Origin of the sequence: Marinifilum caeruleilacunae (genome assembly GCF_013141825.1) — a bacterium.
GTDB classification, from domain to species: domain Bacteria; phylum Bacteroidota; class Bacteroidia; order Bacteroidales; family Marinifilaceae; genus Marinifilum; species Marinifilum caeruleilacunae.
In genome coordinates this window covers 1-57,671 of record NZ_RZNH01000016.1, presented here as the reverse complement: position 1 = coordinate 57,671, position 57,671 = coordinate 1, and the positions used below count along the sequence as shown (strand labels likewise).

Here is a 57,671-nt window from a genome sequence, read left to right as displayed (position 1 = left end):
GGGAGCCGAAAATATGGAGGCACTTATTTTTATTCTCTGCATGATTATTATTGGCACAACCGTAATTTTACATGCCTTTCGCAGGGCAAAGGACAAGAATGATACGGTTACCGTTCTGGGAATTCTGGCCGTTTTTATGATGCTATTTATGCGTCTCGGATTGGCCGAGCGTTCTCACCTGATCGAATATTCGGTGCTAACCGTTTTTATTCATCGGGCCATGCTGGAAAGGTATAAGGGGAAATACAAAGTTTTTCAGATTGCAGGTTTAACCCTTCTACTATCTTTTTTAATTGGAGTTTTAGACGAATGTGTTCAGGTTTTTATACCACGTCGTGTATTCGATATGGCCGACTTCTTTTTCAATGGAATTGCAGCTGCCATGGCTGTTGGTGCCAGTGTATTATGGCAATGGATTCGGAAAAATCCACTATAGAAACTACAAACAAAATTGAAGTCACTATTGCTGAATCTAATGTGTTAACAATAAGATTGTAAGCTTATGAAGTTAATTATTAAATTATTCGGATTGTTTTTAATTCTTGCAGGGATATCTCTACTCTTTGCTCCTGAATTAATTTTTGACTTTATAGATCACAATAAAGAACAAAAATGGGTGTATATTACTGCTATCGTGGTGCGTCTTTTTTTGGGAATCATTCTTCTTTTATCGGCCAAAGCCTCCAAACACCCTCTTGCAATTAAAGTGATTGGAATGCTGTTTATTATGGCAGCTCTTATCTTCTTTGCCATTGGGCAGGAAAACCTGGTGAAATTTATCTCCTCAATACTGCCTGTGTTTAATCCATTTAGTTATTTTATTGGTTTAATAAGTATTGCATTTGGTAGCTTCTTTATTTATGCTTTTCCCTCGAAAAAAGGTAGAAAAAGATAATACTTGACCCAGCATTTAATTTCTGATATCAAATTTATTTAACTTCTCAATAATGTTTTTATAGCTTTTTTTAAGCGAACATTTAATGCCGATTAGATGTTATTCTTTTAAGATAAAAAATTAGAATCGATGAAGAAAATACTACACAAAGCCAATACAAGAGGACATGCAAATCATGGCTGGTTGAATTCATATCATACCTTTAGTTTTGCAAATTATTACCATCCAGAGAGAATGCAATTTGGAGTTTTAAGGGTAATTAATGACGATACAGTTGCCGGAGGACAAGGTTTCGGAACGCATCCGCATGAGAATATGGAAATTATTTCGATTCCATTGGAAGGAGAACTGGAGCACAAAGATAGTTTGGGGAATATTGCCAGGATTAAGACCGGCGAAATTCAGGTAATGAGTGCAGGAACAGGTGTGTATCACAGCGAGTACAATAAAAACAAGGATAAAGAAGTAAAGTTTCTACAAATTTGGGTCATTCCAAACCAACAGCAGGTAGAGCCAAGGTACGATCAAATTTCTATTGCTGATATTTCCAAAGAAAATCAATTCAATCAAATTCTTTCTCCGAATGCCGATGATCAGGGTGTTTGGATTCACCAGGATGCATGGTTCCATATTGGCCAATTTACGAATGGCAATAATCAGGAATACCAGTTGCACTCAAAAACCAATGGGGTGTATGTGTTTGTGATTGAGGGAAATGCTATGATTGAAAATCAGGAATTAATAGCACGCGATGGAATGGGGATTTGGGATGCCGAACAAATCAGTATACAAGCGGGAAAAGGCTCAACCATTCTGTTAATGGAAGTACCCATGAATCAATAGGCTTTTAGGATTTCAAGGAAGAATAGCTCATAGAAATCACTACTTTTACACAAAAAATGTAAGCTATGAGATATTTCCTAATGATTTTGATATTGCTGGTTGGCTGCCTAATGCCGATTCAGGCAAGTGTGAATGCCAAGTTAGGATCATTCCTGAAAGCGCCACTAATGGCTGCCTTGGTCAATTTTATGGTGGGCGGATGCATCTTACTCTTCGTGGTTCTAGGTATGAGAACACCCAATAACATTTTACAAGCAGTAAAAGAAGCACCATTACATGCATGGATTGGCGGAGCCATTGGAGCCGTTTATGTATCATCGGTAATCTTTCTGGTTCCTCGCCTGGGAGCAGCTCTAAGTTTTGCACTTATCGTTTTGGGACAGTTGGCTTTTTCATTGATTATCGATCACTTTGGCTTGTTTGGCATACAGGTGCAGCCTGTAAATTGGGGAAGAATTCTTGGCGTTTTATTGATACTTGCAGGAGTTTTGGTGATTCAGAAATTTTAAAACTTTTTATTGGGCTACTGAAATAATAAAGCCGCTCTTCCTGCAAATGGAAAAACGGCTTTTACACACTACTTTTATCTACACCTAAAACATTTTTACACCAGAATATTCCATGGTTTCACCTTTCCCGAATCCAAAACTTATTCCTACTACCCATAGTCTGCCGCTGCGGCGGTGTTCGCTATAGGTGTAAAAATCGCTGCTCTTCGATTCAAATTTGCGTTTGCGGGAGTCAAATACATCTTTTACACTTAGGTTAATCACAGCCTTTCCTTTCATGAATTTCTTACGAATCCCAAAATCAGAATAGCTAATGGCTTTATAGAAACCTTGCAAACTTTCGGCTTTCGATCGGTATCTGAATTTGTATTCGGCATCTATTTGATATGGCAATTTAAATTTGGCAGTCATTCGTGCCGACCACGATTCGTTACTAAAATCAAAGTCCTGTTCTTCGTACGATCCAGTTCGTTTGTAAGCCGTAAAATTTGCCTCGGCAAGCAAGGACAACCATTGCAATGGTTCAAGTTTACTATTGATTTCAACACCCGTATTTTTACTCTTTCCAACATTTACTGGCATGGTGGTTCTCACATTATCATTTACAAAATAGATATCATCAACAACATCTTTTGTGTGAGTATAAAAAACCGATGCATTAATCGATCCTGATTTAAACTGCCTAATGGCTGTTATCTCGAAAGCATCGCTTAAACTTGGTTTCAGATCGGGATTTCCCTTGCTGATATTTAAAGGATCACGAAAACTTTCGAATGGATTCAAATCCCACATGTGTGGTCTCCTAATTCGTTTCGAATAGCCCGCTTGCAATGAAAATCCTTCGTTCATTTTATAGGAAGTATGAAAAATTGGAAAAAGCCTTGTATCATTTGAGCTATTGTTTTCCTGTGTGTTTTCAAGTTTACTTTTTTTATACTCATGTTCGGCCCTTAAACCTAGCTTAAAGCTGATTTTCTCACCTTCGTAGGCATAAGTTGAATATAGGGCGCTTATATTTTGATCGAATTCGAATTTGTTACTCAAATTATCATTCACCAACCAATCTTCACCCGATTGATCATACTGAATTTGTTCATCTTTGTTCAGATTAATATCCATTTTTACCCCGCTTTCCAAAATGGTATGTTCAGAGAATGGATGAACGTAATCGGCCTGGAAACTATATTCAGCATTGGAAAAATCGTTGTCTATTTTCTCATCCTTTAAATTCAAATAGCCATTGCCTTCAGTATTGGTAAATAGCGAAATTTTATCTTTCCCAAAAAAGGAACCTGTAGCACTTGCACTTAGTTTTCGTTCTTTGTTGTCGGCAAACTCTTTGGTGTAATTCAGCTCATATTGCCATTTGGGATTGCTTGCACTGGTGGTTTCTTTTCGAATCGATTCATCAGTTCCACTACCAAGTAATTCATTGTATTCATAATTGGTTGTAGAATATTCATCCTCCGATTCATAAGCATAATGTCCCGAAACGCTAATGCTTTGATATTTACTGATATGGTAATCGGCTCCCAAAATAAAATTGTAGAACTGTTCATTTTTTTCTCCATCGCCTTTCGAGATCGTTTGTGGCTGAGTGTCACTCAAATAATTAATGGTTTTGCTGTAGTTCTCCGACAAAAATCTTCTGTCACCAATTCCAATTTGAGTAAACAGGTTTAGTTTTTCGGTTCTTCTGTTCATGCCTAAGCCAAAACTATAGTTTTTCGGACTTCCTACATTTGCTGTTACCGCTCCGTTCAAGCCTTTTTTATTGTCCTTTTTCAGGATAATATTAATAATACCACTGGTTCCTTCAGCATCATATTTTGCCGAAGGATTGGTAACAACTTCAACACGATCAATCATGTCTGCAGTTATTGTTCCCAGGGTTTTACTGCTGGCCATAACCGATGGTTTTCCGTTAATCAGCATTTGCACACTCGAACTGCCTCGCAGGCTTATGGTTCCTTCAATACTCACATCAACCGATGGTACATTATTGAGAATATCCAGGGCACTGCCACCGGCACTTACCAGGTCTTGACCAACATTAAATACCCTTTTATCGAGTTTAAAAACAGTTTGAGATTTTTCGGCTCTAACAATTACATCGCCAAGTTGTGCATGACTGCTACTTAGGTAAATAGCGTGCAATTCAAGCTTATTGTTTTTAATGTTAAAATCTTTTATTTCAATGGTTTGATATCCTATAAAACTTACTTTGATGTAAAAATCTTTACGAGGTGATTCAAGTTGAAAACTTCCATCTTTTCCACTAATACCGCCGGTTATTAGCTGTCCATCGTTTGCAAGAATTGCTATGGTTGCATATTCTATAGGTACTTCACTACTTTTTTCAATTATTTTTCCGCTAACAACTATTTTTCGAATATTAGTCTCAGCAAAAGCCTGAAAGCAACTAAGTGTAATGAGTAAGCCAAATAAGCTTAGTAATTTTTTATTCATATTGAGTGAGTTTAAAATTCTGATCTAAGCCAAAATTATTCTCACTTCAAAAACTGACCAAAGAAGTTCGATGGAGGGCAATTTTATCTTGCCTGAAAGCATCTGGAAGGTAAATTTGGTTATTCGACCTTGTCAATCTGTTGTTGGTCGATTCATATCGGGAGAGATTATCTGTTTGACTACATTTGTAAGTATCAATATCTTTACTAAAATTGAAAAACAAGCCAATGAAATACCGCTTAAAATCCATCTATAAAGAGCTCTTGTTTCAAATCATGATTCTATTGCTCTTATTTGTTTTAATCGTGTTTGATAAACATCATCCACATCTTCATTGGGATGAGGTTTTATTTCTTTCCAATTACTTTGTGATGGCGCTTATTGTAAATTATTATCTGTTACCGCAATTCTATTACAAAAGAAAGTATGTCTATTTTGCCATTGGTTTTATATTGGTTTGCGGCCTTGCAATATTTATTGAAGAATTTGTGTTGGAACAGATATTCTATCCCAAAAGCAGGGGCAATCATTTTGAATTTATACATAGTTTACTCGATGTTTTGCCATTAATACTGATATTGGTAGCCAGTAAGTTTGTTTGGGATGCCACCGTAAACCAGAATAAAATTGAACATCTAAGCAGAATAATGGCTGAGAGCAAGTTGGAGTATTTAAAGCAGCAAATTAATCCCCACTTCCTATTCAATAATTTGAATAATCTGTATTCATATGCAATCGAAAAATCGCCTAAAACACCCGAAATTATTCTAGAACTATCTTCTATACTTCGGTATATGCTCTACGACTGCAAAGGCAATACCGTTAGTTTGGAGAAAGAGTTGCAAAATTTAAATTCTTTTATCAAACTGAATGAGTTGCAACTGGAAGGAAAAGGAAAGGTGGAGTATACAAGTTATATGGACCACGATTTTTATATCGCACCCATGATATTGATTGTCTTTGTCGAGAATGCCTTTAAATACAGTTTGGCAAGTCAGAGCGAAGGAATTCAAATCTCAATATGGCTTAAGATGAGAGATGGACACTTAGAGTTCAATTGCGAAAATACTTACGATAAAAAAGTAAATTTAACTGATATTGAAGGAGGTATTGGGCTAAAAAATGTACAATCTCGTTTAGAGTTGCTCTATCCAAATGCCTATCAGCTCCAAAGTACAAGAAGTGGTGACAAATACATTGTAAAACTGAAGATGAACCTTAAGCAGATAAAACAATGATTACATGTATTATAATTGAGGATCAGGCACCTGCACAGAGAATATTGCAAAAATACATAGGCGATTATGCCAATCTTGAAATTAAAGCTACATTTTCGGATCCTATCGAGGCCCTGGAATATCTGAAAGAAATTCCAGTTGACCTGATTTTTTTGGATATCCACTTGCCTAAACTTTCCGGAATGGATTTTCTGAAAATATTGAACTACAAACCACTTGTGATTTTAACCACTGCATTTCATGAATATGCTGTTCAGTCATACGATTTTGACGTATTGGATTACCTTCTGAAACCAATTTCTTTTGATCGATTTAAGAAAGCTATGGAGAGGGTTGAGAGAGAGTACACTAAGGATGAAAAAGAGCAGAAAGAAAGTTTATTGGTGAAGGTAGGTTATGAATATGCAAGTGTTAATCTTGCTGATATTTTATACGTGAAATCGGATGGAGATTATACATTCCTGCATTGCATCAACAAAAAATACATGGTAAACTCTCCCTTAAAATATTGGAACGAAATTTTATCGAAGCAAGATTTCTGTCAAATTCACAGGTCCTATATTGTATCACTTCAAAAAATTGAAAAAATATCCAGTGCATCTGTTTTAATCGAAAACCAGGAATTACCCATTGGTAGAAAGTATAAACAGGTTTTAAAAGAGAAATTAAAAGGGAAGGTATCCTAATTTTTCAAATTATTATGGCTTTGTGTACATTTATGTTTTGAAAATTAAAGCTCAATTACATGAATGCATTTAAACTACTTAATTCTTCTCTTTTGCTTATCGCGATAAGCTTTTTCTCCTGTAAGCATGCACCCAATAAAAACATTACAAAACATGAGGTTCTTACCAAAAGCCAAACAGCATTTGTAGAATGGGGAAAACAGAATGCAATTGTAATTAATTCTCTGCTTCCAACTACCGAAAATAATGACCTTAAAGCCATTGCCGAATCCATTGGAGATGCCCGGGTAGTTGCCATTAGCGAAGGATTCCATAACTGTAAGGAAATGATGCAGCTTCACGAAAGGCTAATTCGATACCTGGTTCAGGAAAAAGGATTTAATACTGTAATTACAGAAAGTGGCTTTCCTGAGTCGCGAATGGTTTATGATTTTATACTGGGAAAAAAGGTGGAAGGTAATGTTTACAAGCAAGGTTTTAACAAGATGTATGGAGCCTGGGAAGAGGGAAGAAGCCTGGTGAACTGGATGCGCGAATACAACCAAAATCATGACAATGTATTGAGATATTATGGTGCAGATATTGGTGGTTTCTACACCAATTGGTATCCGCCGGTAGAGCGTATTACCGGTTATCTGAAAAAAGTTGACCCTGATTACGCCAAACACTTGATGTCAAAGCTTGACCCAATACTGAAAATCATGGGAACTACTCAGGCAAGGCTGAATTATCAGGAACAATTAAGTGCAGAACAAAAAGCACACCTGGCTATTATTTTCGATGAGGTGATTGAGCATTTTAACCAGAATAGGGATGCATTTATAGCCAAATGGAACAATGCAGAATACCAATGGGCACTACAAAGCAGCATTGCCATGCGAATGGCAGAGAATTACTACCGCAATTATGGCGATAGAAAAGGGATGGAGCCACATCGATATGCCGGATTAAACGGTCGCGAACTAATGATGGCACACAATGTTTTATGGGCTTTAAACCAGAGAGAAGATGCGAAAATTATCCTGATTAACCATGTGGTACACACCAAAACAAAAAGTCAGCTGCAAGATGGTGTTTGGGGAAATTTTACACCTATGGCGCAATTGATAAAACAAGAATTAGGCAATGAGTTCTATGTAATTGGGATGTGTTATGGTGGCGGGAAGTTTTGGAACAAATGGCAACGTCCGGCCGAACGATTTATAGATGATATACAAGCTGCGAAGGCCGATGGAATGGAGTCTGTAATGAAGAAACTTTCCGACAAGAATTATTTTGTGAATTGGGCAAAAGCACCGGTTGAGGCTCTTCCCTGGTTGGAAAGTGAAACCAGCTTGCGCGAGAATGATTATTACATGAAAATGGAAGCTTTGGAGTGGGATGCCTGCTTTTATTTGCATGAAGTAAGCCCTGCAACTTCAGCCAAAGACAAATAGAGTTCCTAATTGCGATAAAAATAAGTGAGCTGCAAAAGCTCACTTACCACTTTCAAGGAAATGAAAACCCCTAACTGTTTTCATTCTTATTGTTTGTTGAAGTTTTTGCCGTATGTTAATTTTCTCCACAGGCCTTCTAACGGTCCGAATTTGAATTTCTTCAGCCAATACTTGCTGAATAATATCTGGAATTGAAGAATTAAAATGGCAACGAATATTACCATGTAAAGCGGAAGTTCTGCGAAATATCCTAATCCAACTCCATAAAAAATTAGGATGCAGATAATGGATTGCATAATGTAGTTAGTAAGCGCCATTCGACCTAAGGGTGCAAGTTTTTTTAAGAATTTTTGTCCATAAGTACTTCTCATAATCAATGCAATTACAGAAATGTAAAAGAGTGCCAAAAATACATTACCTATAATGCTAAATGAATAGGAATAGCTCCACATTAGATAGGTTCCAATTACACCTAATATCAGAAAGCTGATGTAATACTTGGGTTTATGAGCTTTTTCTACAAAAAATCCAGTTCCCAACAGGTAGGCACCTAGCATGAATAAAAATACCGTACTCGGACTCACTCTTATGTATCGTGGAATTGTCCAAAGAAAACCCAGCTGACTTTTTGTGATGAACCAAAGTCCGGCGATGCCATCGTTTTTAACAGATGTTATTAATTCGTTTGGTCCAACTCCTGGAAGATGGAGTTGTGCAATACGTTCGGTAGGATGCTCTGTTGGGAGGTAGGCGTTTAAAAAATAGTAGGATATAAAGTGCAAAACAAACATGATTGATGCTAAAATAAGATATGTTTTGGCTTTCATCTTTCGCATTGGAATCAGTAAAAAAGCAAATAAGGCGTAAACCGTAACAACATCTCCAGCCCAAAAAGTTTGATGCATAAGACCAATTAATACCAGTACAAACATTCTCCATCCGAAAAATTTTAGGAAGCCTTGTTCACTACTTTTTCTGAATTGCATGTATAATCCTGCGCCAAAAAGAATCATGAATATGGGATAAAATTTTCCACGAACAAGTATTCCAATCATGAGGTCTAGCTTGCTGTTAAGATTCGGAAGATGCATTTTTTCCAAATCAGAAAATGGGGTAAAAATGTATCCGCTTAGAATTAAAATATTCGATAATAGTATTCCAATAATGGCAAAACCTCGAAGAACATCTAGAAGTTCAATTCGATGATTGGAAACGGTTGGATAGAAATTGTGACTCATCTTTATTTGTTTTTGTTGATGAGCAAATATGAGTATAGATCAGGAGATAAGAGTCTCAGTTTTTTATAATGAGACTCATTTGTGAAATGTTTTAAGGCGAGGCTTTTTTATATTGACTTGGGGTTACGCCTGTGTATTGCTTAAACAATCGATTAAATGTGGCTTTTGAATTAAAACCACAATCATTGGCAATTGCAACTATGGTATAATTGGCGTAATCTTTATCGTGCAAACGCTTTTTTACTTCATCAATACGGTAGGAGTTGATAAAGTCGTAAAAATTCTGATTTAGGTTCGAATTGATAACATGAGATAAAATATGAACGGGCATGTTTACCCCAATGGCCAAATCTTGTATTCTGATTTCACTGTTTAAATAGATCTTTTCATTCTGCATGAATTGGAGTAAAGCTTCTGTATACTCTTCAATCGTTTCATCAGGAATTCGCTTCTTAGCATCATTGTTCTCCTTTTGATTCTTATGGTCAGACTTGTGATTCGATGAAAATATATAGCCTTGATTAATGCCATAAAATCCCAACAGGATCATGAGAAAGATGAATGTATATTTAATGATGATCGATATTCCATAATAAATTTCAAATTGAGTGAAATTTATGGATAAAACAAATAAGCAATCCACAATCCAAACAGATGCAACTCCATATAAAAGTTTACGCATCCAATTCAAACTTATTTTATCAATAGATGAATGCGTTTGTTTAATAATGGTTTTGTGTTGCCTTAAAATGCTAATGATCCAAATGAAATAAATGGGCGCAGATAAATATTGTAAAAATGTACCGATAGCCAGGTTGATTGGCAGGTTTATAAATTTATCGGTGAAATAGAGCCATTTTTCACTGTTATCGCGAAAAGCGAATGGTAAAATAATTAGAAATGTTAGCACGATTGGAATGCTATGAAATAACAATTGTTTACGGCTTATTTTTCTGCCAAGTAATGAGGTCACATAGAAGTACAATAATGGTCCAAAAGTTAGAGCAACTACAGTAATAAAGAGGAAAATATTTGGAACACTTTTCCACAAATCATATTTAACTGAGTAAATGTTTAGCAAGTACAGGCAAATCATAAAGAAGAAAGCAGCCAAAAAATTATCGGCTGTTTTTCTTTTTTGTGATCAGCAATAGCGAGAATATAAAGGCTTGAAATGCTCCCAAACCAACAAATATATACATCTTGTTTGCTTTGTTAATCGATAAACATTTACTCAGTCATCTATTAGATTTATTTTTTCAGAACTACATCCGCAGTCTGTAAAATCTTCAATTTCAGATTTTCAGGATAATCTGGCCTTTCCTCAAGAAACTTACGAGTAATATCACCCGCTTCTTTCGATTGGTGGCCGCTATAACTTGCACTTAACCAGTTGTAAGGGAAGAAAATATCTCCTGTAATCTGTATCTCCTGCAACAATTCAAGTGCTTGCGGCAAATAGCCAAGTGCTTCTTGTTCCCTTATCGGATGATTTAAATAACGCAAGCCTTCCAGGGCCCAACGTTCAATTTGTCGGTTCTCTTCATTTTTCAAACTTTGAAAAAATGCTTTGCGAACTTCCTGGTTGGCAGAAAGGGCAGGAGCAACAAATTGCATCTTTTTCTTGCGATCAGGGTTTTTGATTCGCTCAATTTGGGTCTGAATAAGCTCATCAGCTTTCTCAGGCATTTTAATGGCCAAATTGCAAGCCAGGGCAGTAGCTTTTGTTTCTGATAAACTAAAACCACCAATGGCAATTTCTTCTTTCCAGACTTTATATAGTTGAGACAATCGTTCGGGAGTTTCAGTAATACTGCTTAATGCAGAGTAGACACTCGATTTTTTGCTCATGTCTTTTTCACTACTCAATCTAATCCAAAGGGTTTCTTCCAAACTTTTGCCAACTTGCTTTCTCTCATTCATATTTAAATCAAGCCAGTAAGCCGATTTTACATAGGAAAGCAGGCGCTCCAAAATCAAACTGTTTTCTTCAACCTCGATTTGCTTTTCCATTGCCGTAACAAACTCAAGACCTGTTACCAATCCTCCACGAAGATTTTCATACAAGTTAATTAATGCAATTCCTCTAATTAAATCATCATCGATATTGTGGAAGTTTTTCAGCAGGTATTCTTTGCTTTTGTGATCTAATGTGAAAAATCCATAAGCATCACCTTTTGCGTTTGGAATGATATATTCGGGCACATCCATTCCTTTGGCTTCTGTTACAGGCACATCAGCGCCATTCATGTTTAGGTGAAGCGATTTGAAAGAATCCTGATATCCCAATACCAAATGTAAATCTTGCGTCCAATTTCCTGGGTTCCCCTTAATATCGGTTTGAGACAATGCTAAATTGGTGATTTTACCGCCTTCTGAAGCAATTTCACACGAAATTGTAGGTCTACCACCTTTATCTACCCAAACTTTGCTCCATTGCTTTAAATCGAAGTCTGTGGTGGCATCCAGTATAGCAATCAGGTCTTCCCAGCTGGCATTTCCATAGGCGTAATCTTTCATATAGGTTTGTAAACCTTTTTTCAGGGCTTCTTCACCTGTTATATTTTCAAGCATATTCATCACAATTGGAGATTTGTGATAAATAATGGCTCCATACACAGTTCCTGCATCTTTTAAGTTAGGCAGAACCTGGTTAATTGGATTGGCTCCACTTGTTCGATCAACGCTGAAAGAACTTGGAAAGTGTGCCATCTGAAATTTCAGGTCGTGGTTCATATCCGGGAAGCTCGGATTTGTAATTTTATCCGCAAGGAAATTGGCGAATACCTCTTTTAACCAAACCTGGTCGAACCATTTCATGGTTACCAAATCGCCAAACCACATGTGAGCAGTTTCGTGTGCAATTAGGTTGGCACGTGCCAGTAACCTGTTTTTGGTGGCATTTTTATCCAAGAACATTCGCGAAGCATTATAAAGAGTAGCTCCGGTATGTTCCATTCCACCATATTGGAATGAAGGAATCACCACGATATCGTATTTTGCGAAAGGATAAGGTACATCGGTATATTCCTCAAGCCAATCCAACGATTCGAAAAGTATTCTGAAGATTTCATCCGTATTATTATCGATTTTTTCAGGATCGGTTTCGCGATGGTACATGGTATGTTTTCGGCCATTGTGCTCGCGTGTTATGGTTTCAAACTTTCCCGCCACAAAGGAAAACAGGTAAGTTGGCAATGGTTTTGTTTGAGCAAAATCGTATGTGGTTCTTTCGCCTTCTTCCTTTGCTTGCTTCAATTTTCCATTTCCCATTGCTTTCCAATGCGAAGGTACGCTAAGTTTTAATGCGAACTTTGCTTTTAAGTTGGGTTGATCGAAACAAGGAAAGGCGGTTCTGGCACGATCTGGTACAAACAATGTGTATAAAAATTCATCATTTCTGTTCAAAGATGTGTTCCCCGTTATAAACTCCAGTTCGATTTCATTTCGCCCTTCTTTCAACTCCTGTTTAGGAATAATAACATGTTCGTTTTCGAAACGGTAAGCAGATGTGTTACCATTGGTTTTCACCGATTTAATCAAATCTGCACGCTCACGAAAATCGATTTGTAAATCCTGATCAGTCGATTGTAACTCAAAAACAATCTTGTTTTTACCCGGAATTTCAACGCTTTTTCCTTCCGGGATATCAAATTGCAGATGATATTCCAAATTGGAAATATTTTGTTCTCTGAAATCAGCTAGCGTTTTTGCTACTCCTGTTTCAACAGGTAGAGGTGTTTGGCTCTTATTACAGGCTGTTATCAGCATGCAAATAAGAATCATAAATGTTAGTTGTTTGTTCATTTTTGGTATGTTAGATTATCCGCCTAAAGATAACATTATCGGCAGGTAATCTTTATCTGATTAAATAAAAAAAAGCAAAATCCAATGAATGAATTTTGCTTTCTATCATCACAGATGATCTGAATTATGCTTCTCTGTAGTTTGTACTATCGAATATTTTGTTGGCATTGGCAGCGATAAATCCTGAGAAAAGATTACCAGACTCATCGGGGTAACGAATGGCAAATTCGTAGAAACAAGCAGGAATATCATAAACTCCTTCTTCAAATTCTACTTTAATAATATCCGATAAGGTAGATGACTGTTGTAGGTAAACCTCCGGCGAACCTTTAATTTCACCTCCTGAAGTATTCATAGGGTAACCATTGTCTTTTAAAAACTGATTTACCTTTTCGATGCTGTCATATTTCTTTAAAGCATTAATGCTAACCGTGAAATGGTTAACCCTAAAACCGTGAACATATAACCATGCTCCATATTCCGACTCTTCTCGAAGTTTTTGGTAAATTTCGTATGAAGGTTTTCCCCAAACGCTTCCTTTGTGAATCAAATCAGGATCTGAATAATAGGCATTTCCAATTGAATTCAAACGGTTTTTAATAATCTTCTGAAACTCATCAGAAAATTCTGAGAGAATTAATTCGGAGATGAATACCCTTGGAGCATCTTCTCCCGGATGTTCAAGATGGACAGCATTTAAATGCTTGTCTTCAAATTTGTATTCACCCACATATTCGTATCCTGCCTTTAGAAACTTTTTGGCCAATACCTGGATATTCATCCTTGGATCATCAAAAGTTCTAAATGCCACATGATCGTTGATCACCAATTCTCCTTCGTTCGAAAAAAGGTCGTGAATTGCCTGGGCAGAAGGATTTTGATCTGTATATCCTTTCCAAAGTTCGTTAAAAAGTTGTTGTTGCATAAGTGTGATTTTTATTTACATGATATAAGTTACGAAATAATATTGAGGCTATTAAAATCAGTGTGGCAGGAATGACATTAAACTTTGTCAAGAACCACTTCAAGACATTCCTTCATTTTTAGATAAGTTCGCTCGATGTTGTCATCCAGGCCAATAGAGATGCGCACCAGGCCATCGGTTAATCCCATTTGCATTCTTTCTTCTTCTGGAATTTCCGACGAAGTGCTTCCGCCAGGCGCACTAAATAAAGTTTTGTAGGAACCTAAACTAACTGCTAAATAACCAATGTTGGCATCCTGCATGGCCTCCATAAACTGGTTGGCAAGCTCTTTTTCTTTTAAATCTATCACAAATAAACCTCCATGGCCAAAGCTTCTATTGCCTATATTTTTTATTAATTCGTGTTGCGGATGCGATGCTAAACCAGGATAAATTACCCGAAATCCATCCGCCTCTAATTTTTCAGATAAGTAGAGGGCATTTGAGCTATGTTGGCGCATTCTAATGTGAAGTGTTTTGAGGTTTTTCAGTATGCTAGCCGATCTAATACTGTCTAAAACAGGCCCCAGGAGCATGGCCGATCCATTATTTACATCGTATAAGGAATCAATAAATTCTTTGCTTGCGCAGATAGCACCAGCAACACAATCGCTCATTCCATTAATAAACTTTGTGAGACTGTGAATTACAATATCTGCACCAAGTCTTGCTGGTGCAAATATCATTGGCGAGAATGTATTGTCAACCACCAATAAACATTGATTGTCTTTCGCAATTTTGGAAAGTTCACGAATATCTGTGATTTCCAACATCGGGTTACTCATGGTTTCGCAATAAATAAGCTTGGTTTTTGAGCTTACGGCTTGTTTTACCTGTTCACTACTTGTTGTGTTCACAAAGCGTGTTGTAATCCCAAATTTGGGCAAGTAGTTTTTTAGTAGGGCATAGGTGCCCCCATAAATTGTTCTACTGGCAACAATTTCGTCTCCAGTGCTACAAATTTGCAATAGGGTAGAGCTAATGGCAGCCATTCCCGAAGAGCTTACCAAAGCACTTTCAGTATCTTCTAATTCGGACATTGCTTTGGATAGATATAAATTGCTAGGATTCCAGTGTCGTGAATACAAATAACAGCCTTCAATATTTCCTTCGAACACAGCTTGCATTGTGTTTGCTTTTAGAAATGTGTAGGTCGAAGAATCTGTTATGGATGGATTAACTCCACCAAACTCGCCAAAATTCTGCAAATCCTGTATTTTATCTGCTGATTTAAATTCTTCCATTTTTGTAAAGTCTTACTATTTAATTGTATTCTATTAAAGATGGCAAAAAAAACAGGAATAAAAGACTTTTTGGTCTGAAATAATATTAATTGAAGAATTAAAGCTTAAATAATTAGTAATGAACAATGAACAATGAACAATGAACAATGAACAATGAACAATGAGTAATGAGTAATGAGTAATGAGGCGAGGAGGTAATTAAAATTGAAGGTACAAAAAAGCCTCCGACTCAAAAGAATCGAAGGCTTCATATTTTCAGCGGTCCGGACGAGACTCGAACTCGTCCCGATTCTCGGGATGACAGTCATGTATTCATTTGGAAGGGTTGATTAGTTCTTCAATAAATGTTCTGCTCTTTTGTTTCTTTATGAACTTTTCTTTACGTAAAGCTTCTGTTTTTGAGTCAAACTTTTCAGTATACACGATTTTCCAAGGCATTTTTTTTCTAGTATATCGAGACCTGCCATTATTGTGATAATTTATCCTGTTTTCAAGATTCGAGGTATAGCCAATATAGTATGATTGATCCAGTTGACTTTGCAAAATATATACATAGTGCATAGAATGAAATATTGTTTACTTGAACATTGAAGGTACAAAAAAGCCTCCGACTCAAAAGAATCGAAGGCTTCATATTTTCAGCGGTCCGGACGAGACTCGAACTCGTCCCGATTCTCGGGATGACAGTCATGTATTCATTTGGAAGAGCAGATTAGTTCTTCAATAAATGTTCTGCTCTTTTGTTTTATGACCTTTTTCTATGGATTCATCTTTTTTCAGTACGCTATGTTCGTAGAATGAAACATTGCTTATAAGAAAATTGAAGGTACAAAAAAGCCTCCGACTCATAAGAATCGAAGGCTTCATATTTTCAGCGGTCCGGACGAGACTCGAACTCGCGACCCCATGCGTGACAGGCATGTATTCTAACCAACTGAACTACCGGACCAAAAATATTTTAAAGAACTAATGTTTTGGCGGTCYGGACGAGACTCGAACTCGCGACCCCATGCGTGACAGGCATGTATTCTAACCAACTGAACTACCAGACCAAAATATTTTTAAGAACTAATGTTTTGGCGGTCCGGACGAGACTCGAACTCGCGACCCCATGCGTGACAGGCATGTATTCTAACCAACTGAACTACCGGACCAAAACTATTTTAAAGAACGTTATCTTTTTGGCGGTCTGGACGAGACTCGAACTCGCGACCCCATGCGTGACAGGCATGTATTCTAACCAACTGAACTACCAGACCAATTTTGTAACAATTTATATTTTGGCGGTCCGGACGAGACTCGAACTCGCGACCCCATGCGTGACAGGCATGTATTCTAACCAACTGAACTACCGGACCAAAATATTTTTAAAGAACGTTTTTCTTTTTAGCGGTCTGGACGAGACTCGAACTCGCGACCCCATGCGTGACAGGCATGTATTCTAACCAACTGAACTACCAGACCGTTTTTTTTGATAGCGATGCAAAGATAATGCAAGTTTTTTTACTTGCAATATTTAGTTCCATTTTTTTTGCGATAAAATCTGAGTTATCTCAGTAATATAGCGGTTTTGAGCATGTTACATTTTAATAAAAATGTGCATTTTTTTTTGCCTGCTACCAATGTGTTGTTATTTGTATTCAAAAAAACTAAAGTTTACACTACCATAGCTTCTTTTTTCTGTGAAATTAGGATGAGATGAAAAATCATTTTTAGATCCATGTTCGAGTATCAAGATTCCATTTTCATTCAGCAATTCTTTCTCGAATATTAAATCGGGAATTGTATTCAATGTTTTTAAATCGAATGGTGGATCGGCAAATATCATGTCAAATTTTTGTCGGCACGACTTTACAAATCGAAATACATCGGATTTTATTGGCAGGATTTGATCGAAACCCAGGTCTTGAACTGTTTTTTGGATAAAGGCAAAATGGCGATGGTTCAATTCCACACAAATCACCTTTTCGGCTCCTCTGGAGGCAAATTCATAGCTAATACCACCTGTTCCTCCAAAAAGATCAAGTACGCTAAGATCTTCAATGTCTACAATGTTATTTAGAACATTGAAAAGGTTCTCCTTTGCAAAATCGGTTGTTGGTCGAGCTTTAAAGCTCTTATCTGGACTTATTCTTCTTCCTTTATGAGTTCCACTTACTATTCGCACTCGCTTAAGTTTAAAAGATTAATGAATTGATTGTATTCCTTGTGAGGAATTTCGTTTTTAATTCGAAGTTTAGAAGGCAGCAGTCTTACATCTACTTTAGCCAAATACTTTTTTAGCAATTGTATCGATTTGCTTTCATCCTGAACCAAACCATCCACAATCAGCTTACTTCTTTCGTTGTTTAACTTTTGTTGTTTGTAAACATTTAAAATGTAGTACACCAAATCGGCATCTTCCTGATAATGGAAACTATTTATGAAATGTTTGCCGTTTCGATCAGGAATGATCATATGGAAATACTCTTTTTGAATATTTACAAAAACATTTGGGTGCGTATCTGAAATTTCTTCCTGAACTGCTGAATTGTAAAAAGGAGTAGAGTGATGGAAGAATTGTAATTCGGAAAAATGTTGAGTGAGCAAATCTTTAAAATCAAGTGGAATGGCAAACACATTTTTAGAATTAAAATGTTTCATTTCATTCCATTGAAGCTCTTGCGTGCTATTTAACGAGTGACACAATTGGTAGCTTTCAAAGGCAAATTCTTCAGTAAAAAACTCATTAGGAATTAGAATTGACTCATTAGACACCCAAAGAATGGATACAGAATGATATGTAAGGTTCAGCAATTCGTTATTTCGAATGAGCTCTTTGAATGAATTTAGACTTTCCGCTACCGAATTCTCATTAAAAGCTTTAAATCGCGCTAATGCCAGGCATTGCTTATTCTCATCGAGTATAGAAAAAGAAAATCCACCCGAGCTAACTCGGATGGATAATTTATATTCTTTCGATTTGTTTTTATCAAATGTTGAATCAACAAATACAAGGTCGTTCATAAACAGTTTGTTTACTCCCAGTTACCTGCGTTGTTGTTCGCTTCTTCAAGTGAACCAACCATCAAACCAGGATATTTGTTCAAGCGAATACGGTTACCGTTTTCTTCTTTAATTTCTTCGCTGTACTCATCGTACACATCTTCAAAGATAATCATATTTGATACTCTAGCCTCAAAAACTTGTACTTTTACCTGAGATCCAGTTACGATAATACCAGCTCCTAATTTGAATTGGTGTTTACCGTTTGTGAAAGGAACATATCTTAAGTTTTCAATTGGATATTCTTTACCGAAAATAGTATCAAGTGCAGCAATCATAATGGTATCACGTACGATGAAACCTTTTTTTACAGCTTCTTTTTCAGTCATACCTGCTTCGTACTGCTCATCAGTTAATGTACCTTCCGACTTTACCAATGGCATTGAATCAGTTTTGATAAAATTGATCAAAGTATCGAAACTTCCTGTATACTTACCATGAACATCTTTATAAGCAACCTGCGCTTTACGAATATCTTTTAATTGTTTGATAATTCTATCTTGACGCTGCTTCTGAATTTTACCAAACTCTAGTGGCTTGTTAATACTTTGGTAGCTTAAATAAGCTAGTGCAACGATTGCTATAAAAAGTAAGATTTGAAAGACTTTTTTCATTTTTATTCTTATTAGTTTGTGTAAGTTTGTCTGCAAATTTAAAAAAAAAATCTATTTGGCTATTTTTATATCCATAAAATTTAACGGAAATGCTAAAAAATCATGTAGCTGAGAAGATCAAGGAACACCTTAAATTTGCTCCAACAAGCGATCAAACTAAGGCTATAGTTGGTTTAGCTGATTTTGTCACCCGAATAAAAAATCAAAGTATATTTTTGTTAAAAGGATATGCCGGAACCGGAAAAACAACTTTGGTGAGTGCTCTTACTTCAACTTTGAGCGATTTTAAGATCAAATCGGTGTTAATGGCACCAACAGGACGAGCTGCAAAAGTCTTATCTCAGTATGCAAAAAAGCCTGCTTTTACAATTCACAAAAAAATATATCGCCAAAAATCTCTTGCCGATGCTGATGCTGTTTTTGTAAAAGACAAAAATTTAAATGCAAATACGGTTTTTATTGTCGATGAGGCGTCGATGATTTCAAATTATTCTCCAGAAGCCTCTGTGTTTGGTTCTGGTTGTTTGTTGGATGACCTGATTGAGTATGTATATTCAGGAAAGAATTGTCGCTTGATACTGATTGGTGATTCTGCACAGTTGCCGCCGGTAGGTTTGGACATTAGTCCGGCCCTCGATCCTGAGGAACTTAGGGCTTGTTATCATTTTGATATCGAAGAAATGATATTAAAACAGGTGGTAAGGCAAAATGAGGAGTCGGGAATTCTCATGAATGCCACCGAACTTCGAAACATGTTGAGTAAGGATAAAGATGGTTACCCGATTTTAAGTACGCAACAATATCCCGATATCTATAAAATTGGTGGAGGAGAGTTAATAGAGGAGCTATCATCGGCACATTATAAATATGGTGTTGAAGATACGATTGTTATTAGTAGATCGAACAAAAGGGCAAATCGTTTTAACCAAGGAATTCGAAACACGGTAATGTATCGTGAAGAGGAAATCTCTGCAGGCGATTTATTAATGGTAGTTAAGAACAATTACTTTTGGGCTCATGATATCGAAAATATGGATTTTATTGCCAATGGTGATATTGTTGAGATTGTGAAAATTCGCAAGCATATTAATCTGTATGGCTACAGATATGCCGAGGTTACGGTTCGTTTTCCGGATTACAATGATGTGGAGTTGGATACCATGATCATGCTTGACACTTTGGACATAGAAACAGCCTCGTTGGGATATGAAGAGACCAAAAATCTATTTTTTACCATTGCTGAAGATTATGCCGATATCAGGGCAAAGAAAAAACGATATGAGAAGGTTAGAGACAATAAATTCTTTAATGCATTGCAAGTTAAGTTTGCCTATGCTGTGACCTGTCACAAAGCGCAGGGTGGACAATGGAAAGCTGTTTTTGTTGACCAGGGATATTTAACCGATGAATTGCTAAATCGTGAATACTACCGATGGTTGTATACAGCTTTAACCCGTGCTACCGAAAAGTTGTACCTTGTTAATTTCAAGAAAGAGTTTTTTCCAGACGAACCAGAGTTTTAAAGTTCAATACCAACCACCAATATGTCGTCGGTTTGCTCGTTGCTGTTTTTCCATTTCTCAAGCCAGCTGAAGATGTCTGATTTCTGAAGGTTTATAGATTTATTCTGGATTTCAAGTAATTTTTCGAAGAATTGTTTTCTTTTCAATCTTTTTTGCTGATCGCCTCCCAATTGATCGGTGATGCCATCGCTGTAAAGGAAGATTCGGTCGCCAGTTTGAAATTTAATTTTATTCACGGTAAACTCTACGAATTCCGATTCTTTTCCAATTGAATTTCTATCGCCTGCAATTTCAAATAATGAATATTTATCATTGCCCATTTTTGCTTCGGTGTCTTCATTATTGACGATAAGTTGAGTGTTATTTTCCCTGATCAGCACAAGCGATCTTTTTGCACCAACATATTCCAGTATATTTTCCTGCGGGTAGATAGAACAGAAAATGCCATCCATTCCATCGTATTGTGTATAGGTATCGCCCGAAGTATTTAGGATGCGGCTAAATTTTCTGCTTAGTAAAGGGAAAATTTGATCGGCTTGAACTTCGTTTCCATTCTGCGATAACGTATGCAATTCCATTTGCCCCATAACGGTTAGCATTGCAGCTGGAACTCCATGTCCCGTACAATCGAAAACACCAATGCTATTTTTGTGGAAGTTTTGTTGTATCCAATAAAAATCGCCTCCAATTACATGTTTGGGAAGGTTAATGATAAAGGATTTTGGGTATAGTCTTCTGAAATGCTCGGCATCAGGTAGGATAGAGCGCTGTATACGTTGCGCATGAATCATGCCCTGGTGAATGTCGTAATAAGACTTGTATTTGGTAATTTCCTGCTTTTGCTCATTAATTTGAAAAGCAATCAGTACTTTGGTTTGCAGTTCGGTAAAATCGATCGGCTTTTTAACGTAGTCTTGAGCCCCAAGGCTTAAAGTTGCCTTGATACTCTCCATTTCTGTTTTCGCCGTAACCATGATTACGGGAATTTCCTTAAGCCTATCGCTTGCCTGAATGCGTTCAAGAACCTCTATTCCATCCATAACAGGCATCATGATATCCAATAATATTACATCAGGAATATTGCCTTCGAGCCAATCAAGAGCCTGCTGTCCGCTTTCCTTTGATATTACTTCATAATCACGTCTAAAATATGCCTCAATCAACTTATTGTTGATCGGAGAGTCGTCAACAGAAAGAATAGTTTTCTTGGTGTCCATAAATAAAAATAAGTGTAGGGTAGCAGTAACGCTACCCTAAAAATATTAGTTTAATTTCAAAGAATCGATAATTCCTTCAACTTTTTTATTTGCTTTTTCTTCAGTAGCATAAAATTCTTCAAGAGAAGGCAAGTCTTCGCGTACTTCGAAATAGTATTTAATTTTCGGTTCAGTTCCCGATGGACGTACTGATATTTTTGTTCCATCCTCCAGGTAAATCTGAAGAACATCCGCAGTGGTTTCAAAATCAAGATCGGTAGCTTCTCCCGTAATCGGATTTGTGGCTTTTCTTGTGGTGTAATCTTTTACCAAAACTACTGGCGATCCATTAATTTCTTTTGGCGTATTGTATCGGTAATCGTGCATCATTTGCGCAATTTCCTGAGATCCTTGTAAGCCTTCACGTACAATGTAAATCATTTTCTCTTTAGAGAATCCATATTCAATATAGATTTCCTTTAGGATATCGAAAAGATTTTTGCCCTGGTCTTTAGCCCATGCTGCAATCTCTGCCATTACACTACATGCCGAAACTGCATCTTTATCGCGGGTAAAATCACCTGGCATATAACCAAAGGACTCTTCGCCGCCGCCTACGTAGTTTTTATCTGGATTTTTGCGCATCACATCAGCAATCCATTTAAAACCAGTGTATGCATCGAAACATTCTACATTGTTTTTCTCTGCTACATCCTTAAATAATTCGGTAGTTACAATTGTCTTAACTACGTAATCATTTCCGGTTAGTAAGCCTAACTCTCTTCTTCTTTTAATCAGGTAATAGGTGAAAATAAGAGCGGTTTGGTTTCCGTTAATAATTTCCCATTCTCCTTTGTCGTTTTTCACTGATATTCCCAATCTATCACCATCAGGGTCGCAAGCCATTACCAAATCAGCATCAATTTCGTCGGCTTTATCTACTGCCATTTTTAATGCTTCTGGTTCTTCTGGGTTTGCCGACCAAACGGTTGGGAAGTTTCCATCAACAACATCTTGTTCTGGAATGTGAATTACATTTTCGAATCCAAAATTAGCAAGTGAATCTGGAACCAATTTTACAGTCGTACCATGAAGAGGAGTAAATACAATTTTTAAATCTTTTTGGTTCTGAATTGCTTCAGGAGAAAGACTTAAGGTTTTTACTGTATCCAGGTAAAGTTTATCCATATCAGCACCCAAGACTTCGATTAAATCTGGATTTCCTTCAAATTTAATGTCTTCAACTTTAACTGCTTTAACCTCGTTAATTACATTTTTATCGTGTGGAGGCACCAATTGAGATCCATCTTCCCAATATGCCTTGTATCCATTATATTCTTTTGGATTGTGTGATGCTGTAATGATAACACCCGACTGGCAACCTAAATGACGGATGGCAAATGACATTTCCGGTGTTGGGCGTAAATCTTCAAAAATATATGCCTTAATGCCGTTGGCCGAGAAAATGTTGGCTACGGTATCTGAAAATAATTTACTGTTGTTACGGCAATCATATCCTATACAAACAGAAATTTGTTCTTTTTCTGGGAAGGATTTGTTTAAGTAGTTCGCCAATCCCTGGGTTGCAGCCCCAACAGTATAAATATTCATACGGTTGGTTCCCGGACCCATTTTTCCTCTTAATCCACCTGTGCCGAATTCCAAATCTTTGTAAAAAGAATCGATTAGGGCAGTTTTATCATCCTGTTCAAGTAATTCTTTCACAGCATCTTTAGTTGCCTGATCGTAATTCCCTACCAGCCACTTGTTGGCTACTTCAATTACATTGTCTAAAATTTCCGTTTTGTCCATTTTCGAAAAAATTTCTTTGGTTAACTTTTTATTCGATTGATACAATGTGATATTCTCCCCCTCCAATGTGGAATATCGAGTCCAAAAATATGTTTAATTTTTGATTTATTCAAGACGCTATAGTGAGGTCTTTTGGCTAAAGTTTTAAAGCTCTCGCTATCAGTGCTTTTGGTTTTGCAATTGTTGCCAAAAATGATTTGGATTTCTGTAGCGAAATCGAACCAGCTACATACGCCATCGTTTGAGTAATGGTAAACTCCAAATTCTTTAAAATTTTTGTCGTTTTCCAATCTGCGAATGATTTTCAGGATGCTTTTGGCTAAATCGTGAGCATAAGTAGGTGTTCCAACCTGGTCGCTAACTACATGCAGTTCTTCTCTTTCTTTGCCAAGTTTAATCATGGTTTTCAGAAAGTTCTGTCCAAATGGAGAGTACAACCACGATGTTCTGATGGTAATGTGCTTTGGGCAGATTTCTCTCAGGTAGTTTTCTCCTTTTAATTTTGTCTTTCCATATACACTTCCAGGTGAAGTTTCGTCATCTTCGTTGTAGGGTTTAAATCCTTTTCCAGAGAACACATAATCGGTAGAAATTTGTATTGGAATGATTTGATAATGTGCCGAAATTTCAGCGATGTTTTTAACTGCTTTGGCATTTAGTTGTTCGGCTATATCAACATTTTCTTCTGCTCCATCCACATTGGTGTATGCTGCACAATTGATCAGGTAGTTTACCTTGTGCTTTTCAACGAATTGAATGATCTCGTCCAAAGAGGTAATGTCCAATTCCTCAATATCTGTAAAAATAAATTTGAACTCAGGATAAAGGGTGGTAAGTTCCCTAATTTCTGATCCCAATTGTCCATTGCTTCCGGTTACTAAAATGCTTGTCATGTGGGACGAATTATTTTCCAAATTTGAAATTTTTCTCTACATCTTTAAAGTTAGGGAGAACTTTATCCTTTGGCGATATAATCGCACTTTTCGGATCGATTCTCCAATCAATATTTAGTTCCGGATCATTAAAGTTCAAGCCTCTTTCTGCTTCGGGATGGTAAAGATTGTCGCATTTGTATACAAAAGTTGCTGTTTCGCTCAGAACTGAAAAGCCATGAGCAAAACCTCTTGGAATCAGAAACTGAATTTTGTTTTCAGCCGAAAGCTCAATTCCTCTCCACTTTCCATAGGTGGGTGATCCTTCACGCAGATCCACCGCCACATCAAATACTTTTCCTTCAATTACACGAACCAATTTTGTTTGTGAATAAGGGGCCAGTTGGTAATGCAATCCTCTTATGACTCCATAACCTGATTTTGACTCATTATCCTGTACGAAATTCAAGTCGAGTCCATGTTTTAGAAATTCTCGTTGGTTGTAGCTCTCTAAAAAATAACCCCGCTCGTCTTCGAAAACTTTGGGTTGTATGATGAGTAAATCAGGTATTTCAGTTTTGATAATTTCCATTCTAATTCTCTCGTCGTGTGATTGTTTCGTTTGCAATGTTTACCAAATACTCTCCGTAAGTATTTTTCAATAGAGGTTGGGCAAGTTCCAACAACTGATCCTTATTAATAAAACCATTTCTGAAAGCAATTTCTTCAATGCAGGCAACTTTTAAGCCTTGTCGTTGCTCAATTGTTGCAATAAAATTCGAGGCTTGTAACATGCTTTCATGTGTTCCTGTATCGAGCCATGCCATTCCTCGCCCAAGTACCCTTAGCTTTAATTTGTCTTCCTGCAAATAGATTTGATTCAAATCGGTAATTTCCAGCTCTCCACGTTTCGAGGGTTGTAAGGATTTTGCTTTTTCAACTACCGTGTTATCGTAGAAATACAAACCTGTTACGGCATAGTTCGACTTGGGATTGACAGGCTTTTCTTCAATACTTCGTACCAGGCCATTTTCGTCGAACTCTGCTACGCCATATCGTTCCGGATCGTTAACATGATACCCAAACACTAGTGCGCCATCGGTCAGTTTTGCCGATTCTTCCAATTGTTTACTAAACTCATAACCATAGTACAGGTTATCTCCAAGTATCATGCATACCGGACTATCGCCAATAAATTCTTCGCCAATGATAAAGGCTTGGGCTAATCCGTCGGGAGAAGGTTGTTCTGCGTAGGAAATTTCGAGACCATACTGACTGCCGTCTTCGAATAAGTCTTTGTAAAGCGGAAGATCCTTTGGGGTTGAAATGATCAGGATTTCTTTGATGCCAGCAAGCATTAAAACCGATAGTGGATAGTAGATCATCGGTTTGTCGTAAATCGGGATGATTTGTTTTGAAATGCTTTTTGTGATGGGATAGAGACGTGTGCCAGATCCTCCGGCTAATATGATTCCTTTCATTATCGTTAAATTACCAGTAGTTATGAAGAGTTCGTGAACTAAATATCAAAAATATGATAGATTTAATTCACGAACAACTTATTTTATTTTTGATTTTTCAATAATGTATCAAAATAAGAAATTGTCTTCAATAATCCTTCTTGTAATTGAACTTTTGGTTCCCAGTTGTTAAGTTCTTTTTTTGCCAGGCTAATATTTGGCTGCCTTTGGGTTGGATCGTCTTGTGGAAGTGGAAGATTAATAATTTTTGATTTTGAATTGGTTAATTCGATCACATTTTGAGCCAATTCAAGAATGGTAAATTCATTAGGGTTACCAATGTTTACTGGTCCTGTAAAACCATGTTGGGTTTTCATCATTCTTGATATTCCTTCTATCAAATCATCCACATACTGGAAACTTCTGGTTTGAGATCCATCTCCAAAAATGGTAATGTCTTCGTTTTGTAATGCTTGTACAATAAAATTGGAAACGACACGACCATCGTCAGGATTCATGTTTGGACCATAAGTATTGAAAATTCGAATGATCTTGATATCAACATTATTTTGGTTGTGATAATCCATAAACAAGGTTTCGGCACAGCGTTTTCCTTCATCATAGCAAGAACGTATACCAATAGGATTTACATTCCCCCAATAATCTTCAGTTTGTGGGTGAATTTCTGGATCGCCATATACTTCACTGGTGGAAGCTTGCAGGATTCTGGCTTTCACGCGTTTGGCCAATCCAAGCATGTTAATGGCACCCATTACCGAAGTTTTAATGGTTTTTATTGGGTTGTATTGATAATGTACAGGTGAGGCCGGACATGCCATATTGTAAATTTCATCTACTTCGGCAAAGTATGGAGCGGTAACATCATGTCTTACCAACTCGAAATACGGATTGTCAAGCAGGTGAGCAATGTTTGTTTTAGCACCAGTAAAATAATTGTCCAGACATATAACATCGTTTCCTTCGTTTAGAAGGCGCTCGCAAAGGTGAGATCCAATAAAACCTGCACCTCCGGTAACTAGTACTCTTTTCATGTGTGTATAGTTAAATTCCTCCCAATAAAAATCAGGAGGAATTGAAGTTTGAATCAAAAATTATTTTGCTAGAACTTTTTGGTCAATGCCAACAACTTCTCTACCTATAGAGTAATAGATGTATTCGTTATCTATCATATCTTCCATATCGTAAATGTTTCGACCATCGAAGATAATCTTGTTTTTCAGAAGTTTTTCCATCACGCGGAAGTTAGGAACTTTGAATTCGTTCCATTCCGTGATTACAATCAATGCATCGGCATCAATCAATGCCTCGTACTGATCTTTTGCATATTGAATTGAATCTCCAATTCTTCTTTCACATTCTTCCATTGCTACTGGATCGTAGGCTACAACTTCTGCGCCCTCTTTAAGCAATTTATCAATTACAACCAGAGCAGGAGCTTCGCGCATATCGTCGGTATTTGGTTTAAAGGAAAGTCCCCAAATACCAAATTTTTTGCCTTTCAAATCACCATCGAAATGTGCCATAACCTTTCGGTATAAGATGCTCTTTTGTCTGTTGTTTACAAACTCTACCGACTTCAAAATTTCAAGTGGATGCCCTTCTTGCTCCGAAGTTTTTACCAAAGCCTGAACATCTTTAGGGAAACAAGATCCACCATAACCAGTACCAGGATAGATGAATTTATTTCCAATTCTGGAATCAGAACCAATACCTCTTCTTACATTGTTTACATCGGCACCAACAATTTCACACAAGTTGGCGATATCGTTCATGAAAGATATTTTGGTTGCCAGCATCGAGTTGGCGGCATATTTAGTCATTTCTGCTGATGGAATATCCATGAAAATAACCGGGTGGTTATTCAGCAAGAATGGCTTGTATAATCTTTTCATTACTTTTTGAGCCTTTTCCGACTCGGTTCCAATCACAACTCGATCCGGTTTTAGGAAATCGTCAATTGCAGCCCCCTCTTTCAGGAATTCAGGGTTTGAAGCCACATCGAATGTGAGATCTGAATTTCGCTTGTCCAGTTCCTCCTGAATTGCAGCTTTAACCTTTTTAGCTGTTCCAATTGGTACAGTACTTTTGGTCACAACAACCATATAGTGTTGCATGTGTTTACCAATTTCTCTTGCCACACCAATTACATACTGCAGGTCTGCACTTCCATCTTCATCAGGAGGAGTACCTACGGCAATAAATACAGCATCAGCTTCGCCAAGACAATCTTTAAGGCTTGTTGAGAAGAATAAGCGGCCTTTTTCCATATTTCGCTTCACCATTGGCTCTAAACCTGGTTCGTAAATAGGAATAATACCTTTGTTTAGGTTGTCGATTTTCTTCTGATCAACGTCAACGCACGTAACGTTAATACCAGTTTCTGCAAAACAGGTTCCTGAAACAAGACCTACGTAACCTGTACCAACAATAGTAATGTTCATATAGATAGCTTTTTAAGTGATTGTTTGCGGATTAAGTTTTCTATCCGTAAAATAAAACAAAATAAATTTAAGTAACGTCGTTTGAAAGCACCATTTTCAGCTCTCTTTCGGCTAATGTTAATTTAATACGGGACTTTCCTTGTTTTGTTATATTTTCAATGCTAATTGTATAAATAATAACAAAAAAAATAAAGCCTGTTGTCAGAATGAAGCTTATCGTATTAATGTGAATAGTGAAAAGTGTAGAGATTAAAAATAGCGAGAACGCCATGTAGAATTGATTTTTAATTTACATTCGGGTTCTGCCATTTTTGTCATTTTTTGCTTTTTTTTGTTTTGCAAAACTTCTGAAAGACAGTTGTACTGCTCGCTTGTGTGAAAAATAAATTCAATTATCTGTGATAATTATGATTCTTCTGATAATAATGAGGTGAATCAAAAAAATCGTAATGGGAAATAAACAATTTGTTGAAATCATTCGAAACCATCAGAAAATGATTTTTAAAATCTGTAATGTCTATTGTCAAGATCCGGTTTTAAGAAAAGATCTGGAACAAGAGGTGTTGATTCAGATTTGGCAATCGCTAAAGAAATTTGATGGACGCGTTAAATTATCGACCTGGATTTATAAAGTGGTATTAAATACCGCAATTGCATTCTATAGAAATGATAATAAATCGAAAACAGGAAAAGTGGACTTGGATGTTTCTGTGATTTCGCTTCCCGATTTTGATGATGATTCGTTGCATAACGAGAAAATGCGATTGTTATATCGGTTTATAGGAGAATTAAATGAAATAGACAAGGCCTTGATTTTATTGTATCTAGATGGAAATCGATATAAAAATATTGCTGAAATACTCGGGATTAGTGAGTCGAATGTAGCTACTAAAATCAACAGGATTAAAACATCCTTAAAGAAGAAAGTAAGTAAACAAAAAGAATTGTCATGGAATTAGATGAATTAAAGAGCCTTTGGGAAGAACAGGATAAGAAACTTGAAGCAAACTTAAAACTTAATGAAGATTTATTGAAAAAGAGGAATCTGGATCGATCGAAAGGAGAGTTGCAGAAGCCTATGATTTATGAAATTTTTAACTCTACCATGCTAGTCGTACTGTTGATTGTATTTGGTAGTTTTATTTTTAAGGAAAAAGATAATGCTTATCAATTGATCGCAGGTTTGTGCAGTGTTCTGTTAAGTGTGATGTATTTGGTGTTTTCGATGTCGAAAATTGCTGCATTTCAGAAAGTCGACTGTTATCATTTAAGTGTTGTGCAATTGCAAATGCGATTGGAAAAACTGAAACGTGTGATTTTGAGATATAGGAAGGTTGAGCTTATCTTGACTCCGTTGTTTATCGTTGTCATTCTACCGGTTTTTTCAAAATTATTAACTGGAGTAGATGTGTTTCAAAAAATAAATTCTTTGGTGGCACCATTTGTTGTGGGTTTGTTGGTGGCCATACCTGTAATGATTTATATCAACAGAAATCTTTACGATAAAAAATTGGAAAATACGAGAAGGTTTCTTGCTGAAATAGAAGAGCTTGAAAAATAAAATTGGACAAAAAACAGGAACGCTAAAAAAGTGTTCCTGTTTTTATTCTAGGCCTATGGCTTAGATATTAGATCTTTTTAATCCATTTTGTTAGGATGTAGATTTGTTGTCCTTCTACGCGTCCTTCGATGTGGGTAGGATCGTCTGCAACCAATGAGATTCTTCGAACTGCAGTACCACGTTTGGCAGTGAAACCCGCACCCGAAACTTTAAGGTCTTTGATCAAAACTACACTGTCGCCAGGCTGCAACTCAACACCATTGCTGTCTACATGTTTTACTTTGTCTTCGTCATCTTCTCCTTCGCCTGTGGCTTGTGCCCATGTCATGGTTTCTTCGTCCAGATAAAGCATGTCTAGTAAATCTTGCGGCCATCCTTCAGCTTTAAGGCGATTAAGCATTCTCCATGCCATTACCTGTACTGCAGGGACAGTGCTCCACATACTATCGTTTAAACAGCGCCAGTGGTTGGCATCCATCTTTTCTTTATCCTCTATTTGCTCTTGGCATGTGCTGCAAACCAAAATGTGTTGGTCTACTGTTCCATTTGATGGTGCTACTTCGTATGGTTTTAGGCCTTCGCTGGCAGCGCACAATTCACAAACCGAAGAGCGTTTTTGTAGTTCTCTATCTAAACTCATTGTAATTTGATTATTCTTCGAAATTTGCTGCAAAGGTAAGCCAGAAATGAAATTATGCCAGTTTATTTCTAAAATTGTTTTTGTAAGAATTGGTGTAAAATGATTACAAATTGAGATAAAAATCATCATTCATCATTTGTAAATTTTAATTTAAGTACAGGATTCTAAATAGCTCAATTTCCCTCTAAGTGTATGTTTTATTGCATAATTTTGCGAAAAAATTGTCGTAACTTGTATGTTCTTCCGGAATAATTTATACTTTTGCACGGAATTTTATATATAATGTCTAATTTATTAGTAAATCAGTAGTTTAACACATGGTTGAAGAAAACAAAAAAGTTGACAATTCTGCTCCAGATGCAGAATTTGATTGGGATGCTTTCACTAACGAAGAGGGTTTTGGTGGTGAAAAGAGAACCGAATTAGAAGCAATGTATGATAAAACTTTATCTACAGTTGCTGAAAAAGAAGTAATTGACGGTACAGTTATTTCTTTAAACAAAAGAGAAGTTGTAATCAATATTGGTTACAAATCAGATGGTATCGTAAGTTTAAATGAATTCCGTTACAATCCAGAATTAACGGTTGGCGATACTGTAGAGGTTTACGTTGAGTCTCAAGAAGACAAAAAAGGACAGTTAGTTCTTTCTCACAAAAAAGCTCGCGCATTACGTTCATGGGATAGAGTAAATTCTGCTCTTGAAAATGATGAAATTATCAAAGGTTACATCAAATGTCGTACAAAAGGTGGTATGATCGTTGACGTATTCGGAATCGAGGCGTTCTTGCCAGGTTCACAGATCGACGTTAAGCCAATCCGTGATTACGATGTATACGTTGGTAAAACTATGGAATTCAAAGTTGTTAAAATCAACCACGAATTCAAAAACGTTGTTGTTTCTCACAAAGCTCTTATCGAAGCTGAACTTGAACAACAGAAGAAAGAAATTATTGCTAAGCTTGAAAAAGGTCAGGTACTTGAAGGAACTGTTAAGAACATCACTTCGTACGGTGTATTCATCGACTTGGGTGGAGTTGACGGTTTGATTCACATTACAGATCTTTCTTGGGGTAGAGTAACTCACCCAAGCGAAATTGTTGAGCTTGATCAGAAATTGAACGTTGTAATCCTTGACTTCGATGACGATAAGAAACGTATCGCTTTAGGTCTTAAGCAACTTACTCCACACCCATGGGATGCTCTTGATGCAGAGTTGAAAGTAGGTGATACTGTTAAAGGTAAGGTAGTTGTAATGGCTGATTACGGTGCATTCGTTGAAATCGCTACTGGTGTTGAAGGTTTGATTCACGTTTCTGAAATGTCTTGGTCACAGCACCTAAGATCTGCTCAGGATTTCATGAAAGTTGGAGACGAAGTAGAAGCTCAAATCTTAACTTTGGATCGCGAAGAGAGAAAAATGTCTCTTGGTATCAAGCAATTGAAAGCTGATCCATGGGCTGAGATTGACACTAAATATGCTGTTAACTCTAAGCACACTGCTAAAGTTCGTAACTTCACTAACTTCGGTGTATTCGTAGAAATCGAAGAAGGTGTTGACGGATTGATCCACATCTCAGATCTTTCTTGGACTAAGAAAGTGAAGCACCCAGCTGAATTCACTCAAATTGGTGCTGAAATTGAAGTAGTAGTTCTTGAAATCGACAAGGACAATAGAAGATTAAGCTTAGGTCACAAACAATTGGAAGAAAATCCATGGGATGTGTTCGAATCAATCTTCACTACTGATTCTATCCACGAAGGTACTATCGTAGAAGTATTCGAAAAAGGAGCTGTTATTGCTCTTCCTTACGGTGTTGAAGGATTCGCTACTCCACGTCACCTTGTGAAAGAAGATGGTGCTCAGGCTAAAGTTGAAGAGAAATTACAATTCAAAGTAATTGAGTTCTCTAAAGCTGCTAAGAGAATTATCCTTTCACACTCAAGAACTTTCGAAGATGTGAAGAAGGCAGAAGAGACTGCTGCGAAAAAAGAAGCTGCTAAATCAACGAAAAAAGGTGTTAAAAAGGTGAAAGATTCACTAGAAAAGACTACCTTAGGTGATATATCAGAATTAGCTGCTCTTAAATCGCAATTAGAAGGCGGTAAAGATGCTGAAAAATAAAAAATAAGGTAACTATGGACTTCAAGATTGACAAGAAAGATGGATATACTTTAGTGCAGGTATTGAAAGACAAACTGGATACTCACATTGCTCCTGCTTTAAAATCAGAATTGGTTTTAATTTCTGGAAACGGTGAGAAAAACATCCTTTTAGACTTAACTCCTTGTACATATTGTGATTCCTCTGGTCTTAGTGCAATTCTTGTAGCGAATAGGTTGTGTAAAAATGCAAACGGAACATTTGTTCTGTATGGCTTGCAGCCTGCTGTTGAAAGATTAGTTTCCATTTCGCAGTTGGATTCAGTTCTAAATATTGCTTACAATATGGACGAAGCTGTTTCTACTATGAAAGCTCAAATTGAATTAAATAAGTAATTGGTGAAATTTGAAGTAACTATTCTAGGCAGTAACTCTGCTTTACCAACAACCAAAAGATATCCAACCGCTCAAGTGCTCAATGTGCTTGAGCGGTTCTTTTTAATCGACTGTGGAGAAGGTACACAGATACAAATGAAACGATTCAGAGTTCCAATGAGTCGCATCAACCATATCTTTATCTCGCATACACATGGAGATCATATCTTTGGCCTGATCGGGCTTCTTTCTACCTACGCTCTACAAGGGCGCAAATCCGACTTGCATATTTATGGGCATAGCAAGCTCGAAAAACTCATTACTTTCCAGTTAGAGCTGCTTGAGACAAAAAAAGAGTATAATATCTATTTCCATACCATTTTTGGAAAGGAAACGCAAACTCTTTTCGAAGACGATAAAGTAATGGTACAGTCCTTTCCATTGAAACACGGGGCAATGCCTTGTGCAGGATTTTTATTCAAAGAAAAAGAGAGGCCGCGAACATTAAATGCTGATCTACTCGAGTTCTACAACATTCCAATTCGCTGTCGTCACTCCTTAAAAATGGGAGAGGACTATATCACCGAAGAAGGAGAAATCATTTCCAATAAAAAATTAACCAAAGATCCACCTCCAACCCGTTCATATGCTTTTTGTACCGATACAGCTCCGTACAAGAAGATTATACCTGTTATCGAAAATGTAGATTTACTATACCACGAAGCCACATTTTTAAAAACAGAAGCCAAGTTGGCAAAGGCAACCAATCATTCCACAGCTGAACAAGCCGCTAAAATTGCACAGGAAGCAAAGGCAAAGAAGTTGATTATTGGTCACTTTTCGACACGCTTTAAAACTTTGGATGCACATTTGGAAGAAGCGCAGGCCGTATTTGAAAATACGAGATTGGCCGAAGATGGTAAGAAATTCTCCATAGAACTTGATCGTTAAAAGAAATAAGCATTCGACTTTTTTTATAATTTAGCAACTTAATTGAATTGATTTCACTAACAGAAAATCATCAAATTGAAAGATTGTATTTGATACTTAAAACCAACAAACATGAAAAAAATTTTAATCGTTCTTATGGCGGTTGCTATAAGTTCATCCCTTATTGCTCAACAAAAGCAAGACAAATCACAATTCAAAGAATTTGAAGCCGGATATTATCAGAATTCAATTCTGAAAGATATCCGTATGGTAGATGCGGAATTGGAAAAGAAAGCGGTAGATAAAAGATTCTTTATGGATCAAGCTTCTTATGATCTTCCAAACAAAGTTGAATTGTATAAGGACAATACAGAGTGGGCACACCCAACAATTTCGCAAGGAAATACAGGTACTTGCTGGTGTTTTTCTACCACTTCATTTTATGAGTCAGAAGTATATCGTATGTATAATAAAAAGGTGGATATTTCTGAGTTGTACACTGTTTATTGTGAGTACATCGAGAAGGCTCGTCGTTTTGTTCAGGAGAGAGGAAATTCAATGTTCGGACAAGGAGCAGAAGGAAACTCTGTGGCAAGAATGTGGAAGATTTATGGAGCATGTCCTCAAAGCGAGTATTCAGGATTGTTAAACGGTCGTAAATTCCACACTCACGAGAAAATGTACAATGAGATGATGGCATACCTGAATGGTTTAAAGAAAAGCAATGCCTGGAACGAAGAAGAAGCAATTGCTACCATCAAAGCAATCATGAACCACTATATGGGAACTCCTCCTACAAAGTTTAGCATAGATGGAAAAGAATATACGCCTAAGACCTATTTGAAGGATTATTTGAAATTAAATCCGGATGATTACGTGGAAATTCTTTCGTACATGCAAGAACCATACTGGCAGCAAGTAGAATATAAAGTGCCAGATAACTGGTGGCACTCAGAAGAGTATTACAATGTACCGCTTGATGAGTACATGAAATCAATCAAAAAAGCAATTCGTAATGGGTTTACCATGAGTATTGGTGGTGATGTTTCGGAAGCTGGCTTTTTGAGAACAACAAATTGTGCAATGGTTCCAAGTTTCGATATCCCATCGGAATATATTAACGAAGAAGCTCGTCAGTTCCGTTTCTCAAATGGATCAACCACTGATGATCATGGAATGCACATGGTAGGCTACTATGTTGATAAAGATGGTAAGGATTGGTACCTGATTAAAGATTCAAGTTCAGGTTCAAGAAATATCGACGAAAATTCTCCTGAATTTGGTTACTATTTCTTCCACGAAGATTACGTAAAGCTTAAAATGATGGGTTATACCATTCACAAGGATGCAGTAAAAGATTTACTTAAAAAGTTTAAATAATAAACAACCCCTGAGGATTTCCTTGGGGGTTATTTTTTAGATTATCAAGTTGTTTTTTGAATTCTTAGTAAAGGCATTTTAAAGTCGCAAATTTGTGTATCTTTGTACGCCAAATAATAAGATATCTGAACAACCTCAATTTATAGATTTATGCAGGAAAAAATTCTGATTTTAGATTTTGGCTCACAGTACACTCAGTTAATTGCAAGACGTGTTCGTGAATTAAATGTTTACTGTGAAATTCATCCCTACAACAATCCACCAGTAATCGATGAATCGATAAAAGGTGTGATTCTTTCAGGAAGCCCGTTTTCGGTAAGAGACGAAAAAGCTCCAATTCCAGATTTATCAGAAATTAAAGGAAAATTACCTCTTTTAGGTGTTTGTTATGGTGCACAGCACCTGGCGCACTGTTTTGGTGGTGAAGTAATGGCTTCGAACAAACGTGAGTATGGTCGTGCAAACTTAACTTCTGTTGACAATTCTTGTGACTTGTTGAAAGGAATTAGTTTGAACTCCCAGGTTTGGATGTCGCATGGAGATACCATCGAAAAAATGCCTGCAAACTATAAAGTAACAGCAAGCACTGCTGATGTAGAGAATGCAGCATTTGCTATTGAAGGAGAGACAAGTTATGGGATTCAGTTTCATCCGGAAGTATATCACAGTACGGAAGGAATTGTGATTTTGGAAAACTTTATTGTTGGAATTTGTGGTTGTTCGCAAGAATGGACTCCAGATGCATTTGTTGAAACAACAGTTGCAGAACTGAAGGAACAATTGGGCGATGATCGTGTAATTCTTGGTTTATCGGGTGGTGTTGATTCAACTGTTGCTGCCATGTTGTTGCACAAAGCTATTGGCAAAAACCTATACTGTATTTTCGTTGATAACGGATTGTTGCGTAAGAACGAATTTACCAACGTATTGAAGAAATACGAATCGCTAGGTTTAAATGTAACAGGAGTTGATGCAGGTGCCAAATTTATTGAAGCGCTTAAAGGAGTTACAGAACCGGAAGCCAAACGTAAGATTATTGGTAATGCATTTGTAGAGGTATTCGACGAAGAATCACATAAGGTAGAAAATGCCAAATGGTTAGGTCAAGGTACCATTTATCCTGATGTAATCGAATCTGTTTCGGTAACCGGAGGTCCTTCTCAAACCATTAAATCGCATCACAATGTGGGTGGTTTGCCTGATTATATGAAACTAAAGGTAGTTGAACCACTAAAACTATTGTTCAAAGATGAGGTTCGCAGAGTGGGACGTAGCATGGGATTAGAAGATAAATTCATCAAGCGTCATCCATTCCCAGGACCTGGATTGGGAATTCGTATCCTGGGCGATATTACGGCTGAGAAAGTAAGAATTCTTCAGGAAGTAGATGATATTTTCATTTCAGGATTGAAAGAAGATGGATTGTATGATGATGTTTGGCAGGCTGGAGCAATGTTATTGCCAGTTCAATCGGTAGGAGTTATGGGCGATGAGCGCACATACGAAAGTGTTGTTGCTTTGCGTGCTGTTGGCTCTACTGATGGTATGACTGCTGATTGGTCTCATTTGCCTTATGAGTTCCTTGCAAAGACCTCAAACAAAATTATTAATAATGTGAAAGGTGTAAATAGAGTTGTTTACGACATTAGTTCTAAACCACCTGCAACCATTGAGTGGGAATAATTTCTACAATTAAAATATAACGGTAGTACTTTGAGTGCTGCCGTTTTTTTATGAAATTTTGAATTGATCCTGGTTGGATAGATAATATTCTCTTGCCTGATCAATTTTTTGAACCAATTCGTTTAGTTTGCTGATCGAGGCATCGATGTCTTCTCTCAAAATGATTTTTTCCAATTCGATAATGGTTGATTTGGCTTCAATCATTGAAAAATTGGCCAATACACCTTTCAGCTTGTGGGCAGAGTCCTTCGCTTTTTTAAAGTCTCTGTTTTCCAGGGGAACTTGAATTTCCGAAATTCGGGATTCCTTGATTTTAAAAAACTTTTCAATTACCTCTTTTATAAAAACCCTGTTGTTGTCGACACGAATAAAAAGTTCCTCAAAATCAATAATGGCAAGATCTTTGTCTGTCCTTTTAGGTTCACGAGGTAAATCAATCAATTTAAGAATTAATGACTTTAAATTCATTTCCTCAGGGAAATACAAAAGTTGATTTGCTTTACATACATCATCCTCTTCTTCGTTTGAGGTTAAAACAAGTAGTTTAAATGATTTAGGTGCTGATTCGGCATAGTAAGCCTTTAAGGATTCCAGGCTTCGATTAATTTCCAGAGCATTTATATCGCCAACAATGAACTTTGAAATCACAAGATGATATTCATTGGAGATCACCAATTCGGTTAAATCCTCAATGGAATGGCATTTTGAGAAATTAATTCCTGGCAAGGATTCTATGCTCAAAGATTGAGTAAATCCAAGCAGTAAAATATTGGCTTTATGTTCCATGTTTGTTGAATTCAATGCCCGTAATTCTTAAAAAAGATTGTATCTTTCGTCAAGTTCTGTTAAGGATAATCAATTTGCGCAAAATTTATTAAAAAGCATAATTTATATGAGTAGTTTGAAAATTTTTTTGAGGAATGGCTTTGCACTTTTATTCTTAAGTGTTTTTGCGATTTGTGGAACGCTTCATGCTCAATCGGTAAAACATCAGGCAATTAAATATCAGAATTTATTGGCTTTGGTTGATGCATTTTACGTTGACACAGTGAATGTTGAGAAGTTAACCGAAGATGCAATTATAAAAGTATTGGCCGATCTTGATCCTCATTCCATTTATATTAGCAAGGATGAGATTAAAGAGATGAACGAACCACTGCAGGGAAGTTTTAGTGGAATTGGAATTCAATTCAACCTTTTGCGCGATACTTTAATGGTGGTTGCAACCATTCCGGGTGGACCATCGGAAAAGTCAGGTCTTAGGGCAGGAGATAGAATTCTTGAAATAGACAACGAAAACGTTGCTGCAATTGGAATGAAGAACAAGGATGTTCATGATCGCTTAAGAGGCGAGAAGGGAACCATCGTTAATTTAAAAGTGAAGCGAAAAAGAGAGAAAGAGCTTCTTGAGTTTGTAATTACACGCGATAAAATTCCAATTCATAGTTTGGATGCAGCTTACATGATTAACAAAGAGATTGGTTACATCAAACTGAATCGTTTTGCACTAACCACAGCCGACGAATTCTTAAAAGCATTAACGGAATTAAAAGCTCAAAAAATGCAGGATTTGATTCTCGACTTGCGAGGAAATGGTGGAGGTTTCATGACCGCTGCGATAGAAATGGTTGATCAGTTTCTTGATGCCGAAAAGTTAATCGTCTACACCAAAGGTCTTACTACTCCAAGAAGAGAGAATATCTCTACAGCGAAAGGGATTTTTAAGGAAGGCAGAGTTGTGATTTTACTGGATGAAGGTTCGGCCTCGGCTTCTGAGATTGTTTCGGGAGCAGTTCAAGATTGGGACAGAGGTGTAATTTTGGGCCGTAGAACTTTTGGTAAAGGTTTGGTGCAGCGTCAATTTCCACTTTCTGATGGTTCGATGATTCGATTAACAACCGCTCACTATTATACACCAACTGGCAGATGCATTCAAAAACCTTATGAAAATGGATTGGAAGACTATCATTTGGATATCCTTAAGCGTTATAAATCGGGAGAGATGATTAATGCAGATAGCATTCATTTTCCGGATTCGTTAAAATATAACACTTTGGTGAAGAACAGAACCGTTTATGGTGGAGGTGGAATTATGCCTGATATTTTTGTTCCAATTGATACAACAGCCAATTACAAATACTTCAATTTATTGGTTCGTAAAAATGTAATTTACCCTTATGTGGTGAATTATATGGATCAAAACCTGGAAAAACTTAGAAAGAAATATTCCAAATTTGAGAGCTTCTCTAAAAACTTCGTGGTTAGCGATGAGATGATGCAGGAAATTGTTGCCTTGGGAGAAAAGGAAGGAATTGAAAAGAAAGAGGAAGATTACAATGCGGTGGTTGATGACATAAAACTGCATGTAAAAGCATTGTTAGCGAGGGATTTGTGGAAAAGCGCCGAGTATTATAAAATTGTGAACAGCGAGAACGAGTTTGTTTTAAAGGCAATTGAAGTACTCAAAAATCCTGATTTGTACGATAAAGAGTTAATCAAAGAATAAACACTGATAATGAGCCGAAAGCATCGCTTTCGGCTTTTTTTTTGAATATCTTATTAAAAGCCTATGTTTTTAGTTGGTAAAGATTAATTTTGTAGCCGAAAATCGAATCAAAGCTATTTGCTTCAAACAGATTCAGAAATGACGATTTCGTTGATTCGATATTTGAAATAATTCAGACGAAGATTAAAAAAGATGGTTGTGAAAACAGACTCGGGTAAATTCAGATTAATTGCAAAAACCTTTCATGGTTTAGAGGAAGTGTTGTCTAATGAATTAGAGCAATTAGGCGCAGAGGAGATTAGAATTTTAAAACGTGCAGTTAGCTTTGTTGGGGATAAAACCTTGCTATATAAGGCAAACTTACATTTAAGAACAGCAACTCGAGTAATTAAACCAATTCACAAGTTTACAGCTCATGATACCGATGAATTGTATAAAGGAATTCAGGAAGTTGACTGGAGCGAATACATCGGAAATAAAGATACCATTGCGATCGATAGTACGATAAGTTCAGACGATTTTAAACATTCAAAATTTGTAACCTACCGAGTAAAAGATGCCATTGTGGATCAATTCTTTTACGCAACAGGAGATCGCCCGTCTGTACGAATGGTAAACCCTTCTTTACGCATCAATATTCATATCGATAGAAATACTTGTACGGTTTCGTTGGATAGCTCTGGCGAATCTTTACACAAAAGAGGCTACCGTGTTGGAGAAACAGCTGCACCATTAAATGAGGTTTTGGCAGCAGGTTTGGTTTTGCTTTCGGGTTGGGATAAGAAAACCAACTTCATAGATCCGATGTGTGGTTCGGGAACCATTTTGATTGAAGCAGCCTTAATCGCTTATAACATACCTCCAGGATTGTATCGAAAAGAGTTCGGATTCCAGAAGTGGGCCGATTTCGATGAGGATCTTTGGGATGATATCTACAATGAAGAAACCGAAGTTGACTACGAAGGAAAAATTATTGGTGCCGATATCTCCGATAAGGCAATGGAAATTGCTGAAGAGAACATTCGTAACGCTGGTTTAAGAAGAAAAATCAAGTTGAATGTTACACCATTTCAACAGTTTGTTCCTCCGGTTGAAAAAGGATTGTTAATTACAAACCCACCTTACGGAGAAAGACTAAGACCAAAAGATTTAGAAGGCTTGTATGCAATGATTGGTGAAAGATTAAAGCACAACTTTGCTGGATATGATGCCTGGATTTTAAGTTATGGTAAGGAGTGTTTCGATAGTGTTGGCTTGCGTCCATCAAGAAAAGTGACCCTTTTCAACGGAGCATTGGAATGTAAGTTCCAGAAGTATGCCATGTTCGAAGGAAAAAAGAAAGATAATTATAAGAAAGATAAATAAGAAGTAAGCAGGAAATTTGATCCTGCTTCTCTTTTAACTCTGAGATAATTTGTTAATTTTGTTTTCGAGTAACCCTAATCCTAATATCTATGAACTTTGATCTGAACCAATGGTATGAAGAAAAAATAGATGAAGATGCTATTTTTGATTACAAAGGAAGGGTTGAAGATGAGGATGTTACACGAATTCTAAACTCAATTGAAAGAATTCTTAAGGCCAAAGACGAATCTCCCAAAATTTTCAAGAAAATTTTTAATGTCTTAATAGAGTTGGTGCAAAACCTTCACCATCATGGAGAAGTGCCACCCGATTTGGATGTAGATTATACCAAATTTGGGGTGTTGATTCTTAGAGATGAAGGAATGCAGTATAGAATTAGTGTAGGGAACTTTATCAAGATCGATGGTCTGAAGTTAATACGCGACAGGATTGATCAAATCAATACCTTGTCGTCGGAAGAAACAAGAAACCTGTATAGAATTATACTAAATAATGAGCAGTTCTCCGAAAAAGGAGGCGGCGGATTAGGAATGGTCGAAATTGCCAGGAAAAGTGGCAATAATATGGAATATCAGTTTATCGAGTATAATGCCGATTACCTGTTCCTATCAATTGATGTTGTAATTTAAAACTTTAAAGCAAAACTTCCATGAATTCACTAGTTATAGAAGGTAGCCCTAAAACTCCAAGCATTAATTTTGATGGTGCCAATGGAGCGTTTTTAATTGAAGGTCGTTCGATTCCTGAGAACTCGCTTGATTTTTATAAGCCGGTAATGGAATGGCTTGATTCATACATCAATGAGCCACAAGAAGAGACAAATGTTACCATTAAACTTGAGTATTTTAATACCAGTTCATCGAAATGCATATTAGACGTTTTTAAGAAATTGGAAGCAATTTTTAAACGAGGTAAAAAGGTTATTATCAACTGGCATTACGAAATTGATGATGAAGATATGCTTGAGGCAGGTGAAGATTATCAATCTATTGTGAAGATTCCGTTTACCATGATTGAAGATGACGAATAAAATTTAAAATCAAGATAAAAAAAACTGCAGGCCATAAGCTTGCAGTTTTTTTATGCGCTATGCTTTGATTGTTTGCAATCAAAATGTTCCTATTTACTGTATTTTTTCTTTTTCATTCTTTGTTCGAAAATACCTAAAGCTTTCTTGAGCAAACCAAAGTACAGTACAATATATAAACTGATACTTGTGCACCAAATCACAATAATATTTACCCAGTAGGTATCGTAATACTTACCTAATAAACATTTTTGAGGTGCATAAAAATGAGCTTTAAGCAGTTTGCATTCGGGATCACGATAAATCGGATCAATTTTTTGGTACAACCTGTTCTGGTACTCTATAATTCTTTCAATATCATTGCTATTTCGAACAAACTCGGTAAGCCTTTCGTTCGAATATTCCTTTTTCATTTTTACAAACTCCTGTTTGTTTTCGTATTGTTTCTGCACTTCAACCAGGTGTTCATCCTTTTTCCTGTTCGATACATTGTACAAATTGATATAGTAACGGTTCAGTTTGTCGAAATAGGTGCGAAGCTCTTTAATGGTGATATCATCCAGCTTTACTGGCGATAAATGATCCATTCTTTCGAAATGAAATGCCAGTCTGTCCAAATCTCCAAGCGATAGCTCATTTTGCAAAAGAATGAGATTCGACTCTAATTTTTCCAGTTTTTCGGGCTTGTTTAAATACCTTTCGCACTCGTTTAGCTTATTTTTAAGGATAGGGAGCCAATAGTTTTTACGGTAATCGGCTTTGCTCATTAACTTCTCGTATACGTAGAAATTGGCATTGTATTTATTGTCCTTAAACTGCTTTACGGCAAGAGCTTCGTAAGCCCAGCGCGCAGTAATAATTTCGCCATACCAAGGAATGGAATTCGGGGCAGAAATATTCGGATTTAGCTTGTCGAATTTTACAATGATTCCACTTAGAATTAACTGGGGAATCAGGATAAAAGGAATCAGGATATAAATGGTAATTACCGTTTTAAAACTATCCGATATGATTAAACCAAGCATGTTGGCAAAACACCAGGCGCTAAACAGGGCAAGCCAGTATTCGAAGAACATGCCTTTAATTTCCAGAATCGAATTTCCGATTAAAGTGAACAGGAATGCCTGGAAGGCCGAAATGGTAAATAGAATTACAATTTTCGAGATTAAATATCCAGATTTACTGAGGTTTAAGAACCTCTCCCGTTTTAAAATTTTTCTGTCCTTAATAATTTCTTCGGCACTTAAGGTGAGTCCAATAAAAAGGGCCACAATAACTGCCATAAACAAGTACACAGGCATGTTACTGTTGTTGCTGAATGTATAGCCCAATTCGTTACCCGCATCAATATTATAATACTTGATGATATAGGATAGGATTAAGGCCAGCAATGGTGTTTCAAATAAATTAATGAACAAATATTGGCGATTGGCAAATTTGGAAATCACATCGCGCTTTGTAAACACCCAAAACTGTTTGAATGCCGATGGAATTTTAAAACTTACCGGCGGAAGTTCATCTGTGTCATCAATTCCCTTGCCATTTCTTTTGTAATCTTTAAATCGCTGATACCACTGAATAGGGGAAACTTTTCTAACCTGGGTAGGATTCCCATATTCGTCAAGCACTTCAGATTCAACAATGTTAAAAATCTGATCGGCGTCGACATTTCCGCAAGTATTACACTCACTTTCTGTGCGATTAGCTCTTAAAGTCTGCGATTTAAAATAGGTAATCGCGTCAAGCGGATTTCCATTAAAAATTAAGTAACCGCCAGTATCCAGAATCAACAATCGATCGAACATCTTAAAAATATCCGATGCTGGCTGATGAATGACCACAAAGATCAATTTGCCTTTTAATGCAAGGTTTTTCAGAAGATCCATAATTTTTGCCGAATCTCTGGATGAAAGACCCGATGTTGGCTCATCTAAAAACAAGACAGAAGGCTCACGAATCAGCTCTAATGCAATATTTAATCTTTTACGCTGGCCTCCACTAATCTTTTTATCTAAAGGGTTTCCAACTTTTAAGTTACGAGCTTCATATAAACCCAAATCTTTTAAAAGTTTTAGCACCAGGCGGATCAACTGAAAGCTGCTGTATTTGTCGAAACACAGTTTGGCATTGTAATACAGGTTTTCAAATACCGTAAGCGATTCAATCAATAAATCGTCCTGCGATACATGACCAATTACACCTTCGAGTTGAGATTTGTCAGCGGTGATATCATAACCATTGATCACCACATTTCCCAGGCTTGGCTGTGCCGATCCGTTTAATACGTTTAATAAGGTGGTTTTTCCGGCTCCACTCGAACCAATAATACCAACCATTTTGCCCGATTCTTCCTTAAAGGAAAGGTCGTGCACACCTATATTATCTTCTTTAAAGCGATATTCAATATTTTTGGCTTCGAATACCACTCTTTTTTGCTTGTCATCTCTGTAAAATGTTCCAACAATATCGCTGAAATAAATCGGATCAATCTTAGGATTTCGGATGGAAGAACCTTGACTTAAAACATGAACTCTTTCGGGGCTTAGCGATTGCCCGTTCATAAACAATTCATCAATACCCTTAAAACGCATTACAAACATGTCTACAGTTTGTAACCTAAGAATCTTAATTTTCCCGATTAATCCCGGCGAATAGTAATGTTCACCAATTTCATAATTGCTTTCAGAATTGCTGATGGTAAGAAGCCTGCTCGATCTTTGAATCTGATCGAAATCGTTCAAAACAAAGTTGCGAAGTCGCTCATAACCTTCTTTTGGTAGGTTAAATGTATCAGCAACGGTTTCAACAAAGGCAAATTCCTGTTCGCTGATTTCATCTTCGGAATTTAGGAATTCCAGGAGCTGAATCAATACAATTACCTTTTGCCTGATAATCAATTCTTCGTTAATCTCGGTACAAATTCGAAGTACACGAACCGAGCTTGCCGAAGTATATTTCTTTATTTTTGATTTTTTCGTGGTTCTTCTCTGGTTCTCTTCATAATGCTGATCGTAAAGAACCAGGTACTCTTCGGCAGTCTCCTGATCGAGATGCTGCTTCAGATATTTAGATACCATTCTACGCCTTTCAGTTGCGGAACTTTTAGGGTGCGCAATGATAGCAAAGAGTTGCATTAAAGCTTTTAATATACGTTCACTCATAGAATGGTAGGCTTAGAAAGTGCAGGTTGTCAACCTTATTTAAGTGTAGTTTGTTGTAATTATTGTTTAAAACCGATTAGCATTAATACAAAACCAGAACTTACATTTTTTTGGTTTAGTTTGGCTTCTATGGTGCAATTCATGGTATTCTCAAACTTAAAATCCCAGTAAGGAGAGTTTTTATGATCGCGATTGGTAAAGATCAAATGGTTCTCCTGATCGTAAATTGAGAAGATTACATTTCCTTCTTCTTTACCGGTAGCACCAGCAATTCTGTAGTGGTTTCCAGCATAAAAAGTTGTGTGGAACTCTGCAATTTCACCGCCCGAAAGCAATGCTTTGTATTGCTGTCCGTCCGAAATAAATTCAGTTCCCAAATGCTTGGTGCAATTTTCCAGTGTCACGTCCGATTGTGCTTTGGAAACAAAAGCAAAGCCAAGGGTCATAACAAAGAGTAGAATGGTATATTTAAGTTTCATAAGTATAGATTTTCTCAGGTTATTTAATAATGTGCTCTCGAATAACAGACACCTTTTCGGTGATTTTTGCCAACTGTTCCTTTTTCATTACCAATTCCGACTTACTTTTTACCAGGGTAAGTTTCTTTCTTGCATCGGTAATAGGAGCTACATATTTGTATTGTTCCTCAATTTCGTCGAATGTGTAGGCCAGGTCAATTAATTTATCAACCAAAAAATAATAGTCTTTCGATTCGTTCGAATAAGGAACCAGCAGTTTAATCAGATTTTCCAATGGACGCTTTTGTTCCGAAATTCTTTGCATTAACTCCTCATTTGGATGTTCCTTAATTTGCTGGGTTAACAGGTATACCGATTCAATCCATCCGCCGGCCAAAATCAAGGCCCCTGTATTTTCTCTATTATTTGCTTTTAAGTAGTTGTCTATTTTTCGGTAGGTATTGCTTACAATTACCAATAGTGAATCCCTGTTTTCAATATTGTTTTCAATTCTTTCTACGGTTGGTTTATCCATGGCATTGTACAAACCAATGTCTTGCGATAAAATTTTCAAAACAGCAAAGTAACTTGCAGCATCTTGTGTTTGTTTGTAGATATTGATATATCCCAAATCGGAACCATACACTCCAAAGTTGATGGCCTTGCTGAAGTTATCGATATAATCGCCCGACTTCTTGGTAGAGTTCAATAAATCTTTGTTGTAAGATATTCCTGACTTTTCGAGCAGTAAAGAAATTTGATAGGGCGATGGCAGACTAAACAGAATGTTGTTGTATTTGAAAATATTACCTGTTTTTTCAGCATCAGCCATGATTTCAGCCTCGGTTTCCTGCTCGATAAGTGTTTCTTGCTTCACTGTATCGGAAGGCTGTAGTATTAGAAAGGTTGCAATTGCTGCAATTACAACTAATAGTAATAGTTTAATACTGTTTGGGATTCTTTTCTTTGGCATTTTGTTTTTCTTTAATTAGTTGAACCAATTGAGAAGAAAAAACAACACTTAGCTACTGGTTTTCATCACATAGAAAACGATTAGTAAATTATTTTAGTAGTTTTTTCAACCTGATTTGGAATTATTCCAAGTCAATTGGTAGTCGTCCTGATTAATTTATTCTAACATTATTACTGTATTTATACTAAAAAGGATACATTTGAAAGCTAAAATTTTTAAAAAGATATTTAACAACAAACCAAAGAAGATGAAAAGAATATTCCTTTTAGTCTATTTATTAATTAATTGTGGCCTTCTGCTTAGCCTCAATGCACAGTCAAAAAAATTGTCGATGGAAGATGCAATTTTGGGGCAATGGAGACAATTTTACCCTGAAAATATATCTCAATTGTCGTGGAGAGCTGATGCGAGTGAATACACTTATGTGAAAGAGAATAAAATTATGCTTGTAAAACCAGGAGGTGAACCGTCGGTTTTATTAAGTTTAGAAGATTTCAATAAAGGAATAGAGGCACAAAGTTTAAAAGCGCTGAAAAGATTTCCTCGTTTTTCATGGCTATCTGAAAACGTAATGGAGTTTAATGCAGGTGGAGCTTTAATTCATTACGATTTTGTGGCCCAAAAAGCATTGTTACAACTAAAAGTGAATGCAAAAGCAGAGAATAAAGATTTCTGTGAGGCTTCAAATACCGTAGCCTATACCATCGAGAATAACCTGTACATTGCTGGTGCAAACGGAGAAGAAATTGCCGTAACTGCTGATACCGACAAGAATATGGTGAATGGTCAGGCAGTGAGCAGAAGCGAATATGGAATTAGTGGTGGAATTTTTTGGTCTCCTAACGGAAAACAATTGGCTTTTTATCGCAAAGATGAAAGCAAAGTAACTTCTTTTCCATTGGTTGACATCAATACAAGAGTTGGAGATTTAAGAGAAATTAAATATCCAATGGCCGGCATGGATAGCGAAGAGGTGAGCCTTGGCGTATATAATCTTGATACCAAAAAGACCAGTTGGATTCAAGCAGATGATTTTGGAAATGATCAATACCTAACCAATATTTCATGGGGAGCAGAAAACAAGTACATCTATATCCAGGTTTTGAATCGTGAATCGAATCATGCAAAAATGAATAAGTACGAAGCTTCGACTGGTAAATTTGTAGCTACCCTGTTCGAAGAGAAAGATGAACGTTGGGTTGAGCCATCGCACAAGTTGGTGTTTTTAAAGAAAAAGCCAAACTTGTTTATTTATCAAACCAATAATCGTCATGGCTATAACCATGCTTACCTTTACAACACGGAAGGAAAACTAATCAAACAACTTACTTCGGGAGATTGGGAAATTACAGAAATTTTAGGTTTCGATAAGGACGAAAAATACATGTTCTACGTATCAACAGAAGTAAGCCCTATCGACCGACATGCATACAAGCTAAACCTAAAAACAGGGAAAAGATATCGTCTTACAAAAGATGAAGGTTATCATGATGTTCAGGTAAGTGCCGATGGAAAATACATCTTGGACAATTACAGTAGCCTGAATGTTCCAAGAATTGTAAATGTAGCCGATACTCGCGGTAAGTTTGTAAAACAGTTGCTTAAAGCCGAAAACAAACTAAAGGATTACAACCTGGGAGAAATTTCATTAGGAACCATTAAATCGGCAGATGGTGTAACAGACTTGCATTACCGCATGGTAAAACCAGCTGATTTCGATCCAAACAAAAAATACCCTGCTGTAGTGTATGTATATGGAGGTCCGCATGCCCAGTTGGTAACCAACAGATATATGGGAGGTTCTCGTTTGTGGGAACAGTACATGGCTCAAAATGGTTACCTGTTATACATTTTAGATAACCGAGGTTCTGCAAATCGAGGCAAAGAATTCGAAGCTGTAATTCACCGTCAATGTGGTCAGCCAGAAATGGCCGATCAGATGAAAGGGGTAGAATTTTTGAAAACATTACCATATGTAGATGCTGATAAAATTGGAGTGCATGGTTGGAGTTATGGTGGATTCATGACCATTTCGTTAATTACCAACTACCCTGATGTATTTAAGGTAGCTGTTGCTGGTGGTCCGGTGATCGATTGGAAATGGTATGAAGTAATGTATGGCGAAAGATACATGGATACACCTGGTGAGAATCCGGAAGGATACGCTAAAACTTCCTTAATCGCGAAAGCGAAGGATTTAAAAGGAAAACTTTTAATTTGCCAGGGAGCAATTGACCCAACAGTATTGTGGCAACACAGTTTGAATTTTATTCGCGAATGTGTAAAGCACAATGTACAGGTTGATTACTTCCCATACCCAAGAGCAGAGCACAATGTTAGAGGCCGTGATAGAATTCACTTAAAACAGAAAGTCAGCAATTATTTTGATGATTATCTGAAATAAAAGAACTAATTTTCGCCGGCTTCGATAAAGGGAGCCGGCTTTTTTATTTTTATCCTTCTCAATCGTGAAAATACAAACTGATTATAAAAATATCTGGAAGATTGCTTATCCAATTATTTTGGGGAGTGTGGCGCAAAATATTATTGCCTTAACAGATACTGCCTTTTTGGGTCACTTAAGTGAAATAGCACTTGGTGCAGCTGCAATTGCTACCATTTTTTACTTTGCAGTTGTGATGTTGGGTTGGGGGTTTGGCCTGGGAACTCAAATTGTAATTGCTCGCAGATATGGAGAAGGAAACTACAGCAGGGTTGGAAAAACCTTCGATCATGCCTTGTATTTTTTACTGATATTGGCCATTCTATTGTTGGGCTTTATGCAAATTCAGGCTCCTCCAATTCTGAAAGGGATTGTGCAGTCGGATGCCATTTTTCAAGCCAGTACCGATTACATTTCTGTGCGTGCCTGGGGAATTTTGTTTGCTTGTGTAAATCTTCTGTTTAGAGCTTTTTATATTGGCATTGCCAGAACAAAAGTGATAAGCTGGAGTACGGCATTTATGGCTGTCATTAATATATTCCTCGACTATGCTTTAATTTTTGGAAATTTTGGTTTCCCCGAAATGGGAATTAAAGGTGCTGCTTTGGCATCGGTAATTGCCGAGGCTTGTGTACTGGTATTTTTCATGATTTATACCTTTCGAAAAATTCCAATCGATAAGTACAAACTTTTTCGCTTTCCCAAGATTGACAAAGAATTGTATGTACGACTTTTGAAAGTCTCATTTCCCATGATGATACAAAATTTTCTGGCTCTTTCCTGCTGGTTTGTCTTCTTTCTCCTGGTAGAGAAAATGGGAGAGAGGGAACTAGCCATATCTAATATCATCAGGAGTATTTATGTGTTGATAATGGTTCCTGTATGGGCATTTGCTTCGGCTGCAAATACATTGGTGAGCCAGGTTTTGGGAGAAGGAGAACCGAAAGAAGTACTGCCTGTGATCTATCGTACCATTAAGCTTTCTTTCCTGGCCGTTTTGGCACTTGTAGGCGTTAGTTTATTGAGCCCCGAATTGGTGATTTCTATTTATACTGAAGAAACTGACCTGATTCTGGAAACCAAACCTGTACTGTATGTAATTTTTGGTGCAGCTTTGTTGTTTCCTATTGCAATAACCTTGTTTCAGGGTGTTTCGGGAACAGGCAATACCTTTCATGCCATGTTAATAGAAATTGTTGTATTAGCCTGTTATCTGGGTGGAGTATACATGCTCATTGAGGTATTCCAATTGTCCATTTCGGGTGTTTGGGTATCGGAGTATTTCTATGCCGGATTTTTGGCATTCGGATCGTGGTTGTACCTGCGTTTTGCCAACTGGAAAGAGAGCAAAGTGTAAAGCTTTAACGGTCGAATGTTATTCGTATGGAACAACATCGGGTTGTCCCACTTTAAAATCGTTAAAACGAGGGCGCTCTTCTCCCGAAAGGCGGAAGGCTGCCGACTGGAAATCGGAAGGAGCATTGGGGTAAAATGCCAATCGCAATTGTATGGTTTTAAAAACCAGGTTTTCGTTGTGTAATCGTACACCAAAGCCTAAGCCATAGTAATAATCACCTTTGAATATATGTTTCTGGTTGCTTCCAATAATTCCCATATCACCAAAGGTGTAAAAGGCGAATTTGAATCCACCTAGCATGTAGGGTGTAAAAGCAACTGTTTCTAAATTCAGACTGAGCTTTTGTTTGCCAATTACCTCTTCACTTTTAAATCCGCGTATGCCATACCGATTGTTAATGGTGACGAATTCTTCCGGAAATCGCCTGATTCCCAGGGTGTATTTTAAATCGCCAAAATTACGAAACCTTAAAGCACCCAATTTTCGAATGCAACTAAAAAATTTCGATTGTGCAATTAATGTTCCCTGTTCGAATCGTTTGGAATTGAAGAATCCACCAATGGCAATTCGATTGAATAAATAACTCCTGGTTTTTCTTATATAAGTTGCATTCTGAAAGTCGAAGCCAAGGTACAAGCGGTGAGAGTACTCCCTGTCCTCATATCCAAAATTCATTTGAGCAAGCGATCCATAAGGGATATCTTCTGTTCTACCAAAGTTATAAATCAGGTTACTTTTGTAATACTGGGTTTGGCTTATGCTTATCCCGCCAAGGTATAGAATGTTATTGTGGAAAAACTGGTTCAATTCCGGACCCGTTTCTGGCCTTTCAAAAAATTTGCGGCTGGCAATACGCCCTGTAAAGTACATTTTCCGCCTGGCAAAAAGATTTTTCGAGTCTAGTTTTATCGATGTTCCGTACCACAAATTGCCATAATTAAAATCGAGAGGAATTTCGTTACGGATAGGGTCATCGTCCATGATTTTGTCCGATCGCATGGTTTTCGAAAGACTAAAACCTCCGGCTGTTTTGGTATTGTAGGTCTCGAACTCTTTCTCGAAATCAATACCAACTACCGATTTTTCGTAGGTGTTTTCGTAAATAAAACTTGCGTCGATATAGCTTCTTTTTAAGTTGCGAATGGTATATCGGCCCGAATAACCAAATTTCTGATCTTCATCGCTGTCGTAGTGAAAGTTATTACTGAACTCGTGACCAATTCCATAAAGGTTGCGGCTGTAAATTTCAAAATCGGTGGATAATCCTGATCCTAAATCAAGGTTGATACCCCAGGAGAACTGGTCTTTTACCCAAAGCTGCAGGTCGACAAACTTATTTGAACCCTTTACAGGGATTACTCTAAAGAATGCATCTTTAATATAGTTCAATTGCCTGATCAATCTTTCGTTATCAGCCAATGAGTAGGCATCTAACTTGTCACCTTCTTCGAGGTGGAGCATTTTTTTTAGGTGACCACGCCTACTTGTGTGGTGAAGTGTATTTCCAGCTCTCTCTATCCAGCTATTGGCAACCTTGGTTGTGTCGTGAAGGCTTGACCCGAAAGGTTCCAACACTTTTACCTCGATATTTCGAATGGTTTTTCCCTGGTAAATTACAAAAGCGGTTTCGCTTCGTTCTGTCTTGATGGTATCGGTAGGTGAAATTTTATCGGGGGCAACAAAGAATAGCTTGTAAAGCTCTTTGGTGAATTTTCTTTTGTAAGCACCGCGTTGAATGGCATGATAAAACTTACTGCCGCTTTGTTTTGCATCCTTTTTACGCTCGCCAACGGTATCTAATAAAAATACGATGGTATCTCGCGAAATAACAATTGTACTATCTGGTAAATCAGTTTTTCTGGTTGGCTTGATAATACTGTCTTTTAGCACATTCTGCTGAGCTGATACAGCAGAAAAACAGCCTGAAAAAATGACTATTAAAAAACAATATGTTATTAACTTTTGGATATGGATAAATTCTTTTAAAATTTGAAATCACTATCAAAGATAAGTAAATTGAAATTCTACAAAGAGATATATCAAGAATTATACCCGAATAAAAAATTGATTATTGCTCCCGATTAATGTTCGATAATCTTTCAGATATTTGATCCATTTCAGCTTCCGGCCAACTCCATTTGCCATCTTTTCTGATCTCTGCACTAAGAATTCTTCCCTTAAAAATTTCAATGGTTTGAGTTGCGGCACCAAAACCAAATCTTTTCATGCTAAGCTTAGAGTTCAGTTTTGCGTAAGGAATTTTCTCCGATCCCTTTAAAAAGATGAAGTAGTAATATGCTATGCGGATTTCCTGTTCCTGATCATTAAAGCTAAGAGAAGTAACTATTCTATTGCGTTTTAACATCAATAATAAAGAATACATCACGATTACAGCAGTAAAATACACCACTTGTAAGCCAACAAAAAACAGAAGTATAGCAATTAGCAATAATAACAATGCCAGCTCTTTTCTTACTCTGTCCCAAAGGGTATACGATTCTTTAGGTAACTCAAATACTTCCATGCTTTAATTTTTTTGCATAGTTAGTAAAATAGCTAGCATTAATCAATACTTTGAGACAAAATTGATTTATCTACTAAAATTTTAGTAATAAAAATTGTTCTACTAAAAATTTAGTACTAAGTTTGTAGTAGATTAATCTAAAAGTAATGTTAAAATGAAAGAGTTGACCCGGGCAGAAGAGCAAGTGATGCAGATATTGTGGGAATTGGAGAAAGCAAATGTGAGAGAAGTGGTTTCTCATTTTCCTGATCCAAAGCCAGCCTATACAACGGTAGCAACAGTAATGAATGCGCTGGAAAAGAAAGGTTTTGCGGATAAAATTCCGGCTGGGAAGTCACATTTGTTTGCAGTTAAAATCTCTAAAGAGGATTATTCAGGATTTAAGGCCGGGGCTTTGGTGAAGAACTACTTTAATGGCTCGTTTTCCCGAATGGCATCTTTTTTTGCCAAAGACAATAAGCTGAGCATTCAGGAGTTGGAAGAAATGATTCAAATTGCTAAGGACCAAATAGACAGGGAGAAAGACGTATGATGGAATTTTATCAATATGCATTACAGTCTTCAGGAATACTGGCAGCTTTTTACGCTTTGTATTTTCTTTTCCTAAGGAATGAAAGGTTCTTTGTGGAAATCAGGGCTTACCTTTTGTTAAGTCTGATGCTTGCTGTGTTTTTGCCTTTTGTAAGGATACCTTATACTGTATTGGTAGAAGCTGTTGAATCCTCGGTATCGGCAGAGCTGTTTGCTGGCACAATCATTCCAGAAAATGCAAGCGAAGCCAATGCAAGAAGCCTTGTAAATCTTCCATTATTACTACTGAGCTTTTATTTGCTGGTGATGTTTGCCTTGCTGGTTCGAAGCCTTGTAAAAGTCTGGCAAATCTGGAGTTTGATAAAAGGAAAGGAATACCTGATTCAGGACAACTGTAAAGTAATTTTACTTGATGAGAAAATTCCTGCCTTTAGTTTCTTTGGATATGTGGTGATCCACAAAGAAGAATTTGAAAACGAAGAATTACAAAACATTTTTATTCACGAAAAAGTGCATGCACTTCAAAAGCATTGGATCGATCTGCTTTTGGTGGAAGTAATAAGCATTGTATTTTGGTTCAATCCATTTGTATGGCTTTTTCAGATTGCAATAAAACAGACGCATGAATTATTGGCTGATGACGGAGTAATAGCGCGCGGTTTCGGCATCGGACAATATCAGGCAATTTTAATTAATCAATTAATGGGAGCCGAAGTGGTTGGTTTGGCCAATAACTTCAATCACTCCATAAACAAAAAAAAAATGATTATGATGTCAAAAGAAAAAGGTCCAAATAGGCGCTATAAATTATTACTAATAATTCCGCTTGTTGCTGTTGTGCTAGGGCTTAATATGCAAGTGATTGAAGTGCAGGCGCAAGATGTTAATGGGGAGAAAGTAAAAGAAAACACACAGGATGATAAAAAAGTTACTCCTGTTGTGAATATAAAGGGGTTGGTTTTGGCTGGTGATGATAAAGCTTTGCCAGGAGCTGCCATTACAATTTCGAATTCAACGGTTGGAACCATATCCGATATAAATGGGAATTTTACACTCCCGATTGTTCCATTAAAAGCTGATTTAACAATATCTTTTGTTGGACATGAAACAAAAAGAATGAGTGTTGAAGATTTTTACTTGAATGGAAAAGAGGATAAAGATGGTCATTACTTTTTGAAAATCAAGCTTAAAACAACTCAGCAAAAAATGTTGCCAGCAAAAAGCAATGATTGGACAATTAATAAAAAGGATATTAAAAGATCGAAACAAATGCATGATGGCAAACCCATTTTTGTAATTGTTGAGAAAATGCCTCAGTTTCCTGGCGGACAAGCATTGGTACAGAAGTATATTGCAAAATCACTTGTATATCCGAAAGAGGCAGTAGAGAAAAGTATTACAGGTCGTGTATTTGTAACTTTTATTGTTTCTGATGAAGGAAAAATTGAAGGTGAAAGAATAGTTCGCGGTGTACATCCACTGCTTGATAATGAGGCTTTAAGAGTGATAAAATCGATGCCAGACTGGACGCCCGGCGAACAGAGAGGGAAGAAGGTAAATGTCTCGTTTACTTTACCAATTACTTTTAGTTTGGGTGAAGAGAAAGTGGAAAAAGAAACAGAAACTTTCGAAATTCAGAAGAAGGATGGGGCGATTTACATGAATGGCAAGAAAAGTTATACCATGGTGGACGAGATGCCCGAATTTCCCGGAGGTGAAAAAGAGATGCTGAAGTTTATAGCTCAAAATGTAAAGTATCCAAAAGAAGCACAAAAAGAAGGGATTTCGGGACGAGTGTTTGTCACTTTTACAGTGAACGAAGAAGGCATGATTGATAGCACGCGAATTGTAAGAGGCGTTAGTCCATCTTTGGATAATGAAGCAATGCGAGTAATCAAATCGATGCCTAAGTGGACACCTGGAAAAGAGAAAGGTAAACCAGTTTCGGTTGTTTATACCCTTCCAATTAAATTTAGTCTTGGCGAGAAGAAAAAAGAAGAACTTAGAAGTGGTAAATCTGATCCGGTAGGAAAAGTAATTGGCGAATGGAATGGCGACGATGTTTACCTGCTGGTTGATGAGATGCCGCTATTTCCTGGTGGACATTTAAAATTAAAGGAGCATATTGAGCAGGAAGTTAAGAAGTTGGATGCCAGTTATAAAATTGATTCGAGATGCTTTATTACCTTCTATCTTACAAAAATGGGTAAGGTGGAAAATGTAAAGGTGGTGCGAGGAACCATGAATGATAAGGTAGATCGTAAAGCAGTTGAAATTATTGAAAACCTGCCAAGTTGGAAACCTGGAAAGTTAGATGGTAAGCCTGCACAGGTAGCTTACACAGTACCAGTTCATTTCTTTAAATAGTATTCAGTGGTTTATTAGCCTATTAATAATAATTTATCCAGTATGTAGTGCCTTTGATTTTTCAAAGGCATTTTTTTATACTATTAAATTTTCAATTGATTTAATATTCCTATTTTTATTGTTTATTACTAAAAGATAAAAACACATTTGATATGCTAACGAGATTCCCTAAGCTGATATTTATTTGTGCCTTGTGTATTACATTTTCATTCAAATTAATGGCATCAAATGATAAGAGTGAAAAAACAGCTGAGATTTCTGGAGTGGTTGTAGATCAGCATGGAAATGCTCTGGAAGGTATAGTAATTTGCGAATTGAACGAGGTGAGAACTGAAAGGTTTTCAGGAAAAGCAAAATCCACAACCATTAACTCAACAACAAAAGAGCTTGCAAAAACCAATAAACAGGGAGAATTTAAGTGCACATTTAATACAAAGTATAAAATTACTTTCTTCAACGATAATCTTGATCGAATAGCTTTTACCTGGGATCAATTTCGAGCAGAAGGAGAAATTCGAGATGGGGCACATTTTAGAAAAGTTGTGTTGAGGGTAATTTCAAATCCATCTGGTAAATTTCTAAGCACGAAAGAAAACAAGAATACAAGTATTAATGAGGAAAGCTATAATGGCGAAAAGGTATATTTTGTTTGTGAAAAAATGCCAGAATTTCCAGGGGGAATGATTAAAATGATGAGATATTTGAATCGAAAAACTGAAATGTATTCAGGTAGATTTAAAGCAGGTTCTACTTCTCAGGTAGATTTCGTGATCAGTAAAACAGGAGAAATTGTTAATGTTAAGTTAAGAAAATCATCGGGAGATATACGCGCAGATCGACAGGCTTTAAAAATTGTGAGCAAGTTTCCTGATTGGATTCCGGGAGAATCAAAAGGCAATAAGGTTAATGTAAGATACACTGTACCTGTTCGGTTTAGGTAGAAAAGCATTCATGTCCCAATTTCTGGGACATTTTATACCTCCTCATACCTAAAACAGTCGGTTGTATGATCGTTTACCATACCAGTTGCCTGCATAAAGGCATAACAAATGGTTGGTCCAACAAAGTTAAAGCCACGCTTTTTTAAATCTTTACTCATCGCTGTTGCTTCATCGGTAAGAGCAGGGACTTCCGATAGATTTCTCCAGGCGTTTTTTATGGTTTTACCACCGGTAAAGCTCCAGATGTATTTATCGAAACTGTCAAATTCCTCTTGAACTTTCAGAAAGGCTTTGGCATTACGAATGGCAGAATTGATTTTTAGCTTGTTCCTGATAATACCTTCGTTTTGCAGGAGTTCTTCCACTTTTCGGTCGTCGTATTGAGCTACAATTTTTGGATCGAAATTATCGAAGGCCATTCTGTAATTGTCTCTTTTTCGAAGTACAGTAATCCAGCTTAAACCTGCCTGGGCACCTTCCAGTATCAAAAACTCAAAAAGGAGCTGATCATCATGCAATGGAACTCCCCATTCGTAATCGTGATAATCACAATAAAGTGGGTCTTCACCAGGCCATTTGCACCTGCATTTTTTCGAATTGTTCATTTTTATTGGTTTAGAATTGCTAGTATGTCTTCTTTCTGTCGAATATCGGGAAATTTTGAAAGAATTTCTTTAGCAAGAGTTTTGGACTCGTTTATTTGCTGATATTTCACATGTAGGTTCAAAAGTGCAAGGTAGTAATCCGAATTTTCAGGATCGATCTTGATGGCAGAGTTCAAATAATTCACGGCTTGCTTTTTATCATTTCTAAAATCATACATCATGGCCACATTGTAGAATATGCGAGGATTATCCGGAGATAATCTGGCAGCTTTCAGCAGGTATTCCATCGATTCATCGTAGCGTTGGCGTTCCGATAAGAACAGTGCATAGGTAAATGTTGTTGCACCATCTTCAGGAACATGTTTCAGGTAATCCTTCAATAAAATCTCTGCCTTTTTGTATTCTCCTTTGTTGTTGTACAAAAGAGCCA

Annotated in this window: 50 protein-coding genes and 6 tRNA genes (1 of these 56 running past the window's edge); 24 read left to right on the top strand and 32 right to left on the bottom strand. The window is 36.9% G+C overall.

Annotated features, from left to right (window positions below; genetic code table 11):
* From ELS83_RS11020 to ELS83_RS11005, 4 genes are all read left to right on the top strand, one after another.
* Positions 1 to 436 carry the 3' portion of a VanZ family protein gene (locus tag ELS83_RS11020; RefSeq protein WP_171595624.1) on the top strand. Its footprint begins 110 nt before the window's first position, so the window shows 436 of its 546 coding nt (coding positions 111–546); its start codon lies off the left edge, out of view; its stop codon occupies positions 434 to 436.
* A 66-nt stretch (positions 437 to 502) separates the two neighbouring features.
* Positions 503 to 895, top strand: coding sequence for a hypothetical protein (locus ELS83_RS11015; RefSeq protein ID WP_171595623.1), 393 nt, complete (start codon positions 503 to 505; stop codon positions 893 to 895).
* A 129-nt stretch (positions 896 to 1,024) separates the two neighbouring features.
* Positions 1,025 to 1,738 carry a pirin family protein gene (locus ELS83_RS11010; RefSeq protein ID WP_171595622.1) on the top strand — a complete coding sequence of 238 codons (714 nt, stop codon included), beginning with the start codon at positions 1,025 to 1,027 and terminating at the stop codon, positions 1,736 to 1,738.
* A 65-nt stretch (positions 1,739 to 1,803) separates the two neighbouring features.
* Positions 1,804 to 2,247, top strand: a complete 444-nt coding sequence (locus tag ELS83_RS11005; RefSeq protein ID WP_171595621.1) for a DMT family transporter — start codon at positions 1,804 to 1,806, stop codon at positions 2,245 to 2,247.
* 84 nt (positions 2,248 to 2,331) lie between these two features.
* Here ELS83_RS11005 and ELS83_RS11000 read toward each other — a convergent pair whose 3' ends face one another.
* On the bottom strand, positions 2,332 to 4,716 hold the full coding sequence (locus ELS83_RS11000) for a TonB-dependent receptor (RefSeq protein WP_171595620.1): 2,385 nt from the start codon (positions 4,714 to 4,716) through the stop codon (positions 2,332 to 2,334).
* A 227-nt stretch (positions 4,717 to 4,943) separates the two neighbouring features.
* Between ELS83_RS11000 and ELS83_RS10995 the strand changes: the two genes are divergently transcribed.
* Genes ELS83_RS10995 through ELS83_RS10985 form a run of 3 tightly spaced genes read left to right on the top strand, consistent with a single transcriptional unit; the run spans position 4,944 to position 8,076 of the window.
* On the top strand, positions 4,944 to 5,954 hold the full coding sequence (locus ELS83_RS10995) for a sensor histidine kinase (protein WP_171595619.1): 1,011 nt from the start codon (positions 4,944 to 4,946) through the stop codon (positions 5,952 to 5,954).
* Positions 5,951 to 6,640: a LytR/AlgR family response regulator transcription factor gene (locus tag ELS83_RS10990; RefSeq protein WP_171595618.1), complete on the top strand. Its 690-nt coding sequence runs from the start codon at positions 5,951 to 5,953 to the stop codon at positions 6,638 to 6,640. Before ELS83_RS10995 ends, ELS83_RS10990 begins: the two co-directional genes overlap by 4 nt.
* A gap of 59 nt (positions 6,641 to 6,699) precedes the next feature.
* On the top strand, positions 6,700 to 8,076 hold the full coding sequence (locus tag ELS83_RS10985; protein WP_171595617.1) for an erythromycin esterase family protein: 1,377 nt from the start codon (positions 6,700 to 6,702) through the stop codon (positions 8,074 to 8,076).
* Between the two features lie 86 nt (positions 8,077 to 8,162).
* Here the strand turns inward: ELS83_RS10985 and ELS83_RS10980 are convergent, their stop codons facing one another.
* The 15 genes from ELS83_RS10980 to ELS83_RS10910 form a co-directional block, all read right to left on the bottom strand.
* The gene (locus ELS83_RS10980; protein WP_171595616.1) at positions 8,163 to 9,314 is read right to left on the bottom strand and encodes a DUF418 domain-containing protein; all 1,152 of its coding nucleotides are present in this window, start codon (positions 9,312 to 9,314) and stop codon (positions 8,163 to 8,165) included.
* Between the two features lie 91 nt (positions 9,315 to 9,405).
* Positions 9,406 to 10,410, bottom strand: coding sequence for a helix-turn-helix domain-containing protein (locus ELS83_RS10975; RefSeq protein WP_171595615.1), 1,005 nt, complete (start codon positions 10,408 to 10,410; stop codon positions 9,406 to 9,408).
* A 155-nt stretch (positions 10,411 to 10,565) separates the two neighbouring features.
* Entirely contained in the window at positions 10,566 to 13,121 is a 2,556-nt protein-coding gene (locus ELS83_RS10970; protein ID WP_171595614.1) for a M1 family metallopeptidase, read from the bottom strand.
* Positions 13,122 to 13,245: 124 nt separating this feature from the next.
* Positions 13,246 to 14,046 carry a DUF1338 domain-containing protein gene (locus ELS83_RS10965; protein ID WP_171595613.1) on the bottom strand — a complete coding sequence of 267 codons (801 nt, stop codon included), beginning with the start codon at positions 14,044 to 14,046 and terminating at the stop codon, positions 13,246 to 13,248.
* A 77-nt stretch (positions 14,047 to 14,123) separates the two neighbouring features.
* On the bottom strand, positions 14,124 to 15,329 hold the full coding sequence (locus ELS83_RS10960; RefSeq protein WP_171595612.1) for an aminotransferase class I/II-fold pyridoxal phosphate-dependent enzyme: 1,206 nt from the start codon (positions 15,327 to 15,329) through the stop codon (positions 14,124 to 14,126).
* A gap of 312 nt (positions 15,330 to 15,641) precedes the next feature.
* Complete coding sequence (locus ELS83_RS22680; protein ID WP_171595611.1) at positions 15,642 to 15,890, bottom strand: GIY-YIG nuclease family protein; 249 nt, start codon at positions 15,888 to 15,890, stop codon at positions 15,642 to 15,644.
* A 314-nt stretch (positions 15,891 to 16,204) separates the two neighbouring features.
* Positions 16,205 to 16,278, bottom strand: a tRNA-Asp gene (locus ELS83_RS10950).
* Between the two features lie 26 nt (positions 16,279 to 16,304).
* Positions 16,305 to 16,381: transfer RNA gene (locus tag ELS83_RS10945), tRNA-Asp, on the bottom strand.
* A gap of 25 nt (positions 16,382 to 16,406) precedes the next feature.
* Positions 16,407 to 16,483, bottom strand: a tRNA-Asp gene (locus ELS83_RS10940).
* Between the two features lie 28 nt (positions 16,484 to 16,511).
* A tRNA-Asp gene (locus ELS83_RS10935) sits at positions 16,512 to 16,588 on the bottom strand.
* A 22-nt stretch (positions 16,589 to 16,610) separates the two neighbouring features.
* Positions 16,611 to 16,687, bottom strand: a tRNA-Asp gene (locus ELS83_RS10930).
* Positions 16,688 to 16,719: 32 nt separating this feature from the next.
* A tRNA-Asp gene (locus ELS83_RS10925) sits at positions 16,720 to 16,793 on the bottom strand.
* Between the two features lie 166 nt (positions 16,794 to 16,959).
* Entirely contained in the window at positions 16,960 to 17,496 is a 537-nt protein-coding gene (locus tag ELS83_RS10920; protein ID WP_171595610.1) for an RsmD family RNA methyltransferase, read from the bottom strand.
* Positions 17,487 to 18,335 carry a DUF3822 family protein gene (locus ELS83_RS10915; RefSeq protein ID WP_171595609.1) on the bottom strand — a complete coding sequence of 283 codons (849 nt, stop codon included), beginning with the start codon at positions 18,333 to 18,335 and terminating at the stop codon, positions 17,487 to 17,489. Before ELS83_RS10915 ends, ELS83_RS10920 begins: the two co-directional genes overlap by 10 nt.
* 11 nt (positions 18,336 to 18,346) lie before the next feature.
* Complete coding sequence (locus tag ELS83_RS10910) at positions 18,347 to 18,988, bottom strand: hypothetical protein (RefSeq protein ID WP_171595608.1); 642 nt, start codon at positions 18,986 to 18,988, stop codon at positions 18,347 to 18,349.
* Between the two features lie 89 nt (positions 18,989 to 19,077).
* Between ELS83_RS10910 and ELS83_RS10905 the strand changes: the two genes are divergently transcribed.
* Positions 19,078 to 20,511 carry an ATP-dependent DNA helicase gene (locus ELS83_RS10905; RefSeq protein ID WP_171595607.1) on the top strand — a complete coding sequence of 478 codons (1,434 nt, stop codon included), beginning with the start codon at positions 19,078 to 19,080 and terminating at the stop codon, positions 20,509 to 20,511.
* Here the strand turns inward: ELS83_RS10905 and ELS83_RS10900 are convergent.
* The 7 genes from ELS83_RS10900 to ELS83_RS10870 all read right to left on the bottom strand — a co-directional run bounded on the left by ELS83_RS10900 (position 20,508) and on the right by ELS83_RS10870 (position 28,313).
* Complete coding sequence (locus tag ELS83_RS10900) at positions 20,508 to 21,728, bottom strand: PP2C family protein-serine/threonine phosphatase (protein ID WP_171595606.1); 1,221 nt, start codon at positions 21,726 to 21,728, stop codon at positions 20,508 to 20,510. The genes ELS83_RS10905 and ELS83_RS10900 overlap by 4 nt on opposite strands.
* A 45-nt stretch (positions 21,729 to 21,773) precedes the next feature.
* Entirely contained in the window at positions 21,774 to 23,519 is a 1,746-nt protein-coding gene (locus ELS83_RS10895; RefSeq protein WP_171595605.1) for a phospho-sugar mutase, read from the bottom strand.
* A 20-nt stretch (positions 23,520 to 23,539) separates the two neighbouring features.
* Positions 23,540 to 24,412 carry a dTDP-4-dehydrorhamnose reductase gene (gene rfbD / locus ELS83_RS10890; RefSeq protein WP_171595604.1) on the bottom strand — a complete coding sequence of 291 codons (873 nt, stop codon included), beginning with the start codon at positions 24,410 to 24,412 and terminating at the stop codon, positions 23,540 to 23,542.
* A 10-nt stretch (positions 24,413 to 24,422) separates the two neighbouring features.
* Positions 24,423 to 24,983, bottom strand: coding sequence for a dTDP-4-dehydrorhamnose 3,5-epimerase (rfbC, locus tag ELS83_RS10885; RefSeq protein ID WP_171595603.1), 561 nt, complete (start codon positions 24,981 to 24,983; stop codon positions 24,423 to 24,425).
* 1 nt (position 24,984) lies between these two features.
* Entirely contained in the window at positions 24,985 to 25,872 is an 888-nt protein-coding gene (rfbA, locus tag ELS83_RS10880; RefSeq protein ID WP_171595602.1) for a glucose-1-phosphate thymidylyltransferase RfbA, read from the bottom strand.
* A gap of 83 nt (positions 25,873 to 25,955) precedes the next feature.
* Positions 25,956 to 26,903: a UDP-glucuronic acid decarboxylase family protein gene (locus ELS83_RS10875; RefSeq protein WP_171595601.1), complete on the bottom strand. Its 948-nt coding sequence runs from the start codon at positions 26,901 to 26,903 to the stop codon at positions 25,956 to 25,958.
* A gap of 60 nt (positions 26,904 to 26,963) precedes the next feature.
* A complete protein-coding gene (locus ELS83_RS10870) occupies positions 26,964 to 28,313 on the bottom strand; it encodes a UDP-glucose dehydrogenase family protein (RefSeq protein ID WP_171595600.1) in 1,350 nt (449 codons plus the stop codon).
* A gap of 449 nt (positions 28,314 to 28,762) precedes the next feature.
* Here ELS83_RS10870 and ELS83_RS10865 point away from each other — a divergent pair, with 449 nt between their 5' ends.
* Positions 28,763 to 29,272: an RNA polymerase sigma factor gene (locus ELS83_RS10865; RefSeq protein ID WP_171595599.1), complete on the top strand. Its 510-nt coding sequence runs from the start codon at positions 28,763 to 28,765 to the stop codon at positions 29,270 to 29,272.
* Positions 29,263 to 29,874, top strand: a complete 612-nt coding sequence (locus ELS83_RS10860; protein WP_171595598.1) for a hypothetical protein — start codon at positions 29,263 to 29,265, stop codon at positions 29,872 to 29,874. Before ELS83_RS10865 ends, ELS83_RS10860 begins: the two co-directional genes overlap by 10 nt.
* Positions 29,875 to 29,941: 67 nt before the next feature.
* On the opposite strand, the gene ELS83_RS10855 is transcribed toward ELS83_RS10860, so the two are convergent.
* Positions 29,942 to 30,514, bottom strand: a complete 573-nt coding sequence (locus ELS83_RS10855; protein ID WP_171595597.1) for a PhnA domain-containing protein — start codon at positions 30,512 to 30,514, stop codon at positions 29,942 to 29,944.
* Positions 30,515 to 30,831: 317 nt separating this feature from the next.
* Between ELS83_RS10855 and rpsA the strand changes: the two genes are divergently transcribed.
* From rpsA to guaA, 5 genes are all read left to right on the top strand, one after another.
* The gene (gene rpsA / locus ELS83_RS10850) at positions 30,832 to 32,637 is read left to right on the top strand and encodes a 30S ribosomal protein S1 (RefSeq protein WP_171595596.1); all 1,806 of its coding nucleotides are present in this window, start codon (positions 30,832 to 30,834) and stop codon (positions 32,635 to 32,637) included.
* Positions 32,638 to 32,651: 14 nt separating this feature from the next.
* On the top strand, positions 32,652 to 33,011 hold the full coding sequence (locus tag ELS83_RS10845) for an STAS domain-containing protein (RefSeq protein WP_120240377.1): 360 nt from the start codon (positions 32,652 to 32,654) through the stop codon (positions 33,009 to 33,011).
* Positions 33,012 to 33,014: 3 nt separating this feature from the next.
* Positions 33,015 to 33,941 carry a ribonuclease Z gene (locus ELS83_RS10840; protein ID WP_171595595.1) on the top strand — a complete coding sequence of 309 codons (927 nt, stop codon included), beginning with the start codon at positions 33,015 to 33,017 and terminating at the stop codon, positions 33,939 to 33,941.
* Positions 33,942 to 34,052: 111 nt separating this feature from the next.
* Positions 34,053 to 35,300, top strand: coding sequence for a C1 family peptidase (locus tag ELS83_RS10835; RefSeq protein ID WP_216616506.1), 1,248 nt, complete (start codon positions 34,053 to 34,055; stop codon positions 35,298 to 35,300).
* 150 nt (positions 35,301 to 35,450) lie between these two features.
* Positions 35,451 to 36,983 (top strand): glutamine-hydrolyzing GMP synthase, encoded by a 1,533-nt coding sequence (gene guaA / locus ELS83_RS10830; protein WP_171595594.1) that lies wholly within the window; start codon positions 35,451 to 35,453, stop codon positions 36,981 to 36,983.
* Between the two features lie 48 nt (positions 36,984 to 37,031).
* On the opposite strand, the gene ELS83_RS10825 is transcribed toward guaA, so the two are convergent.
* The gene (locus ELS83_RS10825; RefSeq protein ID WP_171595593.1) at positions 37,032 to 37,769 is read right to left on the bottom strand and encodes an Hpt domain-containing protein; all 738 of its coding nucleotides are present in this window, start codon (positions 37,767 to 37,769) and stop codon (positions 37,032 to 37,034) included.
* Between the two features lie 106 nt (positions 37,770 to 37,875).
* Between ELS83_RS10825 and ELS83_RS10820 the strand changes: the two genes are divergently transcribed.
* The 4 genes from ELS83_RS10820 (at position 37,876) to ELS83_RS10805 (ending at position 41,884) form a co-directional block, all read left to right on the top strand.
* Positions 37,876 to 39,489, top strand: a complete 1,614-nt coding sequence (locus ELS83_RS10820; RefSeq protein ID WP_171595592.1) for a S41 family peptidase — start codon at positions 37,876 to 37,878, stop codon at positions 39,487 to 39,489.
* A 198-nt stretch (positions 39,490 to 39,687) separates the two neighbouring features.
* Positions 39,688 to 40,854, top strand: coding sequence for a THUMP domain-containing class I SAM-dependent RNA methyltransferase (locus tag ELS83_RS10815; protein ID WP_216616504.1), 1,167 nt, complete (start codon positions 39,688 to 39,690; stop codon positions 40,852 to 40,854).
* An 89-nt stretch (positions 40,855 to 40,943) separates the two neighbouring features.
* Positions 40,944 to 41,483, top strand: a complete 540-nt coding sequence (locus ELS83_RS10810) for a SiaB family protein kinase (RefSeq protein ID WP_171595590.1) — start codon at positions 40,944 to 40,946, stop codon at positions 41,481 to 41,483.
* 20 nt (positions 41,484 to 41,503) lie between these two features.
* Positions 41,504 to 41,884 carry a DUF1987 domain-containing protein gene (locus ELS83_RS10805; protein WP_171595589.1) on the top strand — a complete coding sequence of 127 codons (381 nt, stop codon included), beginning with the start codon at positions 41,504 to 41,506 and terminating at the stop codon, positions 41,882 to 41,884.
* Positions 41,885 to 41,973: 89 nt separating this feature from the next.
* Here ELS83_RS10805 and ELS83_RS10800 read toward each other — a convergent pair whose 3' ends face one another.
* From ELS83_RS10800 to ELS83_RS10790, 3 genes are read right to left on the bottom strand one after another with little or no spacing between them, the layout of a single operon-like run.
* The gene (locus ELS83_RS10800) at positions 41,974 to 45,042 is read right to left on the bottom strand and encodes an ATP-binding cassette domain-containing protein (protein ID WP_171595588.1); all 3,069 of its coding nucleotides are present in this window, start codon (positions 45,040 to 45,042) and stop codon (positions 41,974 to 41,976) included.
* A 59-nt stretch (positions 45,043 to 45,101) separates the two neighbouring features.
* The gene (locus ELS83_RS10795; RefSeq protein WP_171595587.1) at positions 45,102 to 45,521 is read right to left on the bottom strand and encodes a hypothetical protein; all 420 of its coding nucleotides are present in this window, start codon (positions 45,519 to 45,521) and stop codon (positions 45,102 to 45,104) included.
* Between the two features lie 19 nt (positions 45,522 to 45,540).
* Positions 45,541 to 46,473, bottom strand: a complete 933-nt coding sequence (locus tag ELS83_RS10790; RefSeq protein ID WP_171595586.1) for a hypothetical protein — start codon at positions 46,471 to 46,473, stop codon at positions 45,541 to 45,543.
* A 331-nt stretch (positions 46,474 to 46,804) separates the two neighbouring features.
* Between ELS83_RS10790 and ELS83_RS10785 the strand changes: the two genes are divergently transcribed.
* Positions 46,805 to 48,877 (top strand): S9 family peptidase, encoded by a 2,073-nt coding sequence (locus tag ELS83_RS10785; RefSeq protein ID WP_216616502.1) that lies wholly within the window; start codon positions 46,805 to 46,807, stop codon positions 48,875 to 48,877.
* Positions 48,878 to 48,941: 64 nt separating this feature from the next.
* The gene (locus ELS83_RS10780) at positions 48,942 to 50,273 is read left to right on the top strand and encodes an MATE family efflux transporter (protein WP_171595584.1); all 1,332 of its coding nucleotides are present in this window, start codon (positions 48,942 to 48,944) and stop codon (positions 50,271 to 50,273) included.
* A gap of 18 nt (positions 50,274 to 50,291) precedes the next feature.
* Here the strand turns inward: ELS83_RS10780 and ELS83_RS10775 are convergent, their stop codons facing one another.
* Both ELS83_RS10775 and ELS83_RS10770 read right to left on the bottom strand, forming a co-directional pair.
* Positions 50,292 to 52,163: a BamA/TamA family outer membrane protein gene (locus tag ELS83_RS10775; RefSeq protein WP_171595583.1), complete on the bottom strand. Its 1,872-nt coding sequence runs from the start codon at positions 52,161 to 52,163 to the stop codon at positions 50,292 to 50,294.
* Between the two features lie 178 nt (positions 52,164 to 52,341).
* Positions 52,342 to 52,797: a hypothetical protein gene (locus ELS83_RS10770; protein WP_171595582.1), complete on the bottom strand. Its 456-nt coding sequence runs from the start codon at positions 52,795 to 52,797 to the stop codon at positions 52,342 to 52,344.
* A gap of 154 nt (positions 52,798 to 52,951) precedes the next feature.
* Between ELS83_RS10770 and ELS83_RS10765 the strand changes: the two genes are divergently transcribed.
* From ELS83_RS10765 to ELS83_RS10755, 3 genes are all read left to right on the top strand, one after another.
* Positions 52,952 to 53,329, top strand: coding sequence for a BlaI/MecI/CopY family transcriptional regulator (locus ELS83_RS10765; RefSeq protein ID WP_171595581.1), 378 nt, complete (start codon positions 52,952 to 52,954; stop codon positions 53,327 to 53,329).
* Entirely contained in the window at positions 53,329 to 55,695 is a 2,367-nt protein-coding gene (locus tag ELS83_RS22280) for a M56 family metallopeptidase (RefSeq protein WP_171595580.1), read from the top strand. The genes ELS83_RS10765 and ELS83_RS22280 overlap by 1 nt, the downstream gene beginning before the upstream one ends.
* Before the next feature lie 152 nt (positions 55,696 to 55,847).
* The gene (locus tag ELS83_RS10755) at positions 55,848 to 56,636 is read left to right on the top strand and encodes an energy transducer TonB (protein WP_171595579.1); all 789 of its coding nucleotides are present in this window, start codon (positions 55,848 to 55,850) and stop codon (positions 56,634 to 56,636) included.
* 32 nt (positions 56,637 to 56,668) lie between these two features.
* Here ELS83_RS10755 and ELS83_RS10750 read toward each other — a convergent pair whose 3' ends face one another.
* The gene (locus ELS83_RS10750; protein WP_171595578.1) at positions 56,669 to 57,241 is read right to left on the bottom strand and encodes a DNA-3-methyladenine glycosylase I; all 573 of its coding nucleotides are present in this window, start codon (positions 57,239 to 57,241) and stop codon (positions 56,669 to 56,671) included.
* Positions 57,242 to 57,243: 2 nt separating this feature from the next.
* On the bottom strand, positions 57,244 to 57,671 hold a 428-nt coding region (locus ELS83_RS10745), incomplete at its 5' end, for a tetratricopeptide repeat protein (protein ID WP_216616500.1).

Bases quoted from the DNA above. Each gene is read 5' to 3' on its own strand.
- ELS83_RS11015 (WP_171595623.1), top strand. From the start codon at position 503: ATGAAGTTAATTATTAAATTATTCGGATTGTTTTTAATTCTTGCAGGG.
- ELS83_RS11010 (WP_171595622.1), top strand. From the start codon at position 1,025: ATGAAGAAAATACTACACAAAGCCAATACAAGAGGACATGCAAATCAT.
- ELS83_RS11005 (WP_171595621.1), top strand. From the start codon at position 1,804: ATGAGATATTTCCTAATGATTTTGATATTGCTGGTTGGCTGCCTAATG.
- ELS83_RS11000 (WP_171595620.1), bottom strand. From the start codon at position 4,716: ATGAATAAAAAATTACTAAGCTTATTTGGCTTACTCATTACACTTAGT.
- ELS83_RS10995 (WP_171595619.1), top strand. From the start codon at position 4,944: ATGAAATACCGCTTAAAATCCATCTATAAAGAGCTCTTGTTTCAAATC.
- ELS83_RS10990 (WP_171595618.1), top strand. From the start codon at position 5,951: ATGATTACATGTATTATAATTGAGGATCAGGCACCTGCACAGAGAATA.
- ELS83_RS10985 (WP_171595617.1), top strand. From the start codon at position 6,700: ATGAATGCATTTAAACTACTTAATTCTTCTCTTTTGCTTATCGCGATA.
- ELS83_RS10980 (WP_171595616.1), bottom strand. From the start codon at position 9,314: ATGAGTCACAATTTCTATCCAACCGTTTCCAATCATCGAATTGAACTT.
- ELS83_RS10975 (WP_171595615.1), bottom strand. From the start codon at position 10,410: ATGATTTGCCTGTACTTGCTAAACATTTACTCAGTTAAATATGATTTG.
- ELS83_RS10970 (WP_171595614.1), bottom strand. From the start codon at position 13,121: ATGAACAAACAACTAACATTTATGATTCTTATTTGCATGCTGATAACA.
- ELS83_RS10965 (WP_171595613.1), bottom strand. From the start codon at position 14,046: ATGCAACAACAACTTTTTAACGAACTTTGGAAAGGATATACAGATCAA.
- ELS83_RS10960 (WP_171595612.1), bottom strand. From the start codon at position 15,329: ATGGAAGAATTTAAATCAGCAGATAAAATACAGGATTTGCAGAATTTT.
- ELS83_RS22680 (WP_171595611.1), bottom strand. From the start codon at position 15,890: ATGCACTATGTATATATTTTGCAAAGTCAACTGGATCAATCATACTAT.
- ELS83_RS10915 (WP_171595609.1), bottom strand. From the start codon at position 18,335: ATGAACGACCTTGTATTTGTTGATTCAACATTTGATAAAAACAAATCG.
- ELS83_RS10910 (WP_171595608.1), bottom strand. From the start codon at position 18,988: ATGAAAAAAGTCTTTCAAATCTTACTTTTTATAGCAATCGTTGCACTA.
- ELS83_RS10905 (WP_171595607.1), top strand. From the start codon at position 19,078: ATGCTAAAAAATCATGTAGCTGAGAAGATCAAGGAACACCTTAAATTT.
- ELS83_RS10900 (WP_171595606.1), bottom strand. From the start codon at position 21,728: ATGGACACCAAGAAAACTATTCTTTCTGTTGACGACTCTCCGATCAAC.
- ELS83_RS10895 (WP_171595605.1), bottom strand. From the start codon at position 23,519: ATGGACAAAACGGAAATTTTAGACAATGTAATTGAAGTAGCCAACAAG.
- rfbD (WP_171595604.1), bottom strand. From the start codon at position 24,412: ATGACAAGCATTTTAGTAACCGGAAGCAATGGACAATTGGGATCAGAA.
- rfbC (WP_171595603.1), bottom strand. From the start codon at position 24,983: ATGGAAATTATCAAAACTGAAATACCTGATTTACTCATCATACAACCC.
- rfbA (WP_171595602.1), bottom strand. From the start codon at position 25,872: ATGAAAGGAATCATATTAGCCGGAGGATCTGGCACACGTCTCTATCCC.
- ELS83_RS10875 (WP_171595601.1), bottom strand. From the start codon at position 26,903: ATGAAAAGAGTACTAGTTACCGGAGGTGCAGGTTTTATTGGATCTCAC.
- ELS83_RS10870 (WP_171595600.1), bottom strand. From the start codon at position 28,313: ATGAACATTACTATTGTTGGTACAGGTTACGTAGGTCTTGTTTCAGGA.
- ELS83_RS10865 (WP_171595599.1), top strand. From the start codon at position 28,763: ATGGGAAATAAACAATTTGTTGAAATCATTCGAAACCATCAGAAAATG.
- ELS83_RS10860 (WP_171595598.1), top strand. From the start codon at position 29,263: ATGGAATTAGATGAATTAAAGAGCCTTTGGGAAGAACAGGATAAGAAA.
- ELS83_RS10855 (WP_171595597.1), bottom strand. From the start codon at position 30,514: ATGAGTTTAGATAGAGAACTACAAAAACGCTCTTCGGTTTGTGAATTG.
- rpsA (WP_171595596.1), top strand. From the start codon at position 30,832: ATGGTTGAAGAAAACAAAAAAGTTGACAATTCTGCTCCAGATGCAGAA.
- ELS83_RS10845 (WP_120240377.1), top strand. From the start codon at position 32,652: ATGGACTTCAAGATTGACAAGAAAGATGGATATACTTTAGTGCAGGTA.
- ELS83_RS10835 (WP_216616506.1), top strand. From the start codon at position 34,053: ATGAAAAAAATTTTAATCGTTCTTATGGCGGTTGCTATAAGTTCATCC.
- guaA (WP_171595594.1), top strand. From the start codon at position 35,451: ATGCAGGAAAAAATTCTGATTTTAGATTTTGGCTCACAGTACACTCAG.
- ELS83_RS10825 (WP_171595593.1), bottom strand. From the start codon at position 37,769: ATGGAACATAAAGCCAATATTTTACTGCTTGGATTTACTCAATCTTTG.
- ELS83_RS10820 (WP_171595592.1), top strand. From the start codon at position 37,876: ATGAGTAGTTTGAAAATTTTTTTGAGGAATGGCTTTGCACTTTTATTC.
- ELS83_RS10810 (WP_171595590.1), top strand. From the start codon at position 40,944: ATGAACTTTGATCTGAACCAATGGTATGAAGAAAAAATAGATGAAGAT.
- ELS83_RS10805 (WP_171595589.1), top strand. From the start codon at position 41,504: ATGAATTCACTAGTTATAGAAGGTAGCCCTAAAACTCCAAGCATTAAT.
- ELS83_RS10800 (WP_171595588.1), bottom strand. From the start codon at position 45,042: ATGAGTGAACGTATATTAAAAGCTTTAATGCAACTCTTTGCTATCATT.
- ELS83_RS10795 (WP_171595587.1), bottom strand. From the start codon at position 45,521: ATGAAACTTAAATATACCATTCTACTCTTTGTTATGACCCTTGGCTTT.
- ELS83_RS10790 (WP_171595586.1), bottom strand. From the start codon at position 46,473: ATGCCAAAGAAAAGAATCCCAAACAGTATTAAACTATTACTATTAGTT.
- ELS83_RS10785 (WP_216616502.1), top strand. From the start codon at position 46,805: ATGGAAGATGCAATTTTGGGGCAATGGAGACAATTTTACCCTGAAAAT.
- ELS83_RS10770 (WP_171595582.1), bottom strand. From the start codon at position 52,797: ATGGAAGTATTTGAGTTACCTAAAGAATCGTATACCCTTTGGGACAGA.
- ELS83_RS10765 (WP_171595581.1), top strand. From the start codon at position 52,952: ATGAAAGAGTTGACCCGGGCAGAAGAGCAAGTGATGCAGATATTGTGG.
- ELS83_RS22280 (WP_171595580.1), top strand. From the start codon at position 53,329: ATGGAATTTTATCAATATGCATTACAGTCTTCAGGAATACTGGCAGCT.
- ELS83_RS10755 (WP_171595579.1), top strand. From the start codon at position 55,848: ATGCTAACGAGATTCCCTAAGCTGATATTTATTTGTGCCTTGTGTATT.
- ELS83_RS10750 (WP_171595578.1), bottom strand. From the start codon at position 57,241: ATGAACAATTCGAAAAAATGCAGGTGCAAATGGCCTGGTGAAGACCCA.